The following is a 55,649-nucleotide window of genomic DNA, read 5'->3' on the forward strand; positions in this document are numbered from 1 at the left end:
GGCAGCGGCGTGAGTACTGGCAACGATGGTTCAGCCACCGCAGGCACTGCGGTGAGTATCAGTGTACCTGATACGGCGTCCGATGCTACTGTTGCCACGGGAGTGTTGACTACGAGTACTGATGCGGTTATTTCTCAGGTTCTCACAGGGTATGCGGCGATTGATGAAACGCAATGGCAGGTTGGCAGTTCCCTGGATAGCAGCAGCAATGACGAGTTAGGTGTTCTTGGTGTACACACTCTTCATGATGAGTTATGGGCAGGATAGATTAGCGAACCAATCACTGGAGGTGTGGGTGCCTGAATAAAAGAGGTTCAGACACCCGAGAGTAATAAATAATTCGACAACAACTCAGGAATTATTGCTTGGAATAGACACAAGAAATGACTTCCTTGCCTTCCGGAGATTGCGAAGTGATGGTCATGGACAATTGATTGTCTTTGATCGCCAGGGTGCCTTCTTCATAGCCCATCATATTGAAATCAAGCGCGGGTGAGCGCAAAACATACACGACTTTCAACAACAGAGCTGAATAATTCTGTTCCCATTCCAATACGGTGTGCATAAAAACAGTAGCTGCCTGTTCGGAAAGAGCATGAGTCTCTAATGTTTCGGTTGAGAAGTGCAAGCCATCGATGGTCAGGCCAAAATCATCATTGGCGATAACCAGTGTATCCCTGTCATCATCGTTGTCACACTGACCCACCCAGGTTCCAGCAAAGTCAGCGAGGTGTTTATCGCCTTCATTGTTTCTGACCTGTTGAGTTGACTTTAATGATTTTTGAACCGGTGCTGGAATAAATTTTTGGAAAAAGTTTGCAGAAAATAAAGGATTACAAATGACCAAACCGCCTGCAAACAGCATTGCAGTAAAAGACTTCTTGCCCATAATGACTCCCGAGGTTATTTTGCCAGGACATTCTAGCAAAACGCATTCACTTGTCAATTATATTTAATATTTCAATAAGTTATAGAGGAATGAATCAGGCTGGCTGGCATAGAATGCTGTTTTCAGGCGGTTGATTTTAACCCTGGCTTGGTGATTTTTTGCAAACGATTTAAACTAATCATACGGTGTTATGAACGGTAACAGTGGTTATGGATGAGTCGATGGAACATTTCGAGCAGGCCTTAATCAATGCAGACGATGTCTTGGGATGCGATGAAGCCTTAAGGCATTTTTTGGCTAAAAAGGGGATCACCACGTTTTCATTTACTTATTACGCATACAATCCTGTTGCAGTCAATCAGTTAAAATACGACACTTGCTCCGCCAACTTTAAATCCTGGCATGATCACTACCTCGCAGAAAGTTACAACAACATTGACAATACCTTGCGCTATACCTATAACAATCAGTTGCCGGTGTATTGGAACTTAAAGCAGCAATTGCGGCAGGCTACTTCGGACTCCGAACGGCAAATGCGTCTTGATTCCATTGCGTTTGGCGCAGAATGCGGCTTGTCCATCCCCATCCACGGCGCCCATAATAATTTTGCCATTTTGTTACTGGTTCAAATGCAGGGCCAGCACTGCGGCCTTGAGCAACCAACTCGCCAATATGAATTCATGGTGGCCGCTCAACTTTATTACCATTACCTGCAAACGCATTTATTTGAGCAGGTCAGCGAGCAACAAAGCTTTAAACTCACTCAACGCGAAATTCAGTGCCTGCTGTTGATCGCCCGTCAATACTCTGTAAGGGAAATGGCACAAGCCCTGGAATTAACTGAAAGAACAGTCAATTTTCATATCCAGAAACTGAATAAAAAGCTTGGCGTTAAAAACAAATACCAGGCCCTGACCAAAGCCATGACCCTGCAGTTGTTGCCCCTTTAATACCCCTGTTAGAAATGACAGTGCTCAAAATGGTTTCTCTAGGTATAAAATTTATGCAGTTATAACCAAGGGGCTATTATGAATCCATTTAAAAAGTTATTAGTGACTGCGATCACTGTGCTTCCTGTCTATGCGCATGCTGATTTAACCCTGTATACCACGAGTTGGTCCATGTATGGGCAGAACCCTTATGAATACGATGGCGCCTACAAAAATAACCAGCCCTACGGGCAACTGAAATACGTCAGTAACCCGGATATGGTGGCTCAATTTAACAAAGCCGATGTTGTTGTCTGGAGTTTTATGCAGGTATGGAATTCCAATGATCCAGAGCAGGCCAAATACGCTATTCCAAAACGCTGGGATGGCTTGATGCACTTTGATGATTTGTGGGCTGAATTGCCGCTCGAAGGCTCCTGGATAAGCAATTTACCTCCAGAAACCAAAGCGTTCCTCACGTTCTGTAAAGGGAATGAGGGAGCCTGTTCTGCCGTTCAGACCAATGGCAATACGGGTGCAAAAGAGCTGTTTAATTACACCGATCAAAAAGGGGTAGGGCAACTCAACAGTTTTGGTGCGTTTATTAATTCCGATAAATTCACTGCCAAACGCATCATTGCCATCGGCGGCGCCAATACTTTGGAAAACAAGGCAGTCAGTACCGCGACCTACGACGCTATTTTTGCCAATCAGGATAAATTTTTAACTCAATTAAAATCCTGGATGACGAATTTTAAAAACTTAAAAGGGGTCGACTACGATTTTGAGCCGCCTATTGACTTACAGACAGGTGGTCAGCTTCCACCGGATTCACGCACATTAAGCGATTACAAAAAACTGTTTAACCTCATTAAAGCCAGCCGCAGTAAATTAGGCAATGACGCGTATATCTCAGTCACTATCACCGTCAATAAAGACTATTTAACCGCCATCGATCAATCGGTGGAAGGCGGATGGTTTAAAACGATAGCGCCTTATGTCAACAGCGTGAATTTAATGACTTATGATTTGCATGGTCCGTGGGGACATGACAGCGACCCCTACACCTCCTTGCACGCTTATCTGATACAGCCGCAAAGCCAGCACAAGAATGAGTTTGCCATCAATTATGGGACGGATGAAATCACTCGCCAGGTTTTGTCGTATGGCATGCCGAAAGACAAGTTGCAGGTCGGTATCGCGGCCTACGGGCGAGGCTATGCCGGGGTTGAAGCGGGCGAGAATGCCAGTCAGCCAGGATTTGAGCAACCGTGGACAGGGGCAAGTCATTTTCCCACAGCCTATACCAATCAGGATGGCATGGTGCCGTATAACAGCATTGATAAGCTCATTAAGGATTTAGGTTATCAAACGTATTCAGTCAATGCAGAAGACGATGACGGCAATCCGGTAGTGGCTGGCGCCTACCTTTACAGTGACAAGGCAAAACAGTTTGTCGGGTATCAGTCGCCTCAAACCGTCAAGGCCTTGTGTGCGTTCATCAAGAAAACGCAACTGAAAGGAGCCATCATGTGGAGTGCGGACACGGATTTATCCGTCTTTAACCCCAACAGTCTCGTGGCTGTTTACAAACAGAATTGCCAATAAGACTATCCCGCGCTCTCTCTCAAAGGAGCGCGGGATCCCCTATTTTGAGATGATTTGATTAGCTGTCCTGGGAGTCTTCTCTTCCAGAAGTTGAATGACCGCCCCTATAGCTACCGGCTTCGAGAAATAATAACCCTGAACCTTATCGCATTGATGTTGATTTAGAAACTGAATTTGATGTTCGGCTTCGACACATTCGGCCACGACAGACAGGCCAATGGCATGAGACAGATTAATGATGGAACTGACGATGTCGGAGTCCACTTTGTCTCCTGGGACATTCTTAATCAGAGTCGGGTCGAGTTTTAGAGTATCCAGAGGCAGTTGCCGCAGGTAATTCAATGATGAAAAACCTACCCCAAAATCATCCAGTGTGATTGAGACTCCCATTTCTTTAAGCTGCAGGATAATTCGCTCACTGTTTTCCATGCTGCGGATTAATGAATTTTCGGTGATTTCAAACTCAAGCTGTTTGGCGGCCACTTGCGTTTTTTGGATTATGCTTTGTACAGTTTGAATAAAATCATATTCTTCCAGCTGTTGGGATGAAAAATTCACGGCCAGTTTGATGGGATGGTTGTATTTTTTGATGCTGTTTAAGAACTGTTTGTATTCCGTGCAGGCGAGCTCAAATGCTCGCTCTCCCACGGGTTTGATAAGCCCGGTTTCTTCGGCGACAGGCAGGAATTGATTGGGGTAGAGTATGCCGCCGTCATGGGACGGCAGGCGCAATAATGCTTCGATGCTGACCATGCGTCCGGTGCGTAAATCGTATTGCGGTTGGTAGTGCAGAATCAATTTGTCCTGTTCCAGTGCTTCGCGTAATAGATTTTCAATGTCCAGCTTATCCTGCAGGCGATGCACCATGTCATAATTAAAAAACTGGTAGTTGTTGCGCCCCGCTTTTTTGGCACAATACATGGCAATGTCAGCATGTTTGATTAAAGCCTGTTCATCGGTGCCGTCATCCGGCCACATACTGATGCCAATACTCCCGGTGACAAACAATTTGTGCTCTTCAATCATTACGGGCTCATTGAGTTTTCTTAAAATCCGTTTGGCGACTTTGGTAGCCCCCACGCTGTCAGTGACCCGTTTTAGCATGATAATGAATTCATCCCCACCCAATCGGGTGGCAATATCACCGGCCTGAATGACATTACTGATGCGTTTGGCAATAATTTGCAAAAGCATATCGCCAATTTTATGCCCCAATGCATCATTAATTAATTTGAAGCGATCCAAATCGAGGAATAACACGGCCAGCTTGGCTTGTCCGGCGGTATTGCTGAGCCAGTCCTTCATGCTGAACAATAATTGCTGGCGATTGGCGAGGCCGGTCAATGGATCATAGTAGGCGATTTGCTCAAGCTCGATGTTTTTTTGCTCCAGTTTGTTTCTGGCCATGCGAAGGTTAATCAGGTTATTAATCCGGGCCTTGAGTTCCTCGGCGGCAAAGGGTTTGGTAATGTAATCCTGAACGCCGCTGCGCAGTAATTTCAATCGAAATTCTTCATCGTTTTTAGCTGTGAGCAAAATCACAGGGGTATCGGCCAGCTCTACCTTCTGGCGTAGATTTTCAATTAATTCTTCACCGCTCATCCGAGGCATCATGGCATCGGATAAAATTAAATCCGGCTTGTGGGCTACGGCTTTATTAAAACCTTCCAGCCCATCCGTGGCGGAGATCACATAAAAATCAGTGGATAATACCTCCGCAATGAAACGATTCATGTCAATATTGTCTTCAACGACAAGCACGGTCGGTTTTTCACTCATGTTGATTTGGACTTCGACTTGCTCTGTAGACTTAGCCACCGGTTTCAATGACAACACGGTGGATTTACTCATCTCATCCAAAGCCGGATCGTAGCTGTCTAATGACGCTCGGCCCACCGACATGCCCTTGGGTGCGACTAAGGGCAGTTCCACAATAAATTCAGCTCCGCCCGCTTTGGATTCTTTAACAAAAACCTTTCCTTTCTGCAGTTCAACAAAGTCTTTGACAATGGCGAGGCCAAGGCCGGTACCGCCATGTTTGCGCGTCTCGCCGCCTTCGACCTGACTGAAGCGTTCAAAAATAACATCATACAATTCTTTGGGAATGCCCGGGCCGTTATCACATACACTGATGATGGCTTTGTGATCATCCTGGGATACCTTGCAAACGATCAAACCATGTGCTGGTACAAATTTAAACGCATTGGATAAAAGATTAAGGAGGATATGCTGCACTTTTTCCGCATCAATTTCAGCAATCAGAATAGGCGGGCTTTGGACATTAAAATGAATGCCTTTGTCTTCTGCCAGGCTGTTAAAATTCTCGGCAATGACGCGAACTAATTTCGCCAGATTGATTTCCTGATAATTAAGCACCATTTTCCCAGCATCAAGTTTGGCTATATTGAGCAAATCATTCACGTGTTTTAACAGGATATGGGCATTGTTGCTGATGATTTCCACGGGTTTATGCATGGATAAGGGCAGGGATGGATCCCGTTTCATTTTCTCCAGGGGTCCCAGGATCAGCGACAGCGGGGTTCGCAGTTCATGACTCATGTTAGCGAAAAATTGCGTTTTTAAATGGTTTAATTCTTTAAGCTGCCTGTACAACACCTCCTGTTGGTTTTTCTTTTGTTCAAGCTCTTTGATCGCAGCCCGTAATTGCTTGTTGGCTTCCTGAATTTCCTGGGCTCTTAAAAAAATTTCCATCTGCATGCGTTCTGTACGGCTACGCAGTTCCTCGGTCAGTTTATTTTGCTCGGTTCCTGCCTGTTGCAGGTGGACAAATTCAGTGACATCCTTGACGCGATGGATGATGTAGAGCAACTCATTGTCTTGATTGAGTACCGGCACATTCATGGGACTCCAGTAACGCTCTTCAAAAGCCTCATCCGACTCAGGTATACGGATATCGTATTTTTGTACCGCCATAGTGTCTGGGGTTTTGTTTTGCAAAACCCGCTGCAACGAAGCACGAAGGTTATTGACGCCGGTGGGGCTGGGCTCATTGGGATTATCCGGGAATACATCAAAAATATAACGACCAAGGATTTGCTCCCTGGTTACCAGCGTGGCTTTTAGATAGGCATCGCTTGCAGCGATAATATTGAGCGCACTGTTCAGAACCAGGTACAAGTCAGGAGTGGATTCAAACAAGACTTTAAAATCCAGAGGTTCTTTCAAATAATTTGACATCGTTCAACTCCTCCGTGAGTTTATGCAACGCCAATGTACGCATAGGCTTTTGAATCTGACTTAAGCAGAATTATCTCTATTATATAATAGCCTTTTTTTAGTAAAATAGGGGGTAATATGCCCAAAAAATGACGATTAGTGAGGTTTTTATGCTTTACACGCCAAAAAAATGGTTATCTTTTGGTAATGTTTGCGTTAAAAGGTAAAAAAACCCGTAAATAGGCAAAAAAATAAGAAAAGGGGCATTAAATCGACAATTCTTCTTTGATCAACTCGTCAATGGATAAGTCTGCCTGCTCGCTGGATAATTCACGCCTTAAAACCTGAAGACGGTGCACCATCGCCCTGGCCATGTCCTGATCATGCAATAATTCATTAATGAGACGTGCAAGCTGGGTTGGATTGCAATCATATTGTAATAATTCGGGCACGATCATTTGATTTTTTAACAGGTTACACAGGCCTAAGTATTTCACCTTTATCAATTTGGTGGCTGCGATGTAGGTTAGCAGAGAGGCTTTATAGATGATGCACATGGGTTTCGCCAACAAAGCGCATTCCAGGGACGCGGTACCGGACGCAACAACCACACAATCACTGCAGGCTGCTGCATCGATCGCCTGCCCCTCAAGAAAGGAGACAGGCACCTGGCTATGGGAAAAATACGAACGAACCAGGGATGCATCGATGGTTGCCGCAATCGGAATGACAAAATGAACATCATTAAACTGCCTGCCAAGCTGCTCAGCGGTCTTTAAAAGCACAGGCATGTGCCGGTCAATTTCATTGCGGCGACTGCCTGGAAGCAGCGCAATCAGGCGCTTATCAAGTGGTAAATTCAGGGACATTCTGACCGATGCCAGGTTGTCATAGACGGGTATTTTATTGACCAGTGGATGGCCAACAAACGAGACGGCTACATCCTCCTGTTGATAAAGTTTTTTTTCAAAGGGCAAGATGACCGCCATGCGATCAACGCATTCCCGGATAGTGTGGATGCGATTGGCCTTCCAGGCCCAGATTTGCGGACTGATGTAATAAACAATGCGCAAGCCCAGAACCCGTTTGGCAAAGCGGGCCAGGCGCAAATTAAATCCAGGGTAATCAATGAGAATAAGCAAATCCGGCTGAACCGTTTGGAGGTGGGTTTTGATTAATTTCCAGGCTTTTTTGATAACCATGAAATGGCGGACCACCTCCGTAATGCCGGTGACTCCGAAACTGGCTAAATCGCTAATCACATTCACCCCGGCCTGCTGCATGTGGCGGCCGCCTATGCCGCTCAATTCAAGGGTGGGATCCCAGGCAAGGAGTTTGGACACAAGCTTCGCGGCATGGGCATCCCCTGACTCTTCACCAGCAACAATGACAACCTTTTTAGGCTGTGGACTATTCATCTCAGGTCGCTAGGCGGGAAAGAATTAATGAGGTAATCTGAGTGGCCGTAGCCAGTGCGTTGCGGCCGTCAAGCCCCGTTACCAGCGGTGTACTGTTTTCTTTAATGGCACTGACAAAGGATTTGATCTCTTCCAGCAGGGCATCGCTTTTTTCAAAGGTGAATTCCTCACAAACCACATTCGGAATACCGGGAAACATTTCGTCCTGACCTTTACGAAACAAAGCAAACTGTTTGGCATGGTAATCAATCGAGATGTAGCATTCAGGCTGAAAAATACGCGTTTTACGTTCGGTTTTAAAACTGATTCGGCTTGCTGTGACATTAGCGACACAGTGATTGGCGAAAGTGATTCTGGCATTGGCAATATCAATGGCCGATGAAAGCACGGGTGCACCATGGGCATCAATGTGAACAATCGAGCTTTTAACAATGGATTGAATCAAATCGATATCATGGATCATCAGATCCAGGATGACATTCACATCGGCGCCTCGCGGAGTAAACGGGGCCAGACGTTGCGATTCAATGAACAGTGGTTTAACCATGTATTTTTGCAGAGCAATGTGCGCGGAGTTAAAGCGCTCCAGATGGCCGACCTGCAGCTTCACCTGATGCTGTTCAGCCAGGGCGATGAGTTCATCGGCCTGTTCAATGGTTTCGGTGATGGGTTTTTCAATGAGGACATGAATGCCGCGGCTTAGGCATTGCTTGGCAATCTCATAATGATGCGTGGTGGTGGCCGCGATACTGACAGCATCCACCTGACCCAACAGCTCGGTGAAATCGTAGTAAGCAGGTACACCTAACTCCTGGGCAACGGCATCGGAAGCGGTTTGATTCACATCACAGACAGCCACCAGTTCCACATCGGGCAGCATCTTGTATTTTTGAGCATGGAATCGACCCAGGTAGCCAACCCCAATCACGGCACATCGTAAAACACTCATGGTCTATAGCGTAGAAAAATTTGTGCGCATGATCGCATTTCCTGGGTGATAAATCAATTTTAAATGGGTATTATTGCCAGTCTTTCTACCCAGGGATACGTAAATGGAAAATTATAGTGCGGGTGTCGATGAAGTGGGACGAGGACCCCTGGCTGGTCCGGTTGTAACCGCTGCGGTGATTTTGAAACGGCCGCTGGATGGATTGACTGATTCAAAAAAATTGACGCCTAAAAAAAGAAAAACATTGGCAGAACAAATCAAAGAAGAAGCGGTTTGTTTTGCCTACGGGAGAGCCGAAGTCAGTGAAATTGACGAACTCAATATCCATTGGGCAACGTTGCTGGCCATGAAACGGGCAGTGGAGGCATTGACGATTAAGCCAGCCAAAGTATTGGTGGATGGTCTGCACAAACCCAAAATTGACATTCCCTGTGAGGCCATTGTCCAGGGGGATTTATTGATTGCAGAAATCAGCGCAGCATCGATTCTTGCAAAAGTCTCGCGTGATGAGGAAATGGAACAGCTGGACAGCGTCTACCCGGGGTATGGCTTTGCTGTTCACAAAGGGTACTCTACGGACATGCATCGCCGTTTATTGCTTGAATTGGGACCCTCGCCCATTCACCGCAAATCCTTCGCGCCTGTGACGGAATTATTGGTTGAACAGGCGCTAAGATAAGGCCGTGAACAGGATACGATGCGAACTGATGGACATCAAAATGCCGAAGCTGGCTAAAAAAGTCACCATGGCCGTTCCGCCATAGCTGACCAGCGGCAATGTGATGCCTACCACGGGCAGTATACCCGTCACCATGCCGATATTGACGAAGGCCGATAAAAAGAACGTCATGGCCAGACTGGCGGCCAATAGCCGGGTAAAACTGGTCTGAGCCTGACGGGCAATGTACAGGCCGCGCAAAGACACCAGAATAAATAACAGGATTAACAGCGTGCTGCCGACAAAGCCAAACTCTTCACCGCTCACTGCAAAAATAAAATCAGTGGCATGCTCTGGTAAAAAATTAAGGTGCGACTGACTCCCTGCCAACCACCCCTTGCCAAAAGCACCGCCTGAACCAATGGCGATTTTCGATTGAATGATGTGATAACCTGATCCAAGCGGATCCTGTTCGGGATTTAGCAGGGTGTAAATACGCTGGCGTTGGTAATCGTGCATGACATGCCACAGCAGGGGAGCTGATAATCCAGCTAAAACCAGGAGTACTAGCAGAATACGAAAGCTGATGCCGGCCATAAAAATGACGCTTAAACCGGCGAAGACAACCATAATGGCCGTTCCCAAATCGGGTTGTTTGGCAATTAACAACGCGGGAACAAAAATAATGACAGCGGCAATCAACAGGTTTTTAGTGTCGATGGGGATGGGCTTGCGATCAAAGAACCAGGCCGCCATCATCGGTACCGCCAGTTTCATGATTTCAGAGGGCTGAAAACGAAAGATGCCCAAATCCAGCCACCGTTGCGCGCCTTTACCGATTTTACCAATCACCATAACTGCCAGCAGCAGCGCCAGGCCCACACCGTAAATCCAGGGTGTCCAGATTTTATATTTATGGGGAGGAACCATGGCAAAAACCATCATAATCCCGATGGCAAAGGAGAGACGCATCAGCTGCCTTAACACCATCCCCAGGTTTTGATTAGAGGCGCTGTAAAGAATCAGCATGCCAAAGGCGATTACCCCTAACAGTAAACCCAGCAAGGGCAAATCAACATGGATGGCTTTACTGGTAAAGCGATAGACGGGGCGGGCTTGTCGTTGATTCATGATGGGGATTCGCTCTTCTTCATCTCAAAATAGGCATCCAGGACTTTACGTGCCACGTTGGAAGCCAAAACGTCATTTTCAACCATGACTGCAATGGCCACTTCGGGGTTTTCAACCGGCGCAAAGGCAATGAACAGGGAGTGATCGCGCAGATGTTCAGGGATCACCTGGTTGCGGCGTTTTTCATATTGCCGTCCGCCAAAAACCTGCGCAGTTCCTGTTTTTGCCGCCACGGAATAGGGAGGGTTGCGGCCAAACCGGTATCCGGTGCCTTCATTACTGGTAGTCACCGCATGCATGGCATCAATGATAATGTCCCAGTTGGCTTCCTCGTTGAGTTTTACCGTCTTCTCTTTGATAGTCTGATAGGGATGCACTTCGCCTTTGTCGCTTTGTACGGATTTTAACAGTAAATGGGGTCTGTAACGCTGACCGTGCTGGCTCATGGTGGCCACGGCATTGGCCAGTTGGAGCGGAGAAGCCAGCATAAATCCCTGGCCGATGGCGGTAATCAGCGTGTCGCCAGGATACCAGGAAATGCCTTTTGTTCGTCTTTTCCAGGGTGCGCTTGGCAGAATACCCGGCGCCTCTTCATGAAGGTCGACCTGAGTCATCTGGCCAAAACCAAACTGGCTCAGCATTTTTTCAATTTCAGCAATCCCCAGTTTGTGGCCGAGTTGATAAAAATAAGTGTCGCAGGAGACCGTAATGGCCCGTTTTAAGTTAATGACTCCATGGCCGCCTTTTTTCCAGTCCCGGTAGGCATGGCTTACACCGGGCAAACGGAACCAGCCTGGATCATACACACTGAATCCGGTATCGATCACTCCCTTTTCAAGCCCTGCCAGTCCGACATAGGGTTTGACGGTGGAGGCCGGGGGGTATAATCCCCGTACTGCGCGATTATAAAGCGGCCGGTCGCGGGTGTCCGAGAGCTTCTGGTAATCGACTGATTTAATGCCGTTCACAAACACATTAGGATCATAACTCGGTGAGCTCACCATGGTCAGGATATCCCCGTGACGCGCGCTCATGACCACCACGGCGCCGCGCTTATCCTTCATGGCTTCATAAGCGACTTTTTGCAGTCGAATATCCACCGTCAGGTAAAGCTTCTCACCGGAAACCGGGTTTTGTTTGTTCAATACGCGAACGGTTCGGCCGCTGACATCGGTTTCAACCTGCTGGTAGCCCACCTGGCCATGCAGGATGTTCTCGTAGTATTTTTCAATGCCGGATTTGCCGATAAAATTGGTGGCGCGATAGTTCGTGCTGTCGACCTGTTTAAGCTCCTGCACATTGATGCGGCCGACATAGCCGAGAAGGTGTGCTGTCACTTCTCCTAAAGGATAATAACGCATTAAACGCGCCTTGATGCTGACGCCGGTGAACTGGTATTGGTGAATGGCAAAGGTGGCCACTTCTTCCTGGGTTAATTTCAATTTAATGGGGATAGGGACAAACGAGCGGTTCTGTCTGCGTGTACGCTTGAAATTATCAACATCCTCGTCGCTGATCGAAGGCAGCAGTTGCCTTAACCGGGCGATGGTGCTGTCCATGTCGCTTACCCGTTCCGGGATGATTTCAAGAACATACACGGGAATATTTTCGGCAAGGACTACGCCATTTTTATCGAGAATAATTCCTCGCGGCGGAGCGATGGGAATGATGCTCATCTGATTTTTTAAAGACAGGGTTTCATAGCGTTTGAATTCGGCAATTTGCAGATAAGCCAGGCGGATTAACAGGACGGCAGACAACAGAACAACAAAAATAATGAGTACATTCAGACGAATGCGATGAATTCGGATTTCCTGGCGATCATTTTTTACAGGATTATTCAGGCGCATCGTTCGTGACTACTCGGATTAATGGGGTAACTGGACTGCCATACATGGTAACGGAAAACTTCATTTGTGGTAAGGGTGATTGTTATTTATTGCAAAGGCACGATAGATGGTTTCAAGCAATAAAATCCGTACCAGCGGATGCGGCAGCGTTAACCGCGATAAAGACCAGCGCTCCTGACTGAGAGCCAGGGTTGCAGGGGATAAGCCTTCAGGGCCGCCAATGATAAAACAGAGGTGGCTGTGGTTTTGCTGAAGCAGGTTCAGTTTAACCGCCAGTTTTTCGCTGTCAAAACTGTCGCCTTCAATCGCCAGGGCGATAACCCGCGCGCCAGAAGGTATGGCGCCATGGATTAACTGCGCTTCTTTATCCATAATGCGGGCCAAATCAGTGGCCTTGGTCCTTTTGGTCAGAGGAATCTCGACAAGGGATAAACTGACAAACTCCTGAAGCCGTTTGCTGTATTCCTTCGTCGCTTCATTAACCCAGGAAGGCATTTTACTGCCGCAGGCAATGACGGTCATTTTCAGCATAGGGGAGCCTTAAGCGGTGCTATCCTGCCACAGCCCTTCGAGGTTGTAGAAGGCGCGGCTGTCGGGCTGCATGACGTGTAAAATAAAATCGCCAAAATCAACCAAAGCCCATTCACCGGCCTCAATGCCGTGGGAGCCGATGGCTAACAGGCCGTCGGCCTTCATTTTTTCCATCACCGTCTCGGCAATTGCCTTGACATGGCGGGATGAGCGGCCACTGCAAACCACCATGTAATCCGTGATGGCCGTTTGCTGCCGCACATCAAGGACATTAATATCAATGGCCTGCATTTCGTCAAGAATATGCAGGAGTTTTTCAAGTTCTGCAGGTTGATTAGCCATAGTCATGAACACTTGTTTCCAAAAGGCGTTGGATAATATCAGTAAAATCAAAAAGTCTCAAAGAGATTGACGGCAATTGACTATTTTTCATGATTGTTCCTTGATAACAAATGCTTTATCAGCAGATTAATCATAAAACAGGCAAGCGTAGCCGCTGTCAGAATAAGTAACAAGTGAGTAAAGCTTGTTGCATAATGGGTTTTCAATTCAATGACCGATCGAATGCCGGGATTAATCGCCGTCAGGATGGCCAGTTTACCGGAGAGATAACCCCCGATGCCCAGTGAGACGAAAAAGATGCCCATCATGGTGCTGACCTTGCGTCGGCTGGCTAAGACTGTGATCGCCGACAGTCCAACAGGGGAAAGCAGCAATTCAGCAATCGATATCATCAGATAAGCCGGGATAAAATAAAGCGGCGAAAGCAACGCCTGCGACGTGCTTTCCCGGCTGACGAAAGTAATTAAGCCATAAGCCAGCCACATGAACAGCATCGCCAGGAGAAATTTGTTGCCGGTTCGCTTACCGCTTTGTACGCTGTTCAATTGCGGTTTGCTTCGCGCAAGAAAATAACCAAAAACCAGCATGCCGATGCTTTGAATGCTGACATAATAGGGCGGGGGAAATTGAATCCCGAGAAACGTCGGCTCCACAACCCGGGCAATGAACAGCGTCAGGGACATAAACATCTGAAAATAAAAGGCCCAGAACATCACTGAGACAATGCATAGCAGGCCAATCACCAGCGTTTGTCGACCCTGTTGCGGTGATTCCCGTTTGACAGTGGTCAAAAGATAAGCCAGGGACAGAACCACAACACCTAAAAAGGCAATGTCAGCAAACCGGGGATACCATAAAATGCAGAACGAGAGCAGCCACAATAAAAACATCATGCCCAGGGCATTCATTATTTTCACAGGATGGTATTCAAACGGGTGATAATCCTCAATGCGATACCGCTTAATGCCAAAGGCAAACACAGCAAAGGCGATGATCATGCCAAAGGCGGCGCTGGCAAAGGTAACAGACCAGCCAAAATAGGCGTTTAGATAGCTGGGCAGCGTGGTGCCGAGAATAATTCCGGTGGTGATGCCCATATAGAACACGGTAAAGCCGCTTTCCCGTTTGGGTGAATCAACCGGGTATTCATTGCCGAGCAGGGAGGAAATATTCGGTTTCAGTAAACCGGTACCCACTGCAATACCCGCGAGGGCAATCAGCATCGCTGATTTGGACTGAATGAGGGTTAACAGCGTGTAACTTAAAAAAAGAAAGACAGCACCGGACAGCACAGTGTTTTTTTGCCCCAGCAAATGATCCGCAATCCAGCCGCCAATGACCGGGGATAAATAAGTCAGGGCTGTAAAGGAGCCGACTAAAGCGTAGATGTGTTTATCATGCCACTGGTAATGGCTGGCTAAGTAAAGCGCTAACAGGGATTGGACAACATAAAATCCATAGCGTTCCCACATTTCTGTCGCAAAAAAAACACGGAGGGAGGCAGGGTGTTTGACATTCGTATCCACGATGACCTTATTTTAGGCAAAGATGCTTAAATACTATCATAGTAAAAAAATAAATTGCAGCGTTATGACAGGAATAATTCACGACGGCCCGGCAGTAGTGTAGACTAGCGGTGGTAAATGCAAGTGACTGTTTTTTAGTCGTTCTTTGGATGGAATTAATTATGACTATGACACGCAAGGCACGCCCCGTCAGAGCGCCACGGGGAAATGTGCTTCATTCCCGCAACTGGCTTACCGAAGCCGCTCTCAGAATGCTGATGAACAATCTGGATCCGGAGGTGGCTGAAAACCCCGATGAATTGATTGTTTATGGCGGTTTGGGCCGCGCTGCCAGGAATTGGTCCTGTTTCGACAAAATGGTCGAGGTCTTGAAAGCGCTGGGCGAGGACGAGACCCTGCTGGTGCAATCGGGTAAGCCGGTGGGGGTTTTTAAAACCCATGTTGATGCACCGCGTGTCCTTATGGCCAATTCCAATTTAGTCCCCAAATGGGCCACCTGGGATCATTTTAACGAGCTCGATAAAAAAGGCCTGATGATGTATGGGCAAATGACAGCCGGCAGCTGGATTTATATCGGCTCCCAGGGCATTGTTCAGGGTACCTATGAAACCTTTGTTGCAGCAGCCAGACAACATTACCAGGGCGATTTAAGCGGCCGCTGGATTTTAACTGCGGGATTAGGCGGCATGGGCGGCGCACAACCGCTGGCGGCCACCATGGCTGGAGCCAGTATGCTGGCTGTTGAATGCGATGCCTCACGGCTTGAAAAGCGGCTTTCTACCCGTTACCTTGATAAATACACGGACAATCTGGATGACGCTTTGCAATGGATTGAGGCGTCCTGCCGGGATAAAGCCCCCCTGTCAGTCGGTTTGTTAGGTAATGCTGCTGACATTTATCCTGAACTGCTCAAGCGAGGCCTCAAACCGGCAATGGTCACTGATCAAACGAGTGCCCATGATCCCCTGAATGGTTACCTGCCGCAGGGATGGACGCTGGAACAGGCGATTGAAATGAGAAAGGCGGCTCCTGCAAAGGTCATTGCTGCGGCCAAAAAATCCATGGCGGTGCAGGTGAATGCCATGCTGGGCTTCAGACAGCAAGGCATCCCGGTCTTTGATTACGGCAACAACATCCGGCAAATGGCGTTTGAAGAGGGGGTCGAGGAGGCGTTTGCCATTCCGGGGTTTGTGCCGGCTTACATCCGGCCGCTGTTTTGCGAGGGAATAGGCCCATTCCGCTGGGTGGCTTTGTCGGGTGAAGCGAAAGATATCCATGCTACGGACAAAAAAGTCAAGGAATTAATACCGGACAATCCCCATCTTCATCGATGGCTGGACATGGCTCAGGATAAAATAGCCTTTCAGGGATTGCCGGCGCGCATCTGTTGGGTTGGATTAAAGGATCGTGCGCGTCTCGCTCTCGCTTTCAATGACATGGTCAGGCACGGGGAGGTCAGTGCACCCATCGTGATTGGCCGTGATCATCTGGATTCGGGTTCTGTCGCAAGTCCTAACCGGGAAACCGAAGGCATGCTGGATGGCAGTGATGCCATTTCAGACTGGCCCTTGCTGAATGCGTTGCTCAATTGTGCCAGTGGCGCGACCTGGGTCAGCATTCACCATGGCGGTGGTGTCGGCATGGGTTTCTCCCAGCATGCCGGAGTAGTTATCGTCGCCGACGGCAGTGAAGCAGCGGCGCTTCGTCTGCAACGCGTGTTGTTCAATGATCCGGCGACTGGCGTCATGCGTCATGCGGATGCAGGTTATGAGCTGGCCCGTCGTTGCGCGAAAGCCAACCAGTTATGGCTGCCCATGATGGATGAGGAGAGCATTGCCCATGACTGATTTTTTTATTTTGAAACCGCGGCAGATGACCCTGGCGGATTACCATGATCTGATTAAAAGCGGCCGCCCCTGTAAGCTGGATGATGCTGCCCTGCCGGGCATACAGGCCTCACAGGGTACTGTCCAGGGTATTGTAGAGAAAGGGGATACCGTCTACGGCATCAACACCGGTTTCGGTTCTTTGGCTAATCAGACCATCAGTCAGCCGCATCTTAAACAGTTGCAGCGCAATATTGTGTTATCCCATGCCTGCGGCACGGGCGAATTGCTGGACGATGAGTTGGTGGCTTTAATGCTCCTGCTTAAAATCAACAGCCTTGCGCAAGGGTATTCCGGGGTCAGACTTGAGCTGATTGAAGCCCTGATTCGTCTCTACAATCATCGGGTTTATCCATGCATACCGGCAAAAGGGTCCGTGGGTGCTTCCGGTGATTTGGCGCCGCTCGCCCATCTTGCTCTGCCTTTACTGGGCGTAGGGGAAGTAAGACATCAGGGGAGAATCGTAAGTGCAGTGGAAGGGCTTCAAATCGCCGGCCTTGACATAATGGAGCTGGCGCCCAAGGAAGGCCTTGCCCTGCTGAACGGCCTTCAGGCTTCTACGGCCATTGCGATGCAGGCCCTGAACGTGGCAGAGCGGTTATTCGCTGTGGCGGTTCTTACCGGCAGCCTGTCGGTTGATGCAGCCTGCGGCAGTGATGTGCCTTTTGATGAACGCATCCAGGTTGCCCGCGGCCATGAGGTACAGCGTGAGGTTGCCATGCACTACCAGACGCTGCTGAAGGGCAGTGCCATTCGCGAGTCGCATCGTGATTGCAAACGGGTTCAGGATCCTTATTCCCTGCGTTGCCAGCCGCAGATTATGGGGGCTGTGCTTCACCAGATACGATTTGTTGCCGACACACTCCGGGTGGAAGCCAATGCCGTTTCAGATAACCCCCTGGTGTTTCCCCGAGAGGGGGATATCCTCTCTGGCGGTAATTTCCATGGCGAAATGATTGCCATGGCCGCCGATAATCTTGCGCTGGCGATAGCGGAAATCGGGGCTAACTCCGAGCGGCGGATTGCCCTGTTAATTGATTCTCATTTCAGCGGCCTGCCGGCCTTTCTAGTGAAAGAAAGCGGACTTAATTCAGGCTTCATGATCGCACACGTGACCGCTGCTGCCTGCGCCAGTGACAACAAAGCGCTGGCGCATCCTCATTCTGTAGACAGCCTGCCAACATCGGCCAATCAGGAGGATCATGTGTCCATGGCCACGAACGCAGCCCGGCGTCTGCAGATGATGAATGACAATACCGCGACGATCCTGGCTATTGAGTTATTGGCAGCCTGTCAGGGACTGGAGTTTCATAAACCGCTCATCACGTCGCCGCCTTTGCAAAAAGTGTATGACAAAGTGAGGGCTTGTGTACCGGCTTACGAGCAGGATCGCTATTTTGCTCCGGATATTGCCATCATCAAGGAAAAAATTCTAGGCGGCGAAATCGGCTGGGATTTAACGCAAAGGGATTGGCTGAAGGGATGAACATGGTCTTGAATACCCTTTTTATGGAATTAATGCATGAGCATCAACAGGATCCTTACCCCACTGTATCCGAACGGCGTGACATGCTTAAGCAACTTAAAATCATGCTGAAGACGCAGGGAACAGTGTTGGCTGCCGCCATCAATTCCGATTATTCTCACCGCTCGCAAACCGAGTCGCTTTTTCTGGAAATTGCCCCGTCGATTAAAGCCATTGATTATTGTCTGTCGCATTTAAACGCATGGACTAAATCACGAAAAAAACAGGTGTCCTGGCATTTCTGGCCGGCGTCCGCTTATGTGCTGCCTCAACCGTTGGGAGTAGTGGGTATTATGGTACCCTGGAATTATCCGGTGTTTTTATCCATTGTTCCCTTAGCCTATGCCTTGGCAGCCGGCAATCGGGTCATGGTGAAAATGTCGGAGTTAAGCAGTGAATTAAGCCAAACGTTACAAAAACTCCTCTCATCGCTACCAACTGTTAAAAAATTCGTCAAAATTATTGACGGCGATGCCGAGGTAGGCAAAGCATTTTCCAGCCTGCCTTTTGGGCATTTGCTGTTTACCGGATCAACGCAGGTCGGTAAAGCGGTGATGGCGGCAGCCAGCCAGAACCTCACGCCAGTGACCCTGGAGCTGGGTGGAAAGTCACCCGCCATTCTTTCTGAAGGAATGAATCCTGCTTATTTGCCGCGCTTGTTCATGGGAAAACTGTTTAATGCCGGCCAAACCTGCATTGCGCCGGATTACCTGCTCGTGCCGTCGCGGCTTGAGCAGGCGGTTGAGACGGGGTTTGCTGAATTTATAAGCCAGCACTACCCGGACTTAATGACCAATGACAATTACACAGGCATCATCTCGCCTTCCCATAAACAACGATTATATCATCTCCTGGAAGATGCACGGCAAAAGGGCGCCCGGGTAGTGCAATACGGGGAGGAATCAGAACATTCGCAAAAAATGCCGGTGTATTTGATTTTCAATGCCAACAGCACCATGAAAGTCATGAATGAGGAAATTTTTGGCCCCATTTTACCCATCATGACTTACGAAAAAATGGCCGATGCCATTTATTTCATCAACGCCTTACCGAATCCGCTTGCCCTTTATTATTTTGGCGACAACAAAGACGAACTGAAACGCTTACAATATGGTACCTTGTCAGGCGCACTCACTGTCAATGACACGCTGATGCACGTTGCCATTGATGATCTGCCCTTTGGCGGCGTTGGCCAGAGCGGGTTTGGCCAGTATCATGGCCAGGAAGGCTTTGATCGTTTTTCACAATTGAAACCGGTCTTTAAAAAGAAAAGAATAACCACAGCGGCCTGGCTTTATCCGCCCTATGGCAGACTGGTACACTGGTATCTTCGTTACGTGGCTGGAATCAATTCAGGGAGAAATAATGAATAAGGTCCTTTTTATCAGCGGTGCCAGTCGGGGTATCGGCCGTGCAATAGCTCACCGCTTTGCACGTGAAAAAGCATGCATTGTCATTGCGGCTAAAACCGATACGCCCCACCCTAAACTGGAAGGCACCATTTACAGTGTCGCTGAAGAAGTGGAAAAACTGGGGGGGCAGGCATTGCCGCTGATGGTCGATGTTCGTGATGAGGAGCAGATTGAAGGGGCCATCAAAGAAACAATTTCCCGGTTTGGCAGACTTGATGTACTCATCAATAACGCCAGCGCAATAAACCTGAGCGACACCTTGTCGACCCCGATGAAGCGTTATGATTTGATGCAGGGGGTCAATACGCGGGCGACGTTTGCCTGTTCAAAAGCGGCTATTCCATACCTTAAGCAGTCAGACAATCCGCACATCCTCACACTGTCGCCGCCATTAAGCCTGGATAAAAAATGGTATGCCCCACATCTCGCTTACACCTTGAGCAAGATGGGGATGAGTCTCTGTACGCTGGGGCTTGCGGAAGAATTTAAGAGCGCAGGCATTGCTGTGAATTCCCTGTGGCCTAAAACAACCATTGCAACCGCCGCCATTGAAGTGCACTTCCCAGAAGCCATCTTCAAAGCCAGCCGTAAACCGGCAATCGTGGCTGATGCGGCTTACTGGATTCTCAATCAACCCGCACGTGAAACCACCGGTCGTTTTTTTATTGATGAAGACGTGTTGCGTGAGGCTGGCATTCAGGATTTTTCCGTGTATGCTATTGACCCCAATCAAAAGCCTTACCCTGATTTATTTTTATGACGGTTGAAATATTCACTGATGGCGCCTGCAAAGGCAACCCTGGCCCTGGCGGATGGGGTGCCTTGTTGCGTTACAATGGCCAGGAAAAAGCAATATACGGCGGCGAACCGCATACCACCAATAACCGGATGGAGTTAACCGCTGCCATTCGAGCCTTAAGTGCTTTAACGCGCCCCTGTGTGGTTGATTTATACACTGATTCGCAGTACGTGCGTCAGGGGATGATGGAGTGGTTACATGGCTGGAAAAAAAAAGGGTGGGTGAATGCGAAGAAGGAACCGGTTAAAAATGCTGATTTGTGGCAGGAGCTTGACAGGCTAAGCAAAATGCATACTATCCGTTGGCATTGGGTACGCGGCCATTCCGGACACCCGGAAAATGAGCGCGCGGATGAACTGGCCAACCTGGCAATCATTGAAATGTTAAAGGGCTGATATGCGACAAATTGTTTTGGATACTGAAACCACAGGCATAGGCCCTGAGTTGGGTCATCGCATCATTGAAATCGGTTGTGTGGAATTAATCGATAGAAAATTAACCGGTCGCCATTTTCATGCCTATCTCAATCCAAACCGAGACGTGGAAGAGGGTGCCTTTCGAGTTCATGGAATCAGTACGGAGTTTCTCAAAGACAAGCCGCCTTTTGAGGCCATTGTTGATGAGTTCATTCAGTTCATTGCCGGTACCGAACTGATTATTCACAATGCGCCGTTTGATGTGGGCTTTATTGAGGCAGAGCTCAATTGGGTTAAATGGCCCAAGCGATTACCTGATTATTGCACTGTCTGTGATACGCTGGTTTTGGCCCGCGAAAAACACCCTGGCCAGCGCAACAGCTTAGACGCCCTCTGCAAACGCTATGAGATTGACAATTCCAACCGTACCCTCCATGGCGCTTTGCTGGATGCCGAAATCCTGGCTCACGTTTACCTCGCCATGACTGGCGGTCAGGCTCAATTATTTGAAGAGGACAATCTTGCTGCGGTTCATGTGGATTCCCAACAACAGAAGCATCAGAGCTTTCCACGCCTGTCAAGCCACTCTCCCCTCATCGCCGTGAATGAACAGGAACTGCAGCGACATCAGGATTTTGTTGATTTTTTGATTAAAAAATCCGGCGTGAACCTCTGGCAGGAGGAGTAAGCCCGCTTGGCAGGAGTGTCTGGGATGCCAGCGCAGTCGGCATTCCTGTCAAAACGCATAAAAAAAACACCTTGCTCATATTTTGTTCTATAGTTATCTGTAGGATTATTGAGCAAAGAAGACGACCATGGAAGCAAAAAAACGCATTCGCCTTGCCCCTGCCGTATTTGCTTTATTTTGCCTGGCCCCCCTTGCAAGTCAAGCCCAAACCCAGGTTTCTCCCCTTGACAATACCAAGCCTCTCCTGGTTTTAGCTTCCAATCAGTTTATTTTTAATCCAAAATCATTGTCCTGGGTGGCTATTAACCACAATGGCAAGGTGGTGCGCAGCGGCAAGGCCTCGGGAGGCAGCCGTTATTGCAAAGACGTTCGTCGCGCCTGCCGTACACCGACGGGAACTTACCGTATTATCTCCAAGGGCAGCGCCAATTGCCGCTCCAGCCGTTATCCTTTAGGTAAGGGCGGTGCAGCGATGCCTTATTGCATGTTTTTCAGTAAATATTACGCTATTCATGGCTCTTATGATGTACCTAATTACAATGCAAGCCATGGGTGTATTCGCGTCAAGCCGCACGATGCCAAATGGCTGCATCAGAATTTTATTAAAATTGGCACGAAAGTCATTGTTAAACCCTATTAATAAAATGTTAATCTGCATGGTTTAAAATTAAACAATCATGGCATTTAGCGTAGTTTAATATGAATCCTTATCAAATGACGATTAACAGCAAAACCTTAAAAAACAGCGGAGCTCATTTTGAGGCTGGTGAACGAAGTGGCGCCATTTTAACCCTTCCCAATAAACAAACCAAACTCGATTTTCTGGAGGAATTTAATTACGCCGTTAAAACAGGCTTCATCGAGGATAAAACCCCCTATAAGCTGTTTGGACAGCAAAGCCTCTACTTGTCATTAGAGTTTGCCTCCATGCTCATGGGGGATCCGCACGCCGATTTTAGTCATCTGGATGAACTTAATCAGGGCTGTGTCAAAGTGAATCCGGTGATTAAATTTTTCGACTCCATCAAAGGGAATGGAGAGATAGTGAACTCAAGAGGGCGCACGTTGAGTGAATCACAGGTTACAGCGCTGCTGAAACTCTGAGTTTAAAGCCCCGGAAACCAGGGCCTTAAGGGTGAGGGGACTACTCATCATCCATGCTAAAGGAAGAACCACAGCCGCAGGTCGTCTTTGCATTGGGATTACGAATGACAAATTGCTCGCCTTGAATACCTTGGACGTAATCAATTTCCGCTTCGTTCAGAAATTGATGGCTCATAGAGTCAATCAGGAGCTTCACCGTGGATTGACCGTCGGAGCAGGTCTGCACCACCACCGTATCGTCATCCTGTATCGTCTCATCAAAGGTAAAACCGTACTGAAACCCTGAACAACCGCCGCCGGTAATGTAAACCCGTAAATTCAGACTGGGATTGTCTTCTTCGGCAATCAGGGCGGCCACTTTATCGGCGGCACTGACTGAAAAATAAACGTTGGTTGTTGATGAGGGGATTGCATTAATCGCTGCCATGAAATACTCCAGAAGAAAAGGGTCTCGCTATACCATGTATTAATTGTACCTTATTTAGCGAATAATTTGCTCTATTGTCGCACCGCCGAGGCACTGATTTTTATCGTAGAACACGATGTATTGACCCGGCGTCACCGCCCGTTGCCATTCGGAGAACATCACGTAATGCTGGCCATTGCTTTCGGGCGAAATGACACAGGCCTGCTCCGGCTGGCGGTAACGGGTTTTAGCAAAACAGGTGAACGGCAAAGAAACCTCACCTGGCGGAACCAGCCAATGAACAGGGCTGCAAACCAAGCCCTGCGAGTACAGCAGGGGATGATCACCCTGGGCAACAATTAGTACATTGTTTGGAATGTCTTTATCCACGACATACCAGGGTTCATCGCCACCTGTTTTACGACCGCCGATACCCAATCCCTGACGCTGACCGAGGGTATAGTACATCAATCCCTCATGACGTCCGACGTACTCGCCCTGCGGTGTCTGCATTTCCCCCGGTTTAGCGAGGATGAATTCTTTTAAAAATTCCTTAAAACGCTTTTCGCCAATGAAGCAAATACCGGTCGAATCTTTTTTGGCCTGAGTCACCAGTCCCAGCTGGCGTGCAAATTCCCTGATTTCAGCTTTAAGAAAATCCCCTACGGGAAAGAGGGTTTTAGCCAGGGCCGAAGGTTCTACGGCATGAAGAAAATAGGTCTGATCCTTGTCGCGATCCTTGGCTTTGTACAACGCCCCTGGATTATTTTCTGAACGGACCCGGGCATAATGGCCGGTTGCAATGTAATCCGCACCGAGAGAAAGGGCATGAGTTAAAAAAGCCTTAAATTTGATTTCCTTGTTACACAACACGTCGGGATTGGGTGTGCGACCCTGCTCATACTCACGCAGGAAATGGGCAAACACACGATCCCAATACTCTTCGGCAAAATTGACGCTGTGAAGGGGAATTTGAAGCTGATTACAAACCGCCTGCGCATCGGCCAGATCCGCTGCCGCGGCACAGTAGCCTTCCGTATCATCCTGTTCCCAGTTTTTCATGAACAGGCCTTCGACGTCATACCCCTGTTCTTTCAGAAGCCAGGCAGCCACTGAGGAATCAACGCCGCCCGACATACCTACAATAACTTTTGCTTTCATTGAGCAACAAATGTTTAAAAAAGATTCTATTTTACGTCATAATAAGGAAAGATTAAATCGCAATTTACAAAAGTCTCCGTTATTATTCCGTTATTTGAGTTAAATCCATGCAAATCAATCTTAGAAAAGCGGTCAATCAGGGACCGCAACACCTTTCCCTGACCTTAACTGAACGGTTGCCGTATTACATTGAGCCGCCAGTTCACCTTGAATGCGGCTATGCTGTTGAAAGAAAGGACAATTATTATTTAGTCAATTTGAACGTCCGCGGTGACTTGACGATTACCTGCCAGCGCTGCCTTAAGCCCTTTGCCCATGCGTATGCCAATCATCTTGAACTTGCCGTATGTGGCTCTGAGGAGGCAGCAGAAAAATTGCTAACCACCTATGAAGCCATTGTTGCGTTGGACAATCAGATTGATTTAGAGGGCCTCATTACCGATGAATTGCATCTTTACAGCCCGCAATCCCATGAGGACCCCAATGAGTGTGATCCGGAAATTGCCGCCTATATTCATGCGGAAAGGCAATAAACGTGATAAAATCTCACATTAAGACTTGGATTAACGAGAAAAAATCGGTAATATTCCGTCCCAAATGAATTAATACAAATTGCCTAGGAGTAATACAATGGCTGTTCAACAAAATAAAAAATCGCGTTCCAGACGCGATATGCGCCGCTCTCACGATGCGCTGACTGCACCCACTCTGTCAGTGGACTCCACCAGTGGTGAAAAACACCTGCGTCATCATATCACGCCTGACGGCTATTACCGCGGCAAAAAAGTGCTGGATACTGATAACGTTTACGAACAAGAGTAAGCTTCCTTGAAGAACATCACCATTGCTGTTGATGCGATGGGTGGGGATCATGGTCTGAATGTCGTGATTCCTGCTTGTGTTCGTGCCACACGGCGCCATCCTGACTTGAAGTTATTGTTAGTCGGTGATCAAGCTCAGGTTAATTCGCATCTTAAAAAGCATTCCGTCGAAAACACCAATCAATTCTCGGTCATTCATGCATCCGAGGTTGTCGGGATGGATGAGTTGCCTTCGCATGCCATGCGCAACAAGAAGGATTCCTCCATGCGGGTTGCGATTAATCTGGTCAAGGATGGGCAAGCGCAGGCGTGTGTCAGTGCCGGAAATACCGGTGCCTTAATGGCCACAGCACGCTTTGTGCTGAAAACCCTGCCTGGTATTGATCGGCCCGCCATTATCGCCGAATTGCCTACCCTGAAAGGGAAAACCCGTGTCATTGACCTCGGTGCCAATGTGGATTCCTGTGCAGAGCACCTCTTTCAGTTTGCCGTCATGGGTTCTGCTCTTATTCAGGCTTTGGATAAAAAACCCAAACCCAGCATTGCTTTGCTTAACATTGGCGTTGAAGAAATCAAGGGCAATGATCAGGTCAAACGGACCGCGCACATGCTGGCTGAATGCACACTAATGAATTATGTGGGCTATGTGGAAGGGGATCATTTCTATTCAGGCAGTGTGGATCTCGTGGTTTGCGACGGATTTGTGGGCAATGTTGCATTGAAAGCAAGCGAAGGCCTGGCTAAATTAATGCTTTCCGTACTTAAAGAGTCATTCACCCGCAGCCCATGGGCTAAATTGGCGGGCTTAATCGCAAAACCTGCGCTGAACCATTTAAAAGTCCGCATGGACCCTGCGCGATACAATGGAGCCAGTTTGCTCGGCTTAAACGGTATTGTGGTCAAAAGCCATGGCGGCGCAAGTGAGCTGGCCTTTCAATATGCGATTGAAGAAGCCATGTTGCAGGTTCAGAGTAACGTTGTTGATTTGGTTAGAGATCAAATCACCGATTTCATCAACCAGGGTTTGTTGCTATGAAAAATGCCATCATTAAAGGAACAGGAAGTTATCTGCCTGTGCGTTCGCTCACCAATAAAGAGCTGGAGTCGCAATTGGATACCACGCATGAGTGGATTTTTTCGCGCACTGGCATCAGTAGCCGCCATATTGCTTCTGAACACGAAACCACGGCTTACATGGCGTCTGAAGCGGCAAAAAAAGCGTTAAAAGCCTCTGAACTGCAGGCCGATGACATTGATTTAATCATTGTAGCGAGCTGCACACCCAACCAGTTTTTTCCCAGCATGGCCTGCCATGTACAAAAAGCAATCGGCTCGACCCGCAGTATCCCGGCCTTTGATATTTCAGCGGCATGCAGCGGTTTTGTCTACGCGATGGACATGGCCAGGCAATACATTCAGTCAGGTACAGCAAAACACGTGCTCGTTGTAGGCAGTGAAAGCATGTCCCGGGCCGTTAATTGGCAGGATCGGGCAACCTGTGTATTATTTGGCGATGGCGCCGGCGCGGCGGTATTGAGTGCCAGTGACGAACCCGGCATTTTAGCCAGCCGTCTGCATTCCCTGTACGATGGCGAGGGATACCTTACCTACGATAACGCCACGGGCAGCGATCAGCCCGCTTTTATCGGCATGCGCGGCAATGAAGTATTTAAGCTCGCCGTCAATATCATGGGCAACATTGTGGATGAAATTCTGGATTGCAGCGGCCTGCAGAAATCAGACATTAACTGGTTAATCCCTCATCAAGCCAATATCCGCATTATTCAAGGCATCGCTAAAAAACTGGATTTATCCATGGAGCAAGTCATTGTAACCATTGAGAATCAAGGCAATACCTCGGCCGCATCCATCCCTCTCGCACTCGATTATTCGATACAGAATAATAAAATTTCCCGTGGGGATTTATTGTTACTGGAATCGTTCGGTGGTGGAATGACCTGGGGCGCCATGGTTATTCGTTATTAGTCTGTTGGAGTACCCTTTACATGTTTAATATTGCCTATGTGTTTCCTGGCCAGGGCTCTCAATCCATTGGCATGTTATCCGAGCTCGCCGATCACCACAGCCAGATTGTTGATGTGTTCAGTGAGGTGTCTGATAAACTGGGCTATGACCTGTGGGCGCTTGTACAACAAGGCCCTGATTCGCAATTGAATCAGACCGAATACACTCAAGCGGCCATGCTGACAGCTGATGTGGCTGTTTTTCAGGTATTAAAAAAAGCCGGCTTCCCCAAGGCCCACCTTATGGCAGGTCACAGTCTGGGTGAATACGCCGCCTTAACGGCAGCCAATGCCCTTTCGCTCACTGACGCCGCCCGATTGGTCAGTCGCCGTGGCCAAATTATGCAGCAGTCCATCCCGATGGGGCAGGGTGCAATGGCCGCCATCGTTGGTTTGAGTGATGAACAGGTCAGCCAACTTTGCCAGCAGGCCAGTGATGCGCAGGAGAAAGTGACTCCGGCCAATTATAATGCCATTGGCCAGGTGGTGATTGCCGGCCATACTGAAGCCGTTCAGCGCGCCGTCACAATGGCCGAAGAAATGGATGCAAGACTGGCAAAAATCATCCCGGTCAGTGTGCCTTGCCATTGCCCTTTGTTGTCTGACGCTGCCGAACAATTTGCTGAATGCCTGGCAGAAACAAACTTTCGTGTTCCCGAGACTGCCGTCATCAGTAACGTTGATCTGAGCATCTACCAGTCGCCGGAGCAGATGAGAACCTTGCTGAAAGAGCAATTGTATAGTCCCGTTCGATGGGTTGAAACCATTCAGTTGATGAAAAACAAACAGACTCATCTGGTCATTGAGTGCGGCCCCGGTAAAGTATTGAGCGGGTTGGTCAAACGCATTGACAAAACGCTGGCGGCCAGCAGTATTTATGATCAGATTTCGCTCGAGCAAGCCCTTGGCAGTCTGACAACAAACGAACATTGCCAATAGGAGTTTACATGACAAATCTGCAGGGAAAAATTGCCCTTGTTACAGGTGCCAGCCGTGGAATAGGGCAGGCCATTGCCATAAATCTTGCAAAAAAAGGCGCGTATGTTATTGGAACGGCCACCTCAAACGCCGGCGCCGAAGCCATCACGGCCGCTTTTAAGGCCGAACAGGTGTCGGGTCATGGCGTTATGCTGAATGTGACTGACAAAGAGGGCGTGGAGCATTTGATGGCTCAATTGTCAGATGAGGATAAATTACCCTCCATTCTGGTTAATAATGCCGGCATCACCAACGACAACCTGTTACTGCGTATGGACGATGAGGAATGGTACAAGGTGATTGAGACCAACCTGAATGCCGTCTTTCGTTTGAGCAAAGCCTGCCTTAAACCCATGTTCCGTGCACGATGGGGCCGCATCATTACGATTGGATCGGTGGTCGGTTCAAGTGGAAATTCCGGGCAGGCGAACTATACTGCAGCTAAGGCAGGTGTCGTCGGCTTTACCAAATCACTGGCCCAGGAAATCGGCAGCCGCGGCATCACGGTCAACGTGGTAGCCCCCGGGTTTATTGATACCGACATGACCAGTGCACTTCCCGAACTGGTGAAAGAAGAAATGCTGAAACGCATCCCCCTGAAGCGTCTGGGCAAGGCAGAAGACATTGCCGAAGCAGTGGCTTTTCTTGCCTCAGACAGTGCAAATTATATTACGGGTGAAACAATTCACGTCAATGGCGGTATGTACATGAATTAATAGGCTTGCGTTCTTTGAATAATTGAATAAACTAGCCACAAGAAAATTTTAATAAACCTAAGAGGAAAGACGAGTTATGAGTACAGTTGAAGAAAGAGTTCGCAAAATTGTTGGTGAACAATTGGGCGTTAAAGAGGAAGATTTGAACAATAATGCATCCTTTGTTGATGACTTGGGTGCAGACTCTCTTGACACTGTTGAATTGGTTATGGCTCTTGAAGAAGAGTTCGAAACTGAGATTCCTGATGAAAAGGCTGAAAAAATCACAACGATTCAGGAAGCGATTGATTACATTGAATCAAACATGAATAAAGAAGAAGCTTGATAAATTCGAGGAGTATTCATTGAGTAAGCGGCGTGTAGTAGTAACCGGCATGGGGATGGTGACCCCTGTCGGTCTTAATGTAGAGCAAACCTGGCAAAACATTCTGGCCGGGAAAAGTGGTGTTGGCGTGATAGATGGTTTTGACACCACCGAGTACCCCACCAAAATCTGGGCCAAGGTCAAAGACTTCAACATCGAGAACCATGTGCCGCTGAAAGACGCCCGTAAAATGGATTTATTTACCCAATACGGAATAGCCGCAGCGGATGAGGCTCTGGCTGATTCTGGTCTGGTGGTTGACCATCCCTTGTCTTTACGTGCCGGTGTGGCGGTGGGTGCGGGGATTGGTGGTATTCAAACCATTACCGATAACCAGGACAAACTGGTTAGCGGCGGGCCGCGTAAAGTATCACCGTTTTTTATTCCTGCGGGCATCATTAACATGGTTGCAGGACAGATTTCTATTAAGCATCAGTTGAAAGGGCCCAATATTTCCGTGGTGACCGCGTGTACAACCGGTACTCATAACATTGGTCTCGCTGGTCGAATGATTGCTTATGGCGATGCCGATATCATGGTCTGCGGCGGTGCCGAGATGACCACGACCCCCTTGTGTCTGGCCGGTTTTTCAGCTGTCCGTTCGTTATCCAAACGCAATGACGAACCGGAAAAAGCGTCTCGTCCCTGGGATAAGGATAGGGATGGTTTTGTGATGGGCGAAGGCGCAGGTATTCTTGTTCTGGAAGAGTACGAACATGCCAAGGCACGGGGCGCCAAAATTTATGCCGAACTGGTTGGTTTTGGTATGTCGGGAGATGCTTACCACATTACAGCCCCCGATGAGGATGCTGACGGAGCATCGCGTGCCATGGAAGCCGCCGTTCAGGATGCCAACATTGAGCCTGCTCTGGTCGATTACATTAACGCCCATGGTACGTCCACCTACCTGAACGATATGAATGAAACCAAAGCCGTTAAGCGGGTTTTTGGTGAGCATGCTTACCAGTTAGCCATGAGTTCAACCAAGTCCATGACCGGACATTTGTTGGGCGCTGCCGGTGCGGTCGAAGCGATTTTCAGTATTCTGGCCATCCGTGATCAAATCGCACCACCGACCATTAACCTGGATAATCCTGATGAAGGATGCGACCTGAACTATGTGCCGCATAAGGCCCAACCGATGAAAATCGATTACGCCTTAAGCAATTCATTAGGATTTGGCGGAACGAATGGAAGCTTGCTGTTTAAGCGAGTCTAGATGAAAACGTTTTTTAAGTGGTTTTTCTTTGTAACAGCACTGTCTCTGGTGCTGTTTTTCACTTTGTTCACCTACAATGTCAATGCGCTGCTGACCAAACCGTTGTTGCCCTCAGAAAGCAAGCCCCTTATTCTGGAAATTAAACCCAATTCCACTGCATCGGCTTTTGTTAATCATCTCCATGACCTGCATTTGATTGGCTCAAAAAAAATGTTTTTATCGTTCATGAAATGGCAAGGTTACAGCAATCGGCTCAAAGCCGGTATTTATCAGATTACCCCTGGTGAAACAGCGCAGCAACTACTGGATAAAGTGACCAGCGGTGAAGTGCTGGTGCAATCCTTCCGCATCATTGAAGGAACAACACTGGCTCAGGTGACAGACAATTTAAAAAAAGCCCCGTATTTATCGTTTAACGAAGAGGATTTAAACGCTTTTTCAGGTCCCCACCCAAGCCCTGAAGGCCTTTTTCTTGCCGATACCTACAATTATGATGCGGGGGATAATGCCAAATCGTTGCTTAAAGTAGCCAATCATGATTTATTGAATTATTTAAATACCGCCTGGACCAGTCGAAGTCCGGGGTTACCCTATGACAATGCCTATCAATTATTAATTGCTGCCTCCATTCTTGAAAAAGAGACCGCCATAGCCAGCGAACGAAAACTGATTGCCGGGGTTATTGTGAACCGGCTTAAAAAAAACATGCCATTGCAAATGGACCCCACCGTTATTTATGCCTTTGGGAAGCATTTTGACGGAAAGCTTCGCCATGAGCATTTAAGCATTGATTCACCTTACAATACCTATAAAAATCGTGGATTGCCGCCTACGCCAATTGCCATGGTGGGCAAAGAATCCATTGATGCCGCCGCCCATCCCAAGCCCAGTCATTACCTTTATTTTGTCGCCAAAGGCGACGGTTCCCATGCGTTTTCAGAAACGTATGAACAACAGAAAAAAGCCGTTTTACGCTATAAATACAAAAACAAGGAACCACAACAATGACCCAGGGACGCTTTATTGTTGTAGAGGGGCTTGAAGGAGCCGGCAAATCGACGGTGATGCAAACAATAAAACAGGCGCTTGAATCAAGGCAATTGACAGTCGTGACGACTCGGGAGCCGGGAGGTACGCACATCGGTGAAACCATACGCCATTTAATCAAGGAGCCGAGACCCCAGGAACCCATGAGTGCCTACACGGAATTGCTGCTTCTCTATGCCGCGAGGGTGCAATTGCTTGAACAGGTGATTCGTCCGGCATTGCGCGAAGGAAAGTGGGTGCTGGCCGATCGCTTCGAACTTTCGACCTTCGCCTATCAGGGAGGAGGCAGGCAAATCGACAACGAAATCATTCAAGCCATTTCCACCATTGCCTTACAGGGATTTCAACCGGATTTAATCCTGTTTTTGGATATTCCACCACAACGCGGGATGGAGCGGGTGACTCAGCGCGGCGACAGCGATCGCATTGAGCAGGAGTCTCAGGCATTTTTTGAACGCGTGAATCACGCCTACCATGAAAAAATTAAAACCTTGAGCAATGTTGCCCTGATTGATGCTGGTCAAACGCTTCAAGCCGTGCAAAAATCAGCGTTATTGCACCTTGAAAAGTTTCTGATCCGTCATGACGCATTCTGATCCGTTTGAACGCTGTTGGCTTCACTTTGAACAAACCCATGCTCATCAGCGCTTGTCGCACGGCCATCTTTTCTGTGCTGACGATGAATCCAGAATGAGCGCCCTCCAGCAACGCTTAATGCAACTGCTTTTATGCCGTAACCAGCAAAAACCCTGCCAGCAATGCCAGTCCTGTCGTCTCGTTTCAGTAGAGAGCCATCCCGATGTAGCCCTTGTCCAACCTGAAAAAGAAGGGGGGGCAATCAAGGTTGAACAAATCCGGGCGCTACAGGCCATCGCCTATACTTCGGCGCAACTGGGCAATCAGCGCGTTATTGTGATTAAATCCGCAGAAAAATTAAATCATGCTGCAGCGAATGCCCTGTTAAAATTACTCGAAGAACCGCCGCCAGGTGTCTATTTTCTTTTGCAGGCGCAATTCCTCGGGACTTTGCCGGCCACTGTCTTAAGCCGTTGCCAATTGTGGCGTTTATACGATGCTCATGAAAAACAGGACAATTACCTGGCCCTCGGCCAAATCCATGCGGAGGATACGGCGAGAGGTAAGGTTTTTAGCCACCAAGCAACCATTCTTGAGGATTTGCAGGCCTTGCTGACACGTCAGGAATCCGCCTGCTCTCTGGCCGCCAAATGGGCAAATTATGATTTTCCGGCACTCTTGTGGTTTCTCTACCTGCTTCATGCCCATTTAATTTACCTCAAGCTGGTGCAGAAAAGCGACGGCCGGACGGTAATGAACACCTTGGCGTCTTCATTCAGCGTCCCTGTTTTATTTGGGCAAATCGATAAAATTAATGGCATATTTAGAAAAATAAACCATACTATCAGTGTGAATCAATTACTCGCATTGGAAAATCTTTTACTGGGTTACCACGATTAAAGGAAAATCACATGTCAACGGAAGACATCCCAACCATCAATTGTGCCTATGCCAGCGAGGGAGCGCTTTACATGGCCTACATGCCGTTCTTGCATGGCGGCGGCTTATTCATACGCACCAATCATAATTTTACCTTAGGCATGCCTGTGCAATTGAATGTGAAATTGTTAACTGAACCAGAAACCTACAAAATCGATGGCAAAGTGGTGTGGATTACTCCCAAAGGCGCGCAAGGCAGTAAACCCAGTGGTGTCGGAGTACAATTTTTAGGCGAAAATTGTCGCCATTTTTGCAATAAAATAGAAACCTACCTGGCGGGCATGCTAAAATCATCACAAATGACAGATACGATGTAAATTATGCTTGTTGATTCCCATTGCCACCTCAATTTTATTGATTTATCGGAATTTAATCAGGATTTGAATCAAGTCATGCGTCTCGCCAAAGAGAACGATGTGAGTCATTTTCTTTGTGTCTGTGTGGAGCTGGATGATTACCCTACGCTTTGTCAACTGGCGGACACTTACCCGCAGGTCAGTATTTCAGTCGGGATCCACCCTAACAGCGAAATTGACAGGGAGCCGGATGCAGCTGAACTGGTTGCATTGGCCCAACGTCACCCGGCCTGCATTGCCATTGGTGAAACCGGTCTCGACTATTACCGCACGACCACGGATGAAGCTCAGGCCTTACAACGGCAGCGGTTTATTCATCATATTGAAGCGTCCATCGCCACGTCAAAGCCTTTAATTATACATACCCGTCAAGCTGCATCCGATACGTTGCAAGTCATGAAAAACCATCAAGCGGCTGAGATAGGCGGCGTCATGCATTGTTTTGCCGAAGACTGGGACATTGCCCGGCAGGCGCTGGATTTGAATTTTTATATTTCTCTTTCAGGCATTGTTACCTTTAAAAATGCAGCAACTTTACAGGAAGTTGCCCGGAAAGTCCCTCTGGATCGGCTGTTAATCGAAACGGATTCACCTTATCTTGCGCCGGTTCCATTCCGCGGAAAACAAAACCATCCCGCCCTGGTGAAGCATGTTGCCTTAGCCCTTGCTGACTTGCGAGGCATGACTTACGAGGAAGTGGCCCGGCAAACCACACAGAACTTTTATCAATGCTTTCGAATTAGTCCAATGAAATCGTGATCGGGGCAAGATCATTCACAGCGTCATGCTCAAATACCTGTAAAAAATCCTCAAGCGTGATACCAGGGCCCTGAGCTTTTACAAATTGTTTAAAGGCGCTTGTTTGCTTGCAGGCAAACAGACTTATCAAGGTAAAACCAGGTGCCACATCGGCTTTGACTAATTGGAATACACAGCCCTTAACCGGCTCTTTCAGTGTACCCATGAGTCCCGTGATGCGTTGCAACTGGTCAATGTAACGTGGTGTGTCTTTCTGGATGGTTTTAATCTGATAAATTGCAAGCAATACCTGTTCGATCGCCTCAAGCAGAGTGTCGTTGAGATTTTTTTCTGTTTTTAGTTTTTCCAGCAACATCTGGGGTTTGACAAGCACGGTTTCCTTCTTTAAACGGGCAATGGATTCGGTGATTTTTTCTGCGGAAGGTATTTCACTCATCAATTCGCGTAGTAAGACTGAGGCCTGCTTCGGATGATTCAACAAGGCGCGGATACATTCATCAGTATGATAGGGGATACGCGTCACATTGATGGTAGAGCAATCGCCCGCGGTTCTTCCCTGTAAATCCTGAAGTACCAGAGCAAAGGGGATATCGACGCCACGTCGATAAACGATTCCGTCGCCACTGTTATCAAACAGTAACTCAGATAAGGCGGCCGCTGTTTTTTCCTGACCCTTGTCCTTTAAAACCGTAAGAACTTCGTCCACTGTCGCGTTTTTAGGAGGCCAATCCATTTTTTTTAACTCATTCAATAAATTGACAAGTTGATTGCGCTTGAGCAACGAGCGCTCAACCGCTATGTTCAGCAGCGTTGCAGCAATCACATAGGCAGAACCGTGTTTGGGTGAAGAGTTAAACAGGGCTTCAAATTGATCTTCCTTCACTTTGAATTCACGAACCTCGTTTTTTTCCAGGAAGGGAGATAAATCCAGTTCCGACCAAATGCCATCGGTCATGGAAATGATAATATCGCCTTCCTGTGCCTCGTAGGGTTCATTGATTAAAACCGGTTTCGGTTTTTTTTGATCAAGCATTTGCACCGAGGCAGGGGTCCAAACGCCCATGCCGCGATAGATATGGCGGGCGGGCAGAATTTTTTTGACTTTCATGTCGTCACTTAAAACCACTAACAGGGTATCGCCCATGTTAGAAAGCTCGCCCTGGTATTTCCCTTTGCCTGTGTAGGAAAATGCAGCGCCCGCCAGCGCACATTGACTGTCATAGGTTTGGTAGGGATTAGGCGACAAGGCATGGTCTTTAGAGGATTGGGCGATTTGATAATAGGTCTCCAAAGAGGAGTTCCTGCTATCGACAAACGTTTCACAGGCAAACGAAGCGATGTTGGCAATGCTGGCATTTTCCATCTGATCCTCAGGGGAACCGCCCAAGCCATCGGCGGTAGCCTGGCGAACACCGGTAATAATTCCTGCCTTGTTTTTCACAAACGTCATTGCACCAGAATCTAACACCTGCTCGCTCTCAATGTCTTTGTTCTGATAAGCAAGACTAGACCCTGTAATCAGGACACTGTGATGCGAGGTGCTGAGAGCATAAAAACGTTTCTGAATAAAATCACTTGCCTTTTGATCACTAGAACTGGTTATCGACGGAGAAGTCACTGTTAAGGCAGAACTGATGATTTTCAAATTGCCATTGCGCATAAGCCGTTGTCTCGTCTATCTATTAAATCATGTATTCAATACGGGATTGCTTTTACTGTCATAAAATTGACTGCCTAACGTGTCCAATTGGCTGAGAATAGCTTCCGAGTTGATTTTTTCAAGATTCTCAATGTAATGCAAGGTGACATTCGAATTAAGATACGCGCCAAATTGCTCGATAAGCGCCTTGTTGTCCCCATACGCCACCAGCAATACAGGACGTTTAAAATCACAGGGATGATGATTTTTTTTCAAGGCAGCAATCGATTCGGTTGTTTCCTTGTTTAAATCAAGCACAAGAATTTGCAGGGAAGCCGTATGAGCAGGCGGCTCACAGTTGTCATTAAAGAGGAGAAAGGAATGAATGGACGAATTAGACTCTACGAGCTTGTAACGCTTTAAGGAGCCTAACTCAGTTACAATCAATTTCTTCACGTCGGTGTCTCGACCATAGACTGCTACGCGGCGCATAAACAAATTCCTAAGGTAATATTGGATAAAATTATAACACAATGCCTAATTTAATACTACCTTAATAAACTACAATTATACTGAAATCAAGTTGTTCTGATAAGAAGTCTATTATGCCTGGTTTAATTGATGCGGCTCTTGAGGATTTCCCCCGAAGTGAGATCTGGCGTATTCAAACTGATGGATGGCAAGCGGTTAAAGGCCCCCTTAATTTCCGCCCGCAATTTTACAAAGGCATGCACGCCGCATTCCAATACTTAAGCCGGCATGATCGCGAAAAGATTACCCCATACTTGCTGGAAGACATTTACCATAGTTTTTACAGCCATGAGGATGCTTATAAATCGGATGATATCGTGAGGGAAGGTTATAATACCTACATGGGCGAGTTTGAAATTTTCTTTCCAGAACCCGGATTAGAGAGCCAAGCCGGCGTGAGTGAGGAGGGGCTCAGTGAACTTATCGAAGCATTAAAAAGCTCTGCACTCACTAAAGGGTCACGAAAACAACCCTTTATGGAAATAAAAATCGACCGCTACAATCAATACCCCATTTATTTGAATGCATTAAGCGATCACTTTGAGGAAGACTTTCGCAACTACCTTATGAATGCTTCATTGGCTAAAACGGCCTACACCGGTAACAAACCGAAACCCAGCGAAAAGGACCTGGTTAAAGTATCCATTGTTTCAAGCGCTGCTGAACGGGAATATATTCTTGAACTTGTTCAGTTAGACATCGATAACTATTATCATGAGTTGGAAGAAGCTCAACAAATTGCTGACAAAACCGAACGAATGCAGGCTGAAATTAATGCCATAAACCATTTTATCCGTAAACTTCATCAATCGCATTATTTTCCTGATGGCAATGGCAGAACATTTGTTTTTTTACTGGCTAACATGCTCTTGCTGCAAAATGGCTATGGAATGAAGATAGTTGAATACCCCGCCCATTTCGCCGGGTTTTCCACCGACGAGTTAGCCCAGGAAACCCTTTCAGGCCTTACTGATTTTCAGGCTTATAAAGTAACACGGGCCAAAAATTACCTGGCTTTTTTGTCCACCCAGCAAATCAATGATCCAAAAAACGACATCAAAGAGGAGCTACTTAAAACACTGAGTGCCAAACCATTAATCGCCATGGCCCAAATCAATGAACTGTTTCTACAGATTAAAGAGCAGAGGCTTCAGGTTCCTAAAGGATACAATTCGTCACTCAATAATTTTCTAAGTTTATTTGGCGGAGACTCTAAAGAAAAAAGGGCCAACATGCTAATTCTTGAGTTATTGAAGGATATTTACCTGGAGCAGTTAAATCGCCTCATCGAGCAGGCCCCTGAACAACCCCCCTCAAAACAAATCGGATTTGAAACCAAAGAGGGTGCAGCTAAAACCCTGATGGATATGCTGGATAAGCAGGAAATCGTGAGTTATTGCGACAAATTAACCATTCATCGTGGAGTAGAAGCCTATCAGGATGCGGTCACGGGCAACAGTAAGGAAGAGATAGTGATCACCACTGCCTGAATCAGGCTCCGCCTTACAGGCAGACCAGGGTATAGACTATGCTCAATTGCCTTGCTGCCTGATTGCCACCACCTTAAACCGCACCGTCACCTCATCCTTGACCTCCTCCGTGCTGCTCCACTCACCCTGGCCGACACCAAACAGACTGCGCTTAATGACGGTGCTTCCTTCAACAATTCCTTTGTCCGCGGAAAGTTGTTCGGCTTTGAACGTCAGGGTGACAGGCACTGTTTTGTCGCGGATTTTAAGCGTGCCGGTGGTCTGATAAGTACCGTCTAACAATTGCTGAATGCCCTGGGCTTTAAATTCCGCCTGAGGAAAGAATTGAACATTAAACCAATCGGCGGTAATCAGGGTTTCTTTTAATTCAGCATAGGAGGCATAGACGGAGTTCATATCGACAACAATGTCAATGCGACTGCTGGCCAAATCAAGAGGGTCGACGAAAATCTGCCCGGAAAAGGTTTTAAATTGACCAGAAACCGGGGCGTCATTCTGGGTTGCCGTAAATGACAACTGGCTTTGGTCAGGGACAATGATCCATTGCGGCACAGACGCAAGGCCTAAGGCAGGCAGGATAAACAAACTCAACATCCAAACAAAATGAACGAACGCTTTGATGTTCATGGTGAAATCATCCGTTGTAAAATATCGTCTTTATTAATGAAATAATGTTTCAGTGCCGCTGCTGTATGCAGGGCAATCAGACCAAGCAGCGCATACGCCAGCCATTCATGGGCTTGTTCAAACACCTGCCTCAGATGTTCATCAGGTCCGGTCAGATTCGGCAGGGTAAACCAGCCAAAAAAGGAGGCCGGAAGTCCTGCAGACGAGGTGATCAGCCATCCTGTCAGTGGCATAAGCAGCATCAAGGCATAAAACAGCCAATGCACACTCCGTGCGCTCAGCACTTCCCAACGCGGTAAATTTAACCGCGGCGTCGGGTTGCTCAATCGCCACAGAAGCCGGACAGCAACAAGAAATAAAGCAAGAAAACCATATTCCTTGTGCCAGCCGTATAATTTCAGCTTCTGAAGGCTCACAGGCAGCAACACCATGAAAAACCCCAGGATTAGGAGCCCAATAATCAGCACCGCCATGGCCCAGTGCAGACCAATCGCGGCCAGGCCAAAATGAGTGTCGTCATTTTTAATGCGCATGGTGATCCTTACACCGTGGGTTGATAGGCTTCCGCTCCGATTTCAATGTGGACTTCATCCCCTAAATCCGGCAGGAAGGCTTTAAGGCCAAAATCAGAACGTTTAAGCGTTGTTGTTGCGGTAAATCCGACCGTCATTCGATCGCTTACCGGGTTTTTGCCCACTTTATTCATCGTCACATCCAGCGTCACCGGTTTGGATACACCGCGTACAGTCAGTGTGCCCGTCACTTTCGCCGTATTCTTGCCAGTCAGTTCGACCTTGTCGCTGACAAATTGGGCGGTGGGGTATTGTTTGACATCAAAAAAGAGTTTGTCACCCAGGTGTTTGTCCAATTCGGGAATGCCGGTAACAAATTTAGCGACGTCAATGGTCGCTTCCACTTTGCTGTTTTGTGGGTTGTCCTTATCCAGCATGAGGACCCCTTTCACATACCATTTACCGGATTGCGTTGAAAAACCGAGGTGCTGAATACGCCACAACACATAACTGTGCTGATCATCAATCACCAGTTTTTCGGGTGCCGCACACAGCGGCAAACTCAATACGCTGAAAAGAACAATGGAAAGGTAGCGAATGGCGCGGTTCATAGAAGCTCCTGTCGAAGTTATTTGGCTGAAGAAGGTTGCGCTGGCGGTGTCAGTTGGCCGCCAACTATCCGCTCACAGACACCGGACGGCAGCAGGATAAAGGCATCGGCCTGTCGATCTTGAGTGGCTGAACCGGCACAGGAGGCTTTGGCCGTGGAACAATCATTCATGCCGGCTTTGACAATCCCATAACATTTTTCACTGGGGGCTGGCGTCGATTCGGCGATGACCGATTGATTGACTGTGGCGGCTATAAAAGCGCTCAGGGCTGAGCGAATTATTTTTTCTTTGTTCATGTGAATTACTCCTTGAATGAAAAGTTGACAATCATCTGGGACTGCACCCATTTCTGCAGCAGGTTGGCAGCGCGTAGACCTACCTCGTCTTCGCCGTGCCATTGACACAAACCCAGGCATATCTCGCCAAAGGCTTGCCCCTGTTGTAAAGCGCTCATCGCCCAGGTTTCATCAGGCGTCATCAGGTAAAAACGATTACAGTACGCCTGCCGCCACAGCAGCCAGCATTGCGTGTCATTTTTGCTGGCGGCAGGCGGCGCCTCTTCCTGATTAAGGGCTTCCCAAAGGGCTGGGACATTCCATGACAAGGCTAAGGTTTGCAGGGACGGATGCGTTTTAAAGCGAAGGTTTTCCCAGTGTTCAGGCGGGATCAGAGCCATCTCGTCCAAGGTCACTGCCGAGGCGTCTTCAGCATCAAACGCCAGCGCCATGGCCCATTCAAATTCAGCCAGTTCGGCAACCATGCCGTATTCGTCATGCAAATGGCCCGCTAAAAAATGGGCAAACTGGTGGCCGAACCAGCGAATGGAGCGATTCGACGACGGGTATTTTGCTGAATACTCTGAACCGAAACGCGCGAATGCGTCCTCACCGAGATACCGTTTCAGGCAGGGGAAATTATTCGATAACGCATCCAACAGGCGCATTTGATAAGCCTCTTTGTAAATGCGCGCTCGCGTACTGGCCGAAACGGTTGGGGTGGAAACAATGACATCCTGTAAAGCATGGCCGGTAAAATCAGCGTCCTTCGTCAATAGATAGGCCTGCATTTGCCGTTGAATAGCCGAAAGAGTCGTCATGATACTGGCTCCCTCGCCAGGCAGCGGGCGGTAATGGCCCTGGCCTTGTTCAATTCATTCAGCAACTCATTGAGCGGCGGGATATGATCATCCCGTTCAATCAGGGTAGAAACCTGGCCAAAACGCTCAATCACCTGAGCATAGAGCGCCCACACTTCGGTACTAACCGGTGCGTCATGCGTGTCCACAATGTAATGCCCCTGGTGCGAGTGACCTGCCAGGTGGATTTGCTTTACCCGTTCATGCGGAAGGGCGTTCAGGTAGGTGAGGGGATTAAACTGATGATTGACCGAACTGACATACACATTATTGACGTCAAGCAGCAGGTAACAGTCAGCCCGCTGGCTTATCTCCTTGATAAATTCCCATTCCGGCATTTCGGACGCGGTGTAGGTGAGGTAACTTGAGACGTTTTCAATTAACAACTGCCTTCCCAGGTAATCCTGAACCTGTTTAATGCGGGGAACAATATGATCGATCGCTTCCTGCGTGTAGGGAACCGGCAGCAAATCATGCATGTTCAGGTGGTCAATGCCAGTCCAGCACAAATGATCGGAAATCCATGCCGGCTCAATGCGTTCGGCCAGTCGTTTTACCTGGCTTAAGTAGTCCCAATCCAACGTATCCATGCTGGCGATGGAAAGGGAAACACCGTGCATAACCAGCGGATAGTGTTGTCTAATTTCGTCAAGAAAATAATGGGGTTTGCCGCCAGGAACCAGGTAATTTTCCGTAATGATTTCAAACCAGTCGATCCTGGGTTTATGTTCTAAAATATCAAGGTAATGTTCAGTCCGAAGCCCCAGGCCAAATCCAAGGAAAGGAAAACGATTGTCAGAGGAAGTCATACATAATCCGGCTTGAAACCAGGTGGTTGGCCACCTGGTCAGAAATTATTCCGCTTTCCCACCGACTTGCTTGCATTGTTCAGCCGTCAGATGAACATCGCTAATGCTGCACCCGTTAAATGTAATTTCTTCATAAAATTCCTTTTTTAGTAGTGGGAATGACCGAGCAATCTGACCCCGGTTTCATTAATTTAAAATGAATACAACAGTTTAGCAAGAGAAAATGATTCTCATTTAGCTTCCGCTTCCTTACAAAAATAACTGGCTGCCAGACAAAGCAGCGAACAGAAAAAGAAGCTGTAAGGGAAAACAAGCGGCTCATTAACCAGTAGCACGCCAACCACCCCGCCCAGGACCGCCGAAATCGAATTTCTAACGGTATTGAGCAGGGCAATGGCTGTACTGGTCTCGTGCGTGTAATTGGCTATGGCTAAAGAAAAAGCGGGAGGATTGGTCAGCGTCACACCCGCATTAATGAATAAAAGCGGCATAAGGCTCCAAAGCGTTAAACCCTGCTCATAAAACAAAATCAGGCAAAGCAGGGATCCAAAGACCATAATCCAGCTACCCTGACGTATGCTGGTGGTTAAACTCTGGCTTCTCCGCAGGTAAATACCTAAAAAATTACCGCCAATGAGGATAAAACCATTGCTGGCGAAGAGAATGGAGAACCAGAAGGGGGACAGGCCCAGATTATCAATCAGGAGGTAGGCAATATTGACTACAGCGATCATCACGCAGGAAAATGCGGTGGTAATAATGGCCGTCGTAATCCACAGCTGCGGATGTCCCGCCAGCTTGCGGTAAGACAGCAATGAGGTTTTAAATGTTAAACGATGGGATTTTCGCGACCAGTAGACCGATTCATGTACCAGAGGAGAAACCAGAAGCAGCAGAATGATCGCCACCATCAGCATAAAAAGAAAATCAGCCCGCCAGCCAAAATGAACAAAAATAAACGAGCCGAGCAGCGGCGCAAAAATAGGGGAGACAGACACAATCATGGAAATATGCGACAACAGACGCGCTCTGGCAGTATTGTCTTCCTCATCGCGAGTACAGGAAAAGGCAACAATGTTGGCACAACACACCGCAAATCCCTGCAGGCCCCGCCCAAGAATAAGAATTTCAATGCTGGGTGCCAGCATGCAGGCGATGGTTGCCAGCAGGAACAGGTAAAAACTGAAGCGCAATACCCCCCGTCGACCGTAGTGATCCACCAGCGGCCCCCAAAAAAGCTGCGACAAGCCGAAAACAAAGAAAAATAAGCTTAAAGTTAACTGACCGAGTGCATGACTTGTATTAAAATAGGCGGTGATAGCCGGCAGGGCAGGCTGATATAGATCAAAGACAAGCAGAGAAAAGGCAGACAGGGAAGCCAGATAAAGAAAAGGGGTTTTAGTCAAGTGCATGATCTCCGGGTGACCTCACGAGGCAACGCCCAAGCATAACTTAAAAGACGCAAAAATGGATAGATTATGAATTTATTTATTGGACTCATGTCCGGAACCAGCATGGATGGTATCGATGCCGCCCTGGTGGATTTGTCCACTCAGACCTTGATTGAGGGCCTGACCATTCCCTATAGTTCATTGGCGCGTGATGCCATTCAGGACGTGCTGGAAGGCCGTCACACGCTGGGTTCCTACAGTCAGTTAAATACCCTGTTGGGACGGGAATTTGCAGGGGCCGTACGGCAATTACTGAAAAAAACCGCAGTCCCATCCAGCCGAGTCAAAGCCATTGGCAGCCATGGGCAGACTCTTTGCCACAATGCACAGGCAGCCATTCCCTACACTGTGCAATTGGGGTGCGGCCATACCATCGCTGAATTGACTGGCATTACCGTGGTGGCTGATTTCAGAACACGGGATTTGGTATTGGGCGGACAAGGTGCACCGTTTGCACCGATTTATCACCAGGCCCTGTTTAGTCATTTACCCCTCCCTCTGGCTGTGGTCAATGTTGGCGGCATAGCCAATCTGACCTGGTTAAACCACCACGAAGTCAGTGGTTTTGATACGGGACCCGGGAATTGCCTGATGGACGCCTGGATCAGCAGGCATCAGCATCAGCCCTTTGACCGATATGGGGCCTGGGCGGCCAGCGGTACGGTTATTGATGAGTTATTACACAGCCTGCTGACCGATCCTTATTTTAATCAACCAGCGCCTAAAAGCCTGGGTAAGGAATACTTTAATGACGAATGGCTTCATACCAGGCTAAAACCCGGTTACCTGCCACAGGATGTCCAGGCCACTTTGCTGGCCTTGACCGCGGTCACTGTCGCTGACAGCATCAAAGCACAGGCGTTAACACCAAGCCAGGTGCTGATTTGCGGCGGTGGCGCCCATAACGAGCGGTTATTGAGGGTGTTGCAGCAGCAGCTCCCGGAAATCAAGGTACAGAGTACCGCAAAGACCGGTATTAACCCTGATTTTCTTGAAGCGCAACTGTTTGCCTGGCTGGCAGAAAAAACCCTGACCTGCACGCCGCTGGACCTAAGTCAGGTCACTGGCGCCAAAGGCCGGGCAGTACTTGGCGCCATCTATGCGGCGGGGATTGACAAACGAATTTCCGTTGAGGTGTAATGTGCGTTTTAATTGCATGAAGACGCCATTTTGAGTACACGCAAGTTAGATTTTCAACAGCACAGCCAATTCAGTGCGTATGTCGTTTTTTTATTGTCCGCTACATTTTATCTGTATGAATTCGTTCTGCAGGTAGCGCCAGGGGTCATGGCTGAATCCATGATGCAAACCTTCAAGGTCAGCGCCGCCGGCTTCGGTATTGTGTCTGCCTTCTATTTTTATGCTTATGCGCCCATGCAACTGCCGGCCGGGGTGCTGTTTGATCGTTACGGGCCGCGTAAATTAATGACCTATGCCTTGATTCTTTGTGCCCTGGGTTCCTTCTTTTTTGCCTCAACGGACAGCCTGTTTACCGCATCACTGGGGCGTTTCCTTATTGGCATTGGTTCGGCTTTTTCCTTTATCGGTGTACTCGTTCTGATTTCCAGGTGGTTTCCGCCGCAACAGTTTGCGCTGCTGGCGGGTATCGCTCAATTAATGAGCTCTGTCGGCGCCATGTTCGGTGAAATGCCTTTAGCAGCCTTGATCGAAGCAGTGGGTTGGCGTAATGCCAGTTTTCTTCTGGCCGCTGTTGGCTTTCTACTGGCAGCCTTAATCTGGTTTATTATCCGGGATTATCCCCATCAACCGACTCAAACCCCACCGAAGCGGGCTTTTATTGATGAATGGAAGCGTTTGTTGAGTGTCTGGCGTCAATCCTATACCTGGTATACAGGCGCTTACGCCTGCACCATCTGGACGCCCATTGCGGTGTTTGCCGCCTTATGGGGTGTGCCTTATTTACAGCAAAAGTTTCAGATAAGCGTGATTGCCGCGTCCGGTTTATGCAGCATGATCTGGTTGGGTATTGGCGTCGGCAGCCCGCTTCTGGGGTGGGTCAGTGATCGCATTGCCAGCCGCCGTATTGCTTTAGGCTTAAGCTCGGTTTTTGGCTTGGGCGCTACCCTGTTCCTGCTTTATGTTCCCAACGTTTCTCTGGGATCAATGTATTTCATTCTGTTTATGCTTGGCATGGGTGCGGGTGGTCAAACGGTCAGTTTTGCCGTAATTAAAGACAATAATCCACCTGAACTGGTGGGAACTGCCTCCGGATTTAATAATTTATCCGTGTTAATCGGCGGCGCCGTGTTTCAGCCATTGGTCGGTGTGTTTCTACACCAGAGCGAGGGTTGGTATAAGGTGAATGGTGTTCATGTCTACACCGTCGCCAGCTACAACAAGGCCTTGCTGGTCATGCCATGCTGTTTCCTGCTTAGCCTTATCATCACGCTCTTCTTCCTTAAGGAATCGCACCCGGGCCGTCATGCCGGCTGACTACAGATTGAGCTCGGCAAACTTCTCCATACCGCGCTGACAGTAGGAATAAAGCTCCCGGGTGCAGTTTGCCCGGGATTTTCTCGAAATTTTCTTGTATAGAGAAAAGACATAAGATGACGACGGCTTGAATTTTGTCTCTTTTAAAACCGCCGGGTTATCGATCATCTGCAGCACATGACTAATGGACAGATAGAGCACAAAACGCACAAAATTTTCAAATTGACTGTCGCAGTACGGCAACGCCTCCAGATAACGAATGGCTGGAAGCGCCTCATTAACCAAGGCGTCTTTGCATAAAATATTTAATGACTGCAGAGGGGAATGGCTTGCGGTGATGCTTTTAGGCCAGCGGCTTTTCTTTAAAATAAACGTGTCTTCATAGTAATCACGTAAATTATTGGTTTTCTGCAGTAGTAAGCCCACGTGTCTGCTTAAGGCCATCAGCTCATTCCCACTGTCCGTAAATCCGTAGGCGTAAGACACCAGGGCGGTTAAAAATTCACCTACGACTCCCGCGGAGTAATAACAGTAGTCATTCAAAGCCGCCAGATCATCGATGGACGTGTTGAGGTATTTTTTCATCCCGTCCTTCATCATCGTGCAATAGTGGAGGCACAAGGCTTTTTCATGGTCATCAAGGCGATTGTACAACGCCATAATCCAGGGGTAATAATGAAATTTTTTAGTTTCTTCTCCAGGCAGAGACAGAATAGACTTAAGCAGCGACTCATCCGGCTTCGCTTGCGATAAACTCACTAGAAAATCATCCAGGTGCTCGCATTTTTCAGGAGGGCTTAAATCGTTGGAATCTTCAATAATATCCAGAAGCTTGTTCAGATTGTATTGGCAAAGAATAGGGGATTTTAAAGGGGCGGTTAACAGAAGAATAGGCACAGAAAAGCTTTGCGATTCTCCCAGCAGAAAGGCTTCATTTTGTTGCATAACCTCATTCATACATTATCCTGTAGCTAATACCAATACTTACAGTTTTTTTTCTGTTTATATTGGTTTCTAAAAAACAATCCGGAAAAAAAATCAATGATTAAACCGGAAGAAAGAGGGAACTTATCCAATTTTCGCAAACACAGGGTGGCGTACTTTTTATAAATCACGACGTGTTTGCCGTGTTTCGCCGCATAACGCTTTAACTCGATGGAGAGGCTGATGTCTTCCGTGGCATAATATGCCTCATCAAAGCCGCCAATGGTTAAAAAAGGTTTTTTTTTGCAAAACAAAAAGGAGCCAGTACAGCGGGTGAACCATTGGGCATACTTATTCCAGATGAAAAAAAGAAACCGCACCAACGAGGAGATATCCCTGTCAGGTTTAAGCAGAAAAGAGCCGGCGATGATTTCGGGGTGGCGCAGAATGCTTACGCTGGTGTGAAGCATTTCTTCGCTCATCAGCGTATCCGCATCAAGAAAAATTAATAAGTCGCCCAACGCATCGCGAGCGCCGCTGTTTCGCACTCGTGCTATGTTGTGCACGGATTCTAAAAGAACCCTGGCCCCGAAGTGTTCTGCGATTTCGGCAGTATTGTCTGTGGAATTATTATTTACCACAATGACCTCGCCCTTTAAGTTGGAAGGGATAGTCTGCATAGCCTGATAGACGGAATGGAGAGTAGCAGGCAACCAGGCTTCCTCATTATAGGCTGGTATAATAATACTGTAGTGATAATTTTCAGACATAAAACCAAACGTGATTAACGTGATACCTTGTTAAAGTATAGTCTTCTTCACTTATTCAGTATTGGGCTCTTCCCGCTCAGAAGGTTCAGGCTCTGGGGTATTGTCCTGACCAGGCTCAACATCATTGGGCAGGGAGGGATCTTCCAGAGGAAAATCAGGTATTTCAGTGGGTTTGTCCGGGTTTTGCATTGTTCTAATCCTTTCTGTTTTCTTTCATTATAGCGTTGTACCGGCGACTATACTGATATTAGCAACACAACAATGGAAACAGGATGACAGAATCACTGTATTCAGAGGAAGAATGTGAGCGTGTTGCCCGACTTGCCTCGCTGCGTTATGTCAAAGACACGATGCCCGGGATAACGCGCCAGAAACAGGGCGAGGAATTTATTTATTTTAAAGAGGGTAAACCATTAACCGATGCAAACGTTCTGGCCCGCATAAAAAAACTTGCCATTCCTCCAGCCTATCAGGACGTATGGATATGTCCCTATGAAAATGGGCACATTCAGGCTACAGGCCGCGATAAAAACAATCGAAAACAATACCGCTACCATCCGCTCTGGTTTAAAGTTCGCAATCAGCAAAAATTCACGACCATGATTGAGTTTGGCCAGTCCCTGCCTCTAATCAAGCGCCACATCAGCCGCGAGCTGAACAAGCCGGCTCAATTGAATCGAGCGCAGGTTATTTGTGCCATTATTTATTTGCTTTACCATTACAACGTGCGGGTAGGGAATGCGGTTTATGCAAGACAAAATAAATCGTACGGGTTAACCACGTTAAGGAAAAAACATCTCTCTTTGAAAAGGAATAAAGCAATACTTAATTTCAGAGGAAAAAATGCAAAATTATGGAGAATAATATTAAGTGACAGTCGAATTATAAAAATATTAAAAAAATGCGAAGAAATATCGGGTTATGAATTATTCAAATACGTCGATGAAAATAATTCATTAACTGTTGTTACGTCCCAGGAGGTAAACTTTTATCTAAAAAACATTACCAATTACCCATTCACAGCCAAAGATTTTCGCACCTGGATTGCCTGCCGTGAAACACTCTGCCGTTTAATTCGATACAACCCCTGCGAGGATGCATCTGATCCGTTTAATGACATCATTAAACAGGTTTCAAAACTCATGGGTCATACGCCTGCCATCTGCCAGAAAAACTATATCCATCCCGATATTATTTTATCCTGGAAGGCTGAAAGCCTCCGCGAATGGGCAAATAAAAATCACGATAAAATTGCGCATCTTACGGATGATAAAATCTTGCTTTTATGGCTTAAATCAAATAAAAAAAGAACTAAATAATCATTTTTTTTTAAAATTTTCCGATGAAAAATTTGCATTTTTTATCAATCTTTCATGCCTATTTTTTGGTCATAAATTGGCCGTTTTGTTTGACAATTGTCGAAATTATGCTTTAGTTTAAATAGGGAAATTAAATTGGAGCATGAGGTTAATTCACTAAAAATGGCGGAGATAAATATGGAAATTTCTAAGGAAACCGTACAGGCAGTTCAGGAACTGTGCCATATTTCAGATGAACTTAAGGAAATCAGGATTGCATTAAATAAATTGGTTAATATTTTTATAGAAACCCCTTATCCACCACCCCCAAACACCTTGACGGCGTATTTGGAGTTCAAAGGAAAGAAACCTCAAACCAGTAACATAACGCTTTAATCTCACTGAGGCGTGTATGAAGGAGTCACAGGAGAACGAATGATGAAACGGACTATTCCAATCACTATTTTACTTGGAGGCATTTTGGTTGTGCAAAGCCCAATTTGGGCTGCAACCAATGTCCCTAACACGACGTTGCCGTCCACGACAGTGAATCCGGCATCGCCGACAACACCATCCCCAACCGATCCAACCATACCGTCGCCCACTGATCCAACCACTCCAACCGATCCCACGCTACCGCAGCCTGACGATGACAATGGAACGTCAACACCATCAACAACCAATAGTGGAGCAGGGACAGGCATTAATAACGGGACAGAAACCAAGGATATAGGCATCTCAACGGATCCCGATACGAATGCCACCGGAAATACAATAAATACCGGCACGGATGATGACGATGATGATGAGAGTGATGATGTCCTGGATGACACCAACACGAACCAGGATGGTATCTCAACAGGGGAGTAATCAGGTCAGGAGATAATCATGGAAAAACAACCTGCTCAGCATCAAAAAAGACAACCAGGAATTGAGGCCATCATGACACCTCAACCGGAATACCTGTCCTCCAGTTATAAAGGAAGCGAAAAATTACAAGGAAAAATCGCACTGATAACCGGGGGAGATAGCGGCATAGGACGCGCGGTCGCCTGTGCCTTTGCCATGGAAGGCGCCGACCTGGTTGTCCATTACCTGAATGAACAGGATGATGCTGAGAAAACAAAAAAAATCATAGAAAACACAGGACAATCCTGCCTGTTGCTTGCAGCCAATCTGCAGAATTACACCGCCTGTGACGAGGTGGTCAGGCAAACGATGGAGCGTTATGGCCGCCTTGACATACTGGTTAATAATGTGGCTGAGCAACACCCGCAGGACACTCTGGAAGAGATTAGTTGCGAACAAATGGAAAAAACGTTTAAAACTAATTTCTTCTCTTATTTTTATATGATTAAAGCCGCTTTGCCTTTTTTGAAAAAAGGCAGTGTCATTATTAACACCACCTCGGTGACGGCTTACAAGGGCAGCGAGCACCTGATTGATTATTCGGCCACAAAAGGGGCCATTCTGGCATTGACCCGGTCGCTTTCGCAAAATCTGGTTTCTCGAGGCATTCGCGTCAACGCCGTCGCACCAGGTCCTATCTGGACGCCGCTTATTCCTTCGAGCTTCAATGAAGAGGAAGTCCAGGAGTTCGGCAGCCAGGTTCCCATGAAACGCGCAGGTCAACCGGCCGAAGTGGCGCCAGCCTACGTTTTTCTCGCTTCAAATGATTCTTCCTACATGACCGGTCAGGTCATTCATCCCAATGGCGGGGTCATTGTTGATGGTTAGATTTACAATCAGGGAGTGACATCATGAGCAAGGGCGACAAATCAAAATACACCGATAAGCAAAAACGCAAAGCGGAGCACATTGAAGAAGGCTATGAACGCCGAGGTGTCTCTTCACAAGAGGCCGAGCGCCGTGCCTGGGCCACTGTCAACAAACAAGAGGGTGGAGGCAAGAAGCCAGGCGGCTCAGGGCGTAAAAAGTAACCACACAATACTCTATTTGATCTATAATTAGACAGCTATGGGCTTTTCGCAGTCTAAACCCATTGAAAAGGAATTTATTATGGATGAACAATTTGATAACTTGTTAAGTATGGCCAGCCCGCTTGATCCGGACAGTCCCTTACCGACCGATCCTGTGAATCCTGGCCCGGATGTCCCTGACGAACCCGAATACCCCGTCCCCGTTATCCATGATGATGACAACACGGTGACACCGGATGATTTGGGCACAGACGATATTGACGGCGGTTAGCTGCAAGACCTTAAAGGAAGGAGAGGATCGAAAATGGTGGAATATCTCTATAAGGGATTTAAAGTGTCTTACAATATAAAACCAATTAAGAATCAAACCAAACTCTACGAAGCCGAAGGGTATGTTGCCCGTCTGGCTGATACGGAGCCTACCCAGAGAAAGCGATTTCATACGGAGTCTACATCCATGCAGGGTGTTACTGCCGAGATTAAAAAACTGCTTGAAAATTACATTGATTTCGAATGGAAGGAATTCCACGAAATTCACGATCAAAATCTATAATCCAGGCTATTGGTTAGGTGTATTCATTAATCAACACGATTTGCAACCCTGCTTCGCTTAAGGAGAGGAAATTGTAGCCAGGATCAATCGTTGTCCTTTCAAGCCATTCATTGGCAATGCAGACATCGGTCAGACGCTGGGCTTCCTCCAGACTGACCGGTTGTTTCAATTTTTCAGATAATGTGGCAGCGGCTGCCTCATCAATGTTTAAAAAAACATCGTTTCGGGTGACGCCACGTGCCTTAATTTCATCATAAAAAAGTTTAAGAATGTCCAGTTCGTTCATGAGATTATCTTCCAGTTAATCCTTCTCTTATCTATAGCATAGACGAGAGGCAAGTAATTAAAAAAGAGGTAACCGTACTGGTATTTAATCCTATACTTAACAATAATGCAGGGATTGCAGCATCAGGAGCGAATAATGACTAAAAAAATACTCATGTTACCCTTACTTGTAGCGTTCAGCCTGTTGGCAGGCTGCTGGACAACGCAATCAGGTCAAAAATCGGGTATTATTGTGAAAGTGGCCAAGGAAGGACGGTGGTGGGGCACTTATGAGGGCGAATTGATTCGCGGCGGTTTGGATAATGCCAGCGGTGCCACTGGACGTGAATTTCACTTCACTTTAGGGCAATTCAAGTCTGATCTGGTCGAAAAAGCAATTTACGCCATGGAAAACAACCGGCACGTGGTACTGACTTATCACTGTGAGGAATTTGTGGCCCCCTGGCGGGGAGAAACCCAGTGTTTTGTTGACAGTATTCGTATACTAGAGACCGTTAACAAGCCTGGCCCAGCAAAACAGTAGGCTTTCATTCAGCCCGCCAGTGGCGGGCTGTGAGCTTTAGATACTCTTTCTCATTGTAACTGCCGCTCCGGGCACACTATTGTTTACCTATTATTTTTCTGCCACACTCATTAACGCGCTGTAACCTATTCATTTAAAAGGAATCTCACATGAAAGGTTTTAGGCAGTTTGCCGTTTTCACGGCCCTTTGTTTGATGGGTTTATCATCCACTCTTTTTGCCACTGCATCCCCACACACAGCAACGATTTATTTTACTGATCCCGACAGTGCCAAATGGATAGTCTACAATGCCCATTTAAGCTTGGCGGACATTAACAAAAAACTTAATAAGTCAGCCGTATTAGCGCTTAAATCGCTTAATGGCACCCGCTCTTCCACAGAACGGTACTATCTGGATTTGAAATTTCAGGTTAATAAATCAAAAATCCAGAAGGAGATCAGCACTAAACGCGTGTGGTTTTCTGCTTTAAATGGCAACCCTGTTATGATTGAAATTGACCGGGAAAAAGACATACTCCGGTTTTATCTACCAAAAATTTCCCTTGTCGATCTGGGTATTGCTGAGGATGATTTAACAAGCCTGGGTAATGCAAAACTGGCCCTGAATCATATCCAGACGGCTATTTCAAAGCTGGATGAATTATTGCCCTCGGATAGGACAGATTCGGCGTTAAACCCGTTCATGGTGAATGAGCCTGGAGAAGGGCAGACAGATAACGTACTGCTTGTTTCCACGCGGGAAGGCAGTGACCAGTTAGTTGCATCGCTGGTTGAGCTTCACCATAACCTGAACAGTCAATTGTCAGGTAATCTCAAAACATTGGCAGAAAAAGCCCTTTTGTCAGACAACCCTGGCTCTCTGGATGAAGCGTTCCAGCAGCATAAAAAGAACCTTCAACGCCTGCTGGAAATGGGACGTCCCATTGGCAACATCGCCTTATTCACCAATAATCAACTCCAGTTTAAGGATAATGGCATAACCTACCAGTATGTTTTTCCGATGCTTGATTTAAAGGTGATGAATATCCAAAACGACAGTGTCCTGGATTTTGCCGACAGTTCTGCGGCTTTAGCCCACCTCAATCAGGCAGTGAACTGGATGCATAATTGGGTTGTTTCAGGCAATACCCCCTATGAAACATCCGCCAGGGAGAGCAGCTTTCGATGAGTGATCCTGTAGAAAAACTACCGTTCCACTTCCCAAAAGAGATTATGGAGTTAATCCTTAGCCAATTTTCCTTACTCGCCAAAAATTACGTTACGTTGGCCTTAATTGGGAAACAGCATGGGAAATTTAGCCATCATTTCTGGAAAAACAACCTCTACAGCTTATTTCCCAATATCACCCTCTATAACCCGCCATTCACCAAGTCTACCCCAGAAGAGGAAACCCAATTTTTTTAAACCGTTGATTTCAAAAGTTGGCGCCGGGTTATACAATCCATAAAAATGGTCTAAAACGATTACGAGATTTTGAAAGTAATTGGATGAGCGGATTTTACTTAACGAATGGCCAAAAGAATTAAGAAATCTCGCACAACAGTTTAATGACATGCAACATAGCTTGCTATATATTAGCTGGCAATGTTGAAATTGGAGCATGCAGTATGTCACAGGTACTTCATATTCAAACGCCGCTGGCACAATCCCTGTCATTAAATCACACCTTGGGTAAATCAGTTTATTTTAAGCTGGAGTTATTACAACCGTCAGGTTCGTTTAAATTAAGAGGCATAGGCCATTTATGCCAACAGGAAGTTGAGCAGGGGGCTCGCGCCTTTGTTGCCTCTTCCGGAGGTAATGCTGGTATTGCAGTGGCCTATTGTGGAATGAAATTAGGCATTCCAACCACTGTGTTTATCCCTTCCAGCAGTCACTCAATTTATATTGATGCCATCAAGTCCTGTGGTGCCGATGTCATTGTTGCCGGCTCCACTTGGGATGAAGCCCATCAAGCCGCCTTGCAATTCACACAAACCCGGCACTGTGCCTATATTCCGCCATTCGATCACCCCAGCCTGTGGCAGGGACATGCCACCATGATCCAGGAAGCCGTTACTCAGGGAATCGCCAAACCGGATGTGGTCATCGTGGCAGTGGGGGGTGGCGGTTTAGCCTGCGGCGTTCTTGAAGGAATGCATCAGCAAGGATGGCAGGATGTGCCTTTGCTGGCAGTTGAAACCCAGGGTGCGGATTGCTTTTACCAGTCCATGCGGGCAGGCGAACGGGTTACACTGCCTGCCATTACCAGTAAAGCCACCAGCCTCGGTGCTAAACGGGTGGCAGAACGCTTGCTGGCATGGTCCCATCAGCATGACATTCGCAATACCGTTGTCAGTGATTATGAAGCTGAGCAGGGGAGTCGTGCATTTGCCCGTGATCAATGTCTACTGGTGGAGTTATCCAGCGGGGCGCCTTTGTCGTTGGTGTACAATAACCATACCGCCATTCAGGAATTTAAATCAATATTGGTGATTGTTTGCGGCGGAATCAATATAAGCCATTTCGACTTGTTTAATTAACGTTATTGTAATTCTGTCATAGCACCACCCCCCTCCATGCCATTATTAAAATGGAAGGACCGCTTTAAAATTAATTTTAAGGAATACCAACACCAGGCGGTACATGGCGTGCATCGCATCAACTCTCCCTTATCGAAGGCGGCAGTTGCTGTCATTACTGTTGATTTAAGCTCTCCCACAGGGGTTTTAGACGATCTGCAAAAGGCAATAAGTGACTATCAGGGAGAATTGAGGTCTGGTCAACACGAAGTACCTCTTGTCATCGCTTGCACTGAATCGGATAAATTGGACGACGGGGTTAAAAAGAAAAAAATGGCTGAAATAGAATCCTGGGCTGCTACTCAGGCTGAGAAACTATCTCAGACCATTAATTGCATTGATACGAGTACTGTCAATAGCAATGACATCAAATACCTTCTAATTCATACCGCATTCCCGACATTGGGACCTATTAAAAATCACTATGCCCATGCCGAAGCGAATCGCACCCACCTGTTTAAAGCCACATTGAATTTAAGCAAGACACAAAACTGCTTTTTTTTGGATAATGAGGAAAAAAAATTAACTGGCGATGCCTTAAAAGGAAAAATTCTGGAAAAATTCAGAATCGAGTTGGAAAACTGCATTACTTCGGATGATTTCAAGGACACCGTGAACAGGATAAGGGGCTCTGAAGAATATCAAATAATAAAAAAAAGCCAGGGTTTAGGATTTCGTGAAACCGATTCACATAAAGCCTTGAGAAGCATGATATCGCAGAGAGGGTCGGACTTAAACGTCCCTGAGCCCGAGCAGTTGCTCACCCGGGATAAAGACAGTAGACTGCCGCAAAAATTATAATAATTTACGAATAATGGCTTTTTTCAAAACTGAACCACCTAAAACTAAAGCACCAGAAGCACCAGAACTGGTCATTGAGATTCCTGTAGAGCAATATATAAAAATGCTATGCTCACCTCCATTCTCTGCGTGTGTAATACCAGATTGCAAAAGGATTTTAAACTCCGGGGTTAAAACAGTAAAATTCTCAGCGGATGTCGATGCGCTGGTGAGGTATCAGGATCTAGACTCTTTAGAAAACTATTTAATAGAAAATGGCGTTAAGGATGAAAAAAAGGCTGAGATCATAGATTGGTTTCATAAATCAAGGAATATCAATAACGATTCCCAGAATGAATTAGCCCCTGGTTGGCATCCATGGATGTTTTCAAGTGGATGCTGAATCTCATAAGCTTTGAATTCATGATATTGCAAGCATAGGCATAAGCGAGGGAGAATCCCATAGCCTTCTCGCACTAAGGTCTGATTATTTTGATAATCAGACCTTAGTGGATAAGTGTAGCGGTGGATTCAACTGGCTAATGCAACAT

Annotated in this window: 65 protein-coding genes; 41 read left to right on the top strand and 24 right to left on the bottom strand. The window is 47.4% G+C overall.

The features are described 5' to 3' along the window. The coding region (locus Lrub_RS14895) for a hypothetical protein (RefSeq protein ID WP_058530571.1) at positions 1–267 on the top strand (267 nt) is incomplete at its 5' end. A gap of 91 nt (positions 268–358) precedes the next feature. On the opposite strand, the gene Lrub_RS02175 is transcribed toward Lrub_RS14895, so the two are convergent. Further along, entirely contained in the window at positions 359–889 is a 531-nt protein-coding gene (locus Lrub_RS02175) for a hypothetical protein (RefSeq protein ID WP_133134073.1), read from the bottom strand. A gap of 221 nt (positions 890–1,110) precedes the next feature. On the opposite strand from Lrub_RS02175, the gene Lrub_RS02180 reads away from it, so the two are divergent. Continuing rightward, positions 1,111–1,839 (top strand): helix-turn-helix transcriptional regulator, encoded by a 729-nt coding sequence (locus Lrub_RS02180; protein WP_237760734.1) that lies wholly within the window; start codon positions 1,111–1,113, stop codon positions 1,837–1,839. A gap of 78 nt (positions 1,840–1,917) precedes the next feature. After that, on the top strand, positions 1,918–3,426 hold the full coding sequence (locus tag Lrub_RS02185) for a glycosyl hydrolase family 18 protein (RefSeq protein WP_058530574.1): 1,509 nt from the start codon (positions 1,918–1,920) through the stop codon (positions 3,424–3,426). Positions 3,427–3,465: 39 nt separating this feature from the next. Here the strand turns inward: Lrub_RS02185 and Lrub_RS02190 are convergent, their stop codons facing one another. From Lrub_RS02190 to Lrub_RS02200, 3 genes are all read right to left on the bottom strand, one after another. After that, the gene (locus tag Lrub_RS02190) at positions 3,466–6,624 is read right to left on the bottom strand and encodes an EAL domain-containing protein (RefSeq protein ID WP_058530575.1); all 3,159 of its coding nucleotides are present in this window, start codon (positions 6,622–6,624) and stop codon (positions 3,466–3,468) included. Between the two features lie 245 nt (positions 6,625–6,869). Then, positions 6,870–8,021, bottom strand: coding sequence for a lipid-A-disaccharide synthase (gene lpxB, locus Lrub_RS02195; protein ID WP_058530576.1), 1,152 nt, complete (start codon positions 8,019–8,021; stop codon positions 6,870–6,872). 1 nt (position 8,022) lies between these two features. Continuing rightward, positions 8,023–8,970 carry a Gfo/Idh/MocA family protein gene (locus Lrub_RS02200; RefSeq protein ID WP_058530577.1) on the bottom strand — a complete coding sequence of 316 codons (948 nt, stop codon included), beginning with the start codon at positions 8,968–8,970 and terminating at the stop codon, positions 8,023–8,025. A gap of 103 nt (positions 8,971–9,073) precedes the next feature. Here Lrub_RS02200 and rnhB point away from each other — a divergent pair, with 103 nt between their 5' ends. Beyond that, on the top strand, positions 9,074–9,649 hold the full coding sequence (gene rnhB, locus Lrub_RS02205; protein WP_058530578.1) for a ribonuclease HII: 576 nt from the start codon (positions 9,074–9,076) through the stop codon (positions 9,647–9,649). Here the strand turns inward: rnhB and rodA are convergent. The 5 genes from rodA to Lrub_RS02230 all read right to left on the bottom strand — a co-directional run bounded on the left by rodA (position 9,641) and on the right by Lrub_RS02230 (position 15,008). After that, a complete protein-coding gene (gene rodA / locus Lrub_RS02210; RefSeq protein WP_058530579.1) occupies positions 9,641–10,759 on the bottom strand; it encodes a rod shape-determining protein RodA in 1,119 nt (372 codons plus the stop codon). The two genes, rnhB and rodA, sit on opposite strands and share 9 nt — an antisense overlap. Beyond that, positions 10,756–12,609, bottom strand: a complete 1,854-nt coding sequence (gene mrdA / locus Lrub_RS02215) for a penicillin-binding protein 2 (protein WP_058530580.1) — start codon at positions 12,607–12,609, stop codon at positions 10,756–10,758. The genes rodA and mrdA overlap by 4 nt, the downstream gene beginning before the upstream one ends. Before the next feature lie 60 nt (positions 12,610–12,669). Continuing rightward, on the bottom strand, positions 12,670–13,140 hold the full coding sequence (rlmH, locus tag Lrub_RS02220; RefSeq protein WP_058530581.1) for a 23S rRNA (pseudouridine(1915)-N(3))-methyltransferase RlmH: 471 nt from the start codon (positions 13,138–13,140) through the stop codon (positions 12,670–12,672). A gap of 9 nt (positions 13,141–13,149) precedes the next feature. Continuing rightward, a complete protein-coding gene (gene rsfS, locus Lrub_RS02225; protein ID WP_058530582.1) occupies positions 13,150–13,482 on the bottom strand; it encodes a ribosome silencing factor in 333 nt (110 codons plus the stop codon). An 80-nt stretch (positions 13,483–13,562) separates the two neighbouring features. Further along, positions 13,563–15,008 (bottom strand): peptide MFS transporter, encoded by a 1,446-nt coding sequence (locus Lrub_RS02230; protein ID WP_082651417.1) that lies wholly within the window; start codon positions 15,006–15,008, stop codon positions 13,563–13,565. A gap of 167 nt (positions 15,009–15,175) precedes the next feature. Between Lrub_RS02230 and hutU the strand changes: the two genes are divergently transcribed. From hutU to Lrub_RS02270, 8 genes are all read left to right on the top strand, one after another. Next, a complete protein-coding gene (gene hutU / locus Lrub_RS02235; protein WP_420324338.1) occupies positions 15,176–16,855 on the top strand; it encodes a urocanate hydratase in 1,680 nt (559 codons plus the stop codon). Next, positions 16,848–18,380 carry a histidine ammonia-lyase gene (hutH, locus tag Lrub_RS02240; RefSeq protein ID WP_058530583.1) on the top strand — a complete coding sequence of 511 codons (1,533 nt, stop codon included), beginning with the start codon at positions 16,848–16,850 and terminating at the stop codon, positions 18,378–18,380. Before hutU ends, hutH begins: the two co-directional genes overlap by 8 nt. Positions 18,381–18,382: 2 nt before the next feature. Then, positions 18,383–19,792, top strand: a complete 1,410-nt coding sequence (locus Lrub_RS02245) for a coniferyl aldehyde dehydrogenase (RefSeq protein WP_058530584.1) — start codon at positions 18,383–18,385, stop codon at positions 19,790–19,792. Then, entirely contained in the window at positions 19,785–20,591 is an 807-nt protein-coding gene (locus Lrub_RS02250; protein ID WP_058530585.1) for an SDR family oxidoreductase, read from the top strand. The genes Lrub_RS02245 and Lrub_RS02250 overlap by 8 nt, the downstream gene beginning before the upstream one ends. Then, positions 20,588–21,025: a ribonuclease HI gene (rnhA, locus tag Lrub_RS02255; RefSeq protein WP_058530586.1), complete on the top strand. Its 438-nt coding sequence runs from the start codon at positions 20,588–20,590 to the stop codon at positions 21,023–21,025. The genes Lrub_RS02250 and rnhA overlap by 4 nt, the downstream gene beginning before the upstream one ends. A 1-nt stretch (position 21,026) precedes the next feature. Continuing rightward, positions 21,027–21,734: a DNA polymerase III subunit epsilon gene (gene dnaQ, locus Lrub_RS02260; RefSeq protein ID WP_058530587.1), complete on the top strand. Its 708-nt coding sequence runs from the start codon at positions 21,027–21,029 to the stop codon at positions 21,732–21,734. A 127-nt stretch (positions 21,735–21,861) separates the two neighbouring features. Beyond that, positions 21,862–22,374: a L,D-transpeptidase gene (locus Lrub_RS02265; RefSeq protein WP_065235698.1), complete on the top strand. Its 513-nt coding sequence runs from the start codon at positions 21,862–21,864 to the stop codon at positions 22,372–22,374. 59 nt (positions 22,375–22,433) lie between these two features. Beyond that, positions 22,434–22,838 carry a hypothetical protein gene (locus tag Lrub_RS02270; RefSeq protein WP_058530588.1) on the top strand — a complete coding sequence of 135 codons (405 nt, stop codon included), beginning with the start codon at positions 22,434–22,436 and terminating at the stop codon, positions 22,836–22,838. Positions 22,839–22,878: 40 nt separating this feature from the next. Here the strand turns inward: Lrub_RS02270 and erpA are convergent, their stop codons facing one another. Together erpA and mnmA are read right to left on the bottom strand one after the other, a co-directional pair. Further along, positions 22,879–23,265, bottom strand: coding sequence for an iron-sulfur cluster insertion protein ErpA (gene erpA, locus Lrub_RS02275; RefSeq protein ID WP_058530589.1), 387 nt, complete (start codon positions 23,263–23,265; stop codon positions 22,879–22,881). A 54-nt stretch (positions 23,266–23,319) separates the two neighbouring features. Further along, positions 23,320–24,405, bottom strand: coding sequence for a tRNA 2-thiouridine(34) synthase MnmA (gene mnmA / locus Lrub_RS02280; protein WP_058530590.1), 1,086 nt, complete (start codon positions 24,403–24,405; stop codon positions 23,320–23,322). A gap of 107 nt (positions 24,406–24,512) precedes the next feature. On the opposite strand from mnmA, the gene Lrub_RS02285 reads away from it, so the two are divergent. From Lrub_RS02285 to Lrub_RS02345, 13 genes are all read left to right on the top strand, one after another. After that, positions 24,513–24,938, top strand: coding sequence for a YceD family protein (locus Lrub_RS02285; protein WP_058530591.1), 426 nt, complete (start codon positions 24,513–24,515; stop codon positions 24,936–24,938). A 97-nt stretch (positions 24,939–25,035) separates the two neighbouring features. Further along, positions 25,036–25,227, top strand: a complete 192-nt coding sequence (rpmF, locus tag Lrub_RS02290; protein ID WP_058530592.1) for a 50S ribosomal protein L32 — start codon at positions 25,036–25,038, stop codon at positions 25,225–25,227. A 6-nt stretch (positions 25,228–25,233) separates the two neighbouring features. Then, complete coding sequence (plsX, locus tag Lrub_RS02295) at positions 25,234–26,262, top strand: phosphate acyltransferase PlsX (protein WP_058530593.1); 1,029 nt, start codon at positions 25,234–25,236, stop codon at positions 26,260–26,262. Next, the gene (locus Lrub_RS02300; protein WP_058530594.1) at positions 26,259–27,212 is read left to right on the top strand and encodes a beta-ketoacyl-ACP synthase III; all 954 of its coding nucleotides are present in this window, start codon (positions 26,259–26,261) and stop codon (positions 27,210–27,212) included. Before plsX ends, Lrub_RS02300 begins: the two co-directional genes overlap by 4 nt. 20 nt (positions 27,213–27,232) lie before the next feature. Then, a complete protein-coding gene (gene fabD, locus Lrub_RS02305) occupies positions 27,233–28,189 on the top strand; it encodes an ACP S-malonyltransferase (RefSeq protein ID WP_058530595.1) in 957 nt (318 codons plus the stop codon). An 8-nt stretch (positions 28,190–28,197) separates the two neighbouring features. Next, positions 28,198–28,944, top strand: coding sequence for a 3-oxoacyl-ACP reductase FabG (gene fabG, locus Lrub_RS02310; RefSeq protein WP_058530596.1), 747 nt, complete (start codon positions 28,198–28,200; stop codon positions 28,942–28,944). 76 nt (positions 28,945–29,020) lie between these two features. After that, the gene (gene acpP, locus Lrub_RS02315) at positions 29,021–29,269 is read left to right on the top strand and encodes an acyl carrier protein (protein WP_058526342.1); all 249 of its coding nucleotides are present in this window, start codon (positions 29,021–29,023) and stop codon (positions 29,267–29,269) included. A 19-nt stretch (positions 29,270–29,288) separates the two neighbouring features. Further along, a complete protein-coding gene (gene fabF / locus Lrub_RS02320; protein WP_058530597.1) occupies positions 29,289–30,527 on the top strand; it encodes a beta-ketoacyl-ACP synthase II in 1,239 nt (412 codons plus the stop codon). Continuing rightward, positions 30,528–31,535 carry an endolytic transglycosylase MltG gene (mltG, locus tag Lrub_RS02325; protein WP_058530598.1) on the top strand — a complete coding sequence of 336 codons (1,008 nt, stop codon included), beginning with the start codon at positions 30,528–30,530 and terminating at the stop codon, positions 31,533–31,535. Further along, on the top strand, positions 31,532–32,170 hold the full coding sequence (gene tmk, locus Lrub_RS02330; protein WP_058530599.1) for a dTMP kinase: 639 nt from the start codon (positions 31,532–31,534) through the stop codon (positions 32,168–32,170). Before mltG ends, tmk begins: the two co-directional genes overlap by 4 nt. Then, positions 32,157–33,050, top strand: coding sequence for a DNA polymerase III subunit delta' C-terminal domain-containing protein (locus tag Lrub_RS02335; protein WP_058530600.1), 894 nt, complete (start codon positions 32,157–32,159; stop codon positions 33,048–33,050). Before tmk ends, Lrub_RS02335 begins: the two co-directional genes overlap by 14 nt. Before the next feature lie 11 nt (positions 33,051–33,061). Beyond that, positions 33,062–33,406: a PilZ domain-containing protein gene (locus tag Lrub_RS02340; RefSeq protein WP_058530601.1), complete on the top strand. Its 345-nt coding sequence runs from the start codon at positions 33,062–33,064 to the stop codon at positions 33,404–33,406. Positions 33,407–33,409: 3 nt separating this feature from the next. Then, positions 33,410–34,204, top strand: a complete 795-nt coding sequence (locus Lrub_RS02345; protein ID WP_058530602.1) for a TatD family hydrolase — start codon at positions 33,410–33,412, stop codon at positions 34,202–34,204. On the opposite strand, the gene Lrub_RS02350 is transcribed toward Lrub_RS02345, so the two are convergent. Both Lrub_RS02350 and Lrub_RS02355 read right to left on the bottom strand, forming a co-directional pair. Beyond that, a complete protein-coding gene (locus Lrub_RS02350) occupies positions 34,185–35,864 on the bottom strand; it encodes a hypothetical protein (protein ID WP_058530603.1) in 1,680 nt (559 codons plus the stop codon). The genes Lrub_RS02345 and Lrub_RS02350 overlap by 20 nt on opposite strands. 27 nt (positions 35,865–35,891) lie before the next feature. Next, on the bottom strand, positions 35,892–36,335 hold the full coding sequence (locus tag Lrub_RS02355; protein WP_058530604.1) for a hypothetical protein: 444 nt from the start codon (positions 36,333–36,335) through the stop codon (positions 35,892–35,894). Positions 36,336–36,448: 113 nt separating this feature from the next. Here Lrub_RS02355 and Lrub_RS02360 point away from each other — a divergent pair, with 113 nt between their 5' ends. Beyond that, positions 36,449–37,864, top strand: a complete 1,416-nt coding sequence (locus Lrub_RS02360) for a Fic family protein (RefSeq protein ID WP_058530605.1) — start codon at positions 36,449–36,451, stop codon at positions 37,862–37,864. Positions 37,865–37,906: 42 nt separating this feature from the next. On the opposite strand, the gene Lrub_RS02365 is transcribed toward Lrub_RS02360, so the two are convergent. The 7 genes from Lrub_RS02365 to Lrub_RS02395 form a co-directional block, all read right to left on the bottom strand. Further along, complete coding sequence (locus Lrub_RS02365) at positions 37,907–38,491, bottom strand: YceI family protein (protein WP_058530606.1); 585 nt, start codon at positions 38,489–38,491, stop codon at positions 37,907–37,909. Next, positions 38,488–39,024, bottom strand: coding sequence for a cytochrome b (locus Lrub_RS02370; RefSeq protein WP_058530607.1), 537 nt, complete (start codon positions 39,022–39,024; stop codon positions 38,488–38,490). Before Lrub_RS02370 ends, Lrub_RS02365 begins: the two co-directional genes overlap by 4 nt. 8 nt (positions 39,025–39,032) lie before the next feature. Then, entirely contained in the window at positions 39,033–39,614 is a 582-nt protein-coding gene (locus Lrub_RS02375; protein WP_058530608.1) for a YceI family protein, read from the bottom strand. Positions 39,615–39,631: 17 nt separating this feature from the next. Beyond that, positions 39,632–39,910: a BufA1 family periplasmic bufferin-type metallophore gene (locus tag Lrub_RS02380; RefSeq protein ID WP_058530609.1), complete on the bottom strand. Its 279-nt coding sequence runs from the start codon at positions 39,908–39,910 to the stop codon at positions 39,632–39,634. Between the two features lie 5 nt (positions 39,911–39,915). After that, positions 39,916–40,710 carry an HvfC/BufC N-terminal domain-containing protein gene (locus Lrub_RS02385; RefSeq protein WP_058530610.1) on the bottom strand — a complete coding sequence of 265 codons (795 nt, stop codon included), beginning with the start codon at positions 40,708–40,710 and terminating at the stop codon, positions 39,916–39,918. After that, positions 40,707–41,558, bottom strand: coding sequence for an MNIO family bufferin maturase (gene bufB, locus Lrub_RS02390; RefSeq protein WP_058530611.1), 852 nt, complete (start codon positions 41,556–41,558; stop codon positions 40,707–40,709). Before bufB ends, Lrub_RS02385 begins: the two co-directional genes overlap by 4 nt. A 230-nt stretch (positions 41,559–41,788) precedes the next feature. Next, positions 41,789–42,970 (bottom strand): multidrug effflux MFS transporter, encoded by a 1,182-nt coding sequence (locus tag Lrub_RS02395; protein WP_065235699.1) that lies wholly within the window; start codon positions 42,968–42,970, stop codon positions 41,789–41,791. A gap of 66 nt (positions 42,971–43,036) precedes the next feature. Here Lrub_RS02395 and Lrub_RS02400 point away from each other — a divergent pair, with 66 nt between their 5' ends. Beyond that, positions 43,037–44,149: an anhydro-N-acetylmuramic acid kinase gene (locus tag Lrub_RS02400; RefSeq protein ID WP_058530612.1), complete on the top strand. Its 1,113-nt coding sequence runs from the start codon at positions 43,037–43,039 to the stop codon at positions 44,147–44,149. Between the two features lie 30 nt (positions 44,150–44,179). Continuing rightward, complete coding sequence (locus Lrub_RS02405; protein WP_237760735.1) at positions 44,180–45,463, top strand: MFS transporter; 1,284 nt, start codon at positions 44,180–44,182, stop codon at positions 45,461–45,463. Here the strand turns inward: Lrub_RS02405 and Lrub_RS02410 are convergent, their stop codons facing one another. The 3 genes from Lrub_RS02410 to Lrub_RS14935 are packed head-to-tail and all read right to left on the bottom strand — an operon-like array spanning position 45,464 to position 47,346. After that, positions 45,464–46,420, bottom strand: coding sequence for a squalene/phytoene synthase family protein (locus Lrub_RS02410; protein ID WP_058530613.1), 957 nt, complete (start codon positions 46,418–46,420; stop codon positions 45,464–45,466). A 14-nt stretch (positions 46,421–46,434) separates the two neighbouring features. Next, positions 46,435–47,157 carry a glycosyltransferase gene (locus Lrub_RS02415; protein ID WP_058530614.1) on the bottom strand — a complete coding sequence of 241 codons (723 nt, stop codon included), beginning with the start codon at positions 47,155–47,157 and terminating at the stop codon, positions 46,435–46,437. Between the two features lie 51 nt (positions 47,158–47,208). Then, positions 47,209–47,346, bottom strand: coding sequence for a hypothetical protein (locus Lrub_RS14935; RefSeq protein WP_164480552.1), 138 nt, complete (start codon positions 47,344–47,346; stop codon positions 47,209–47,211). 83 nt (positions 47,347–47,429) lie between these two features. On the opposite strand from Lrub_RS14935, the gene Lrub_RS02420 reads away from it, so the two are divergent. From Lrub_RS02420 to Lrub_RS02450, 7 genes are all read left to right on the top strand, one after another. Beyond that, complete coding sequence (locus tag Lrub_RS02420) at positions 47,430–48,476, top strand: DNA topoisomerase IB (protein ID WP_058530615.1); 1,047 nt, start codon at positions 47,430–47,432, stop codon at positions 48,474–48,476. A 135-nt stretch (positions 48,477–48,611) separates the two neighbouring features. After that, positions 48,612–48,851, top strand: a complete 240-nt coding sequence (locus tag Lrub_RS02425; protein ID WP_133134075.1) for a hypothetical protein — start codon at positions 48,612–48,614, stop codon at positions 48,849–48,851. A gap of 39 nt (positions 48,852–48,890) precedes the next feature. Further along, entirely contained in the window at positions 48,891–49,325 is a 435-nt protein-coding gene (locus tag Lrub_RS02430) for a hypothetical protein (RefSeq protein ID WP_058530617.1), read from the top strand. 18 nt (positions 49,326–49,343) lie between these two features. After that, positions 49,344–50,192, top strand: a complete 849-nt coding sequence (locus tag Lrub_RS02435; protein WP_058530618.1) for an SDR family oxidoreductase — start codon at positions 49,344–49,346, stop codon at positions 50,190–50,192. A 23-nt stretch (positions 50,193–50,215) separates the two neighbouring features. Then, positions 50,216–50,395 carry a hypothetical protein gene (locus tag Lrub_RS02440; RefSeq protein WP_058530619.1) on the top strand — a complete coding sequence of 60 codons (180 nt, stop codon included), beginning with the start codon at positions 50,216–50,218 and terminating at the stop codon, positions 50,393–50,395. A gap of 79 nt (positions 50,396–50,474) precedes the next feature. Continuing rightward, positions 50,475–50,666 (top strand): hypothetical protein, encoded by a 192-nt coding sequence (locus Lrub_RS02445; protein ID WP_058530620.1) that lies wholly within the window; start codon positions 50,475–50,477, stop codon positions 50,664–50,666. Between the two features lie 33 nt (positions 50,667–50,699). Continuing rightward, positions 50,700–50,948 (top strand): hypothetical protein, encoded by a 249-nt coding sequence (locus Lrub_RS02450; RefSeq protein ID WP_058530621.1) that lies wholly within the window; start codon positions 50,700–50,702, stop codon positions 50,946–50,948. Between the two features lie 13 nt (positions 50,949–50,961). On the opposite strand, the gene Lrub_RS02455 is transcribed toward Lrub_RS02450, so the two are convergent. Continuing rightward, positions 50,962–51,234, bottom strand: a complete 273-nt coding sequence (locus Lrub_RS02455) for a hypothetical protein (protein WP_058530622.1) — start codon at positions 51,232–51,234, stop codon at positions 50,962–50,964. Between the two features lie 135 nt (positions 51,235–51,369). On the opposite strand from Lrub_RS02455, the gene Lrub_RS02460 reads away from it, so the two are divergent. The 6 genes from Lrub_RS02460 (at position 51,370) to Lrub_RS02485 (ending at position 55,501) form a co-directional block, all read left to right on the top strand. Next, positions 51,370–51,756, top strand: a complete 387-nt coding sequence (locus Lrub_RS02460; RefSeq protein WP_058530623.1) for a hypothetical protein — start codon at positions 51,370–51,372, stop codon at positions 51,754–51,756. Positions 51,757–51,905: 149 nt separating this feature from the next. Continuing rightward, positions 51,906–52,925, top strand: a complete 1,020-nt coding sequence (locus Lrub_RS02465) for a hypothetical protein (RefSeq protein WP_058530624.1) — start codon at positions 51,906–51,908, stop codon at positions 52,923–52,925. Further along, a complete protein-coding gene (locus Lrub_RS02470; RefSeq protein WP_058530625.1) occupies positions 52,922–53,161 on the top strand; it encodes a hypothetical protein in 240 nt (79 codons plus the stop codon). Before Lrub_RS02465 ends, Lrub_RS02470 begins: the two co-directional genes overlap by 4 nt. A gap of 203 nt (positions 53,162–53,364) precedes the next feature. Then, positions 53,365–54,279 carry a pyridoxal-phosphate dependent enzyme gene (locus tag Lrub_RS02475; protein ID WP_058530626.1) on the top strand — a complete coding sequence of 305 codons (915 nt, stop codon included), beginning with the start codon at positions 53,365–53,367 and terminating at the stop codon, positions 54,277–54,279. A 36-nt stretch (positions 54,280–54,315) separates the two neighbouring features. Next, on the top strand, positions 54,316–55,119 hold the full coding sequence (locus Lrub_RS02480) for a hypothetical protein (protein ID WP_058530627.1): 804 nt from the start codon (positions 54,316–54,318) through the stop codon (positions 55,117–55,119). Between the two features lie 13 nt (positions 55,120–55,132). After that, entirely contained in the window at positions 55,133–55,501 is a 369-nt protein-coding gene (locus tag Lrub_RS02485; RefSeq protein WP_058530628.1) for a hypothetical protein, read from the top strand. The last annotated feature ends 148 nt before the right edge of the window (positions 55,502–55,649 follow it).

Source organism: Legionella rubrilucens (genome assembly GCF_001468125.1).
GTDB lineage: Bacteria > Pseudomonadota > Gammaproteobacteria > Legionellales > Legionellaceae > Legionella_C > Legionella_C rubrilucens.

What these genes read in the sequence shown, in the direction of transcription:
- Lrub_RS02485 (WP_058530628.1), top strand. Translation starts at nt 55,133, where the DNA reads ATGGCTTTTTTCAAAACTGAACCACCTAAAACTAAAGCACCAGAAGCA.
- Lrub_RS02285 (WP_058530591.1), top strand. Translation starts at nt 24,513, where the DNA reads ATGCAAATCAATCTTAGAAAAGCGGTCAATCAGGGACCGCAACACCTT.
- rnhB (WP_058530578.1), top strand. Translation starts at nt 9,074, where the DNA reads ATGGAAAATTATAGTGCGGGTGTCGATGAAGTGGGACGAGGACCCCTG.
- Lrub_RS02250 (WP_058530585.1), top strand. Translation starts at nt 19,785, where the DNA reads ATGAATAAGGTCCTTTTTATCAGCGGTGCCAGTCGGGGTATCGGCCGT.
- Lrub_RS02400 (WP_058530612.1), top strand. Translation starts at nt 43,037, where the DNA reads ATGAATTTATTTATTGGACTCATGTCCGGAACCAGCATGGATGGTATC.
- Lrub_RS02185 (WP_058530574.1), top strand. Translation starts at nt 1,918, where the DNA reads ATGAATCCATTTAAAAAGTTATTAGTGACTGCGATCACTGTGCTTCCT.
- Lrub_RS02190 (WP_058530575.1), bottom strand. Translation starts at nt 6,624, where the DNA reads ATGTCAAATTATTTGAAAGAACCTCTGGATTTTAAAGTCTTGTTTGAA.
- Lrub_RS02460 (WP_058530623.1), top strand. Translation starts at nt 51,370, where the DNA reads ATGACTAAAAAAATACTCATGTTACCCTTACTTGTAGCGTTCAGCCTG.
- fabG (WP_058530596.1), top strand. Translation starts at nt 28,198, where the DNA reads ATGACAAATCTGCAGGGAAAAATTGCCCTTGTTACAGGTGCCAGCCGT.
- Lrub_RS02380 (WP_058530609.1), bottom strand. Translation starts at nt 39,910, where the DNA reads ATGAACAAAGAAAAAATAATTCGCTCAGCCCTGAGCGCTTTTATAGCC.
- bufB (WP_058530611.1), bottom strand. Translation starts at nt 41,558, where the DNA reads ATGACTTCCTCTGACAATCGTTTTCCTTTCCTTGGATTTGGCCTGGGG.
- hutH (WP_058530583.1), top strand. Translation starts at nt 16,848, where the DNA reads ATGACTGATTTTTTTATTTTGAAACCGCGGCAGATGACCCTGGCGGAT.
- erpA (WP_058530589.1), bottom strand. Translation starts at nt 23,265, where the DNA reads ATGGCAGCGATTAATGCAATCCCCTCATCAACAACCAACGTTTATTTT.
- Lrub_RS02370 (WP_058530607.1), bottom strand. Translation starts at nt 39,024, where the DNA reads ATGCGCATTAAAAATGACGACACTCATTTTGGCCTGGCCGCGATTGGT.
- Lrub_RS02265 (WP_065235698.1), top strand. Translation starts at nt 21,862, where the DNA reads ATGGAAGCAAAAAAACGCATTCGCCTTGCCCCTGCCGTATTTGCTTTA.
- rsfS (WP_058530582.1), bottom strand. Translation starts at nt 13,482, where the DNA reads ATGGCTAATCAACCTGCAGAACTTGAAAAACTCCTGCATATTCTTGAC.
- acpP (WP_058526342.1), top strand. Translation starts at nt 29,021, where the DNA reads ATGAGTACAGTTGAAGAAAGAGTTCGCAAAATTGTTGGTGAACAATTG.
- mnmA (WP_058530590.1), bottom strand. Translation starts at nt 24,405, where the DNA reads ATGAAAGCAAAAGTTATTGTAGGTATGTCGGGCGGCGTTGATTCCTCA.
- mltG (WP_058530598.1), top strand. Translation starts at nt 30,528, where the DNA reads ATGAAAACGTTTTTTAAGTGGTTTTTCTTTGTAACAGCACTGTCTCTG.
- Lrub_RS02430 (WP_058530617.1), top strand. Translation starts at nt 48,891, where the DNA reads ATGATGAAACGGACTATTCCAATCACTATTTTACTTGGAGGCATTTTG.
- rnhA (WP_058530586.1), top strand. Translation starts at nt 20,588, where the DNA reads ATGACGGTTGAAATATTCACTGATGGCGCCTGCAAAGGCAACCCTGGC.
- Lrub_RS14935 (WP_164480552.1), bottom strand. Translation starts at nt 47,346, where the DNA reads ATGCAAAACCCGGACAAACCCACTGAAATACCTGATTTTCCTCTGGAA.
- Lrub_RS02175 (WP_133134073.1), bottom strand. Translation starts at nt 889, where the DNA reads ATGGGCAAGAAGTCTTTTACTGCAATGCTGTTTGCAGGCGGTTTGGTC.
- Lrub_RS02350 (WP_058530603.1), bottom strand. Translation starts at nt 35,864, where the DNA reads ATGCGCAATGGCAATTTGAAAATCATCAGTTCTGCCTTAACAGTGACT.
- rlmH (WP_058530581.1), bottom strand. Translation starts at nt 13,140, where the DNA reads ATGCTGAAAATGACCGTCATTGCCTGCGGCAGTAAAATGCCTTCCTGG.
- Lrub_RS02365 (WP_058530606.1), bottom strand. Translation starts at nt 38,491, where the DNA reads ATGAACATCAAAGCGTTCGTTCATTTTGTTTGGATGTTGAGTTTGTTT.
- dnaQ (WP_058530587.1), top strand. Translation starts at nt 21,027, where the DNA reads ATGCGACAAATTGTTTTGGATACTGAAACCACAGGCATAGGCCCTGAG.
- mrdA (WP_058530580.1), bottom strand. Translation starts at nt 12,609, where the DNA reads ATGCGCCTGAATAATCCTGTAAAAAATGATCGCCAGGAAATCCGAATT.
- Lrub_RS02440 (WP_058530619.1), top strand. Translation starts at nt 50,216, where the DNA reads ATGAGCAAGGGCGACAAATCAAAATACACCGATAAGCAAAAACGCAAA.
- tmk (WP_058530599.1), top strand. Translation starts at nt 31,532, where the DNA reads ATGACCCAGGGACGCTTTATTGTTGTAGAGGGGCTTGAAGGAGCCGGC.
- Lrub_RS02410 (WP_058530613.1), bottom strand. Translation starts at nt 46,420, where the DNA reads ATGAATGAGGTTATGCAACAAAATGAAGCCTTTCTGCTGGGAGAATCG.
- hutU (WP_420324338.1), top strand. Translation starts at nt 15,176, where the DNA reads ATGACACGCAAGGCACGCCCCGTCAGAGCGCCACGGGGAAATGTGCTT.
- Lrub_RS02445 (WP_058530620.1), top strand. Translation starts at nt 50,475, where the DNA reads ATGGATGAACAATTTGATAACTTGTTAAGTATGGCCAGCCCGCTTGAT.
- Lrub_RS02475 (WP_058530626.1), top strand. Translation starts at nt 53,365, where the DNA reads ATGTCACAGGTACTTCATATTCAAACGCCGCTGGCACAATCCCTGTCA.
- Lrub_RS02375 (WP_058530608.1), bottom strand. Translation starts at nt 39,614, where the DNA reads ATGAACCGCGCCATTCGCTACCTTTCCATTGTTCTTTTCAGCGTATTG.
- Lrub_RS02340 (WP_058530601.1), top strand. Translation starts at nt 33,062, where the DNA reads ATGTCAACGGAAGACATCCCAACCATCAATTGTGCCTATGCCAGCGAG.
- Lrub_RS02300 (WP_058530594.1), top strand. Translation starts at nt 26,259, where the DNA reads ATGAAAAATGCCATCATTAAAGGAACAGGAAGTTATCTGCCTGTGCGT.
- Lrub_RS02435 (WP_058530618.1), top strand. Translation starts at nt 49,344, where the DNA reads ATGGAAAAACAACCTGCTCAGCATCAAAAAAGACAACCAGGAATTGAG.
- Lrub_RS02355 (WP_058530604.1), bottom strand. Translation starts at nt 36,335, where the DNA reads ATGCGCCGCGTAGCAGTCTATGGTCGAGACACCGACGTGAAGAAATTG.
- Lrub_RS02415 (WP_058530614.1), bottom strand. Translation starts at nt 47,157, where the DNA reads ATGTCTGAAAATTATCACTACAGTATTATTATACCAGCCTATAATGAG.
- fabD (WP_058530595.1), top strand. Translation starts at nt 27,233, where the DNA reads ATGTTTAATATTGCCTATGTGTTTCCTGGCCAGGGCTCTCAATCCATT.
- Lrub_RS02385 (WP_058530610.1), bottom strand. Translation starts at nt 40,710, where the DNA reads ATGACGACTCTTTCGGCTATTCAACGGCAAATGCAGGCCTATCTATTG.
- lpxB (WP_058530576.1), bottom strand. Translation starts at nt 8,021, where the DNA reads ATGAATAGTCCACAGCCTAAAAAGGTTGTCATTGTTGCTGGTGAAGAG.
- Lrub_RS02180 (WP_237760734.1), top strand. Translation starts at nt 1,111, where the DNA reads ATGGAACATTTCGAGCAGGCCTTAATCAATGCAGACGATGTCTTGGGA.
- Lrub_RS02465 (WP_058530624.1), top strand. Translation starts at nt 51,906, where the DNA reads ATGAAAGGTTTTAGGCAGTTTGCCGTTTTCACGGCCCTTTGTTTGATG.
- Lrub_RS02480 (WP_058530627.1), top strand. Translation starts at nt 54,316, where the DNA reads ATGCCATTATTAAAATGGAAGGACCGCTTTAAAATTAATTTTAAGGAA.
- Lrub_RS02470 (WP_058530625.1), top strand. Translation starts at nt 52,922, where the DNA reads ATGAGTGATCCTGTAGAAAAACTACCGTTCCACTTCCCAAAAGAGATT.
- Lrub_RS02345 (WP_058530602.1), top strand. Translation starts at nt 33,410, where the DNA reads ATGCTTGTTGATTCCCATTGCCACCTCAATTTTATTGATTTATCGGAA.
- Lrub_RS02270 (WP_058530588.1), top strand. Translation starts at nt 22,434, where the DNA reads ATGAATCCTTATCAAATGACGATTAACAGCAAAACCTTAAAAAACAGC.
- Lrub_RS02420 (WP_058530615.1), top strand. Translation starts at nt 47,430, where the DNA reads ATGACAGAATCACTGTATTCAGAGGAAGAATGTGAGCGTGTTGCCCGA.
- rodA (WP_058530579.1), bottom strand. Translation starts at nt 10,759, where the DNA reads ATGAATCAACGACAAGCCCGCCCCGTCTATCGCTTTACCAGTAAAGCC.
- Lrub_RS02200 (WP_058530577.1), bottom strand. Translation starts at nt 8,970, where the DNA reads ATGAGTGTTTTACGATGTGCCGTGATTGGGGTTGGCTACCTGGGTCGA.
- Lrub_RS02360 (WP_058530605.1), top strand. Translation starts at nt 36,449, where the DNA reads ATGCCTGGTTTAATTGATGCGGCTCTTGAGGATTTCCCCCGAAGTGAG.
- Lrub_RS02395 (WP_065235699.1), bottom strand. Translation starts at nt 42,970, where the DNA reads ATGCACTTGACTAAAACCCCTTTTCTTTATCTGGCTTCCCTGTCTGCC.
- Lrub_RS02335 (WP_058530600.1), top strand. Translation starts at nt 32,157, where the DNA reads ATGACGCATTCTGATCCGTTTGAACGCTGTTGGCTTCACTTTGAACAA.
- Lrub_RS02450 (WP_058530621.1), top strand. Translation starts at nt 50,700, where the DNA reads ATGGTGGAATATCTCTATAAGGGATTTAAAGTGTCTTACAATATAAAA.
- Lrub_RS02245 (WP_058530584.1), top strand. Translation starts at nt 18,383, where the DNA reads ATGGTCTTGAATACCCTTTTTATGGAATTAATGCATGAGCATCAACAG.
- rpmF (WP_058530592.1), top strand. Translation starts at nt 25,036, where the DNA reads ATGGCTGTTCAACAAAATAAAAAATCGCGTTCCAGACGCGATATGCGC.
- Lrub_RS02455 (WP_058530622.1), bottom strand. Translation starts at nt 51,234, where the DNA reads ATGAACGAACTGGACATTCTTAAACTTTTTTATGATGAAATTAAGGCA.